Source organism: Streptomyces amakusaensis (assembly GCF_039532665.1).
Taxonomy (GTDB): domain Bacteria; phylum Actinomycetota; class Actinomycetes; order Streptomycetales; family Streptomycetaceae; genus Streptomyces; species Streptomyces amakusaensis.
Genome location: NZ_BAAASB010000017.1, coordinates 57,672 through 115,342, shown reverse-complemented (window position 1 = coordinate 115,342; position 57,671 = coordinate 57,672). Strand labels below are relative to the sequence as shown.

General features: G+C 72.5%; 46 protein-coding genes and 1 riboswitch (2 of these 47 cut by a window edge). Of the genes, 35 read left to right on the top strand and 11 right to left on the bottom strand.

What is annotated here, in order from left to right:
• A protein-coding gene (locus ABD371_RS27145) for a vitamin B12-dependent ribonucleotide reductase (RefSeq protein ID WP_344482262.1) crosses the window boundary here: on the top strand, positions 1-2,197 show its 3' portion. The gene continues 662 nt to the left of window position 1, outside the view; the window shows 2,197 of its 2,859 coding nt (coding positions 663-2,859); its start codon lies off the left edge, out of view; the stop codon is at positions 2,195-2,197.
• Positions 2,198-2,350: 153 nt separating this feature from the next.
• Here the strand turns inward: ABD371_RS27145 and ABD371_RS27140 are convergent, their stop codons facing one another.
• The gene (locus ABD371_RS27140) at positions 2,351-2,875 is read right to left on the bottom strand and encodes a TerD family protein (RefSeq protein WP_344482259.1); all 525 of its coding nucleotides are present in this window, start codon (positions 2,873-2,875) and stop codon (positions 2,351-2,353) included.
• 109 nt (positions 2,876-2,984) lie between these two features.
• Here ABD371_RS27140 and ABD371_RS27135 point away from each other — a divergent pair, with 109 nt between their 5' ends.
• The 5 genes from ABD371_RS27135 to ABD371_RS27115 all read left to right on the top strand — a co-directional run bounded on the left by ABD371_RS27135 (position 2,985) and on the right by ABD371_RS27115 (position 6,866).
• The gene (locus ABD371_RS27135) at positions 2,985-3,590 is read left to right on the top strand and encodes a YdbC family protein (RefSeq protein WP_344482256.1); all 606 of its coding nucleotides are present in this window, start codon (positions 2,985-2,987) and stop codon (positions 3,588-3,590) included.
• A 131-nt stretch (positions 3,591-3,721) separates the two neighbouring features.
• Positions 3,722-4,381: a histidine phosphatase family protein gene (locus tag ABD371_RS27130; protein WP_344482253.1), complete on the top strand. Its 660-nt coding sequence runs from the start codon at positions 3,722-3,724 to the stop codon at positions 4,379-4,381.
• 12 nt (positions 4,382-4,393) lie between these two features.
• A complete protein-coding gene (locus ABD371_RS27125; RefSeq protein ID WP_344482250.1) occupies positions 4,394-5,302 on the top strand; it encodes an ADP-ribosylglycohydrolase family protein in 909 nt (302 codons plus the stop codon).
• Positions 5,303-5,461: 159 nt separating this feature from the next.
• Positions 5,462-6,163, top strand: a complete 702-nt coding sequence (locus ABD371_RS27120) for a ribonuclease HII (RefSeq protein ID WP_344482247.1) — start codon at positions 5,462-5,464, stop codon at positions 6,161-6,163.
• Positions 6,164-6,245: 82 nt separating this feature from the next.
• Positions 6,246-6,866 (top strand): hypothetical protein, encoded by a 621-nt coding sequence (locus ABD371_RS27115; protein ID WP_344482244.1) that lies wholly within the window; start codon positions 6,246-6,248, stop codon positions 6,864-6,866.
• 198 nt (positions 6,867-7,064) lie between these two features.
• On the opposite strand, the gene ABD371_RS27110 is transcribed toward ABD371_RS27115, so the two are convergent.
• Positions 7,065-7,694, bottom strand: a complete 630-nt coding sequence (locus ABD371_RS27110; protein ID WP_344482241.1) for a hypothetical protein — start codon at positions 7,692-7,694, stop codon at positions 7,065-7,067.
• 347 nt (positions 7,695-8,041) lie between these two features.
• On the opposite strand from ABD371_RS27110, the gene ABD371_RS27105 reads away from it, so the two are divergent.
• Both ABD371_RS27105 and ABD371_RS27100 read left to right on the top strand, forming a co-directional pair.
• Entirely contained in the window at positions 8,042-10,201 is a 2,160-nt protein-coding gene (locus ABD371_RS27105; RefSeq protein WP_344482238.1) for a RecQ family ATP-dependent DNA helicase, read from the top strand.
• 102 nt (positions 10,202-10,303) lie between these two features.
• Positions 10,304-11,281 carry a zinc-binding dehydrogenase gene (locus ABD371_RS27100; protein WP_344482235.1) on the top strand — a complete coding sequence of 326 codons (978 nt, stop codon included), beginning with the start codon at positions 10,304-10,306 and terminating at the stop codon, positions 11,279-11,281.
• A gap of 19 nt (positions 11,282-11,300) precedes the next feature.
• Here the strand turns inward: ABD371_RS27100 and ABD371_RS27095 are convergent, their stop codons facing one another.
• Positions 11,301-12,083 (bottom strand): SDR family NAD(P)-dependent oxidoreductase, encoded by a 783-nt coding sequence (locus ABD371_RS27095; RefSeq protein ID WP_344482232.1) that lies wholly within the window; start codon positions 12,081-12,083, stop codon positions 11,301-11,303.
• A gap of 329 nt (positions 12,084-12,412) precedes the next feature.
• Between ABD371_RS27095 and ABD371_RS27090 the strand changes: the two genes are divergently transcribed.
• The 10 genes from ABD371_RS27090 (at position 12,413) to ABD371_RS27045 (ending at position 24,113) form a co-directional block, all read left to right on the top strand.
• Complete coding sequence (locus tag ABD371_RS27090) at positions 12,413-13,078, top strand: ScbR family autoregulator-binding transcription factor (protein ID WP_344482229.1); 666 nt, start codon at positions 12,413-12,415, stop codon at positions 13,076-13,078.
• 261 nt (positions 13,079-13,339) lie between these two features.
• Positions 13,340-14,320: a ScbA/BarX family gamma-butyrolactone biosynthesis protein gene (locus ABD371_RS27085; protein ID WP_344482226.1), complete on the top strand. Its 981-nt coding sequence runs from the start codon at positions 13,340-13,342 to the stop codon at positions 14,318-14,320.
• 77 nt (positions 14,321-14,397) lie between these two features.
• Entirely contained in the window at positions 14,398-15,129 is a 732-nt protein-coding gene (locus tag ABD371_RS27080; RefSeq protein WP_344482223.1) for an HAD family phosphatase, read from the top strand.
• An 85-nt stretch (positions 15,130-15,214) separates the two neighbouring features.
• The gene (locus ABD371_RS27075; protein WP_344482220.1) at positions 15,215-15,883 is read left to right on the top strand and encodes a ScbR family autoregulator-binding transcription factor; all 669 of its coding nucleotides are present in this window, start codon (positions 15,215-15,217) and stop codon (positions 15,881-15,883) included.
• A gap of 170 nt (positions 15,884-16,053) precedes the next feature.
• Positions 16,054-17,346, top strand: coding sequence for a DUF4192 domain-containing protein (locus tag ABD371_RS27070; protein ID WP_344482217.1), 1,293 nt, complete (start codon positions 16,054-16,056; stop codon positions 17,344-17,346).
• Between the two features lie 153 nt (positions 17,347-17,499).
• Entirely contained in the window at positions 17,500-18,279 is a 780-nt protein-coding gene (locus ABD371_RS27065; protein ID WP_344482214.1) for an NUDIX hydrolase, read from the top strand.
• 153 nt (positions 18,280-18,432) lie between these two features.
• Positions 18,433-20,154 (top strand): ATP-binding cassette domain-containing protein, encoded by a 1,722-nt coding sequence (locus tag ABD371_RS27060; protein ID WP_344482211.1) that lies wholly within the window; start codon positions 18,433-18,435, stop codon positions 20,152-20,154.
• 159 nt (positions 20,155-20,313) lie between these two features.
• A complete protein-coding gene (locus ABD371_RS27055) occupies positions 20,314-21,201 on the top strand; it encodes a FadR/GntR family transcriptional regulator (RefSeq protein WP_190125074.1) in 888 nt (295 codons plus the stop codon).
• A gap of 358 nt (positions 21,202-21,559) precedes the next feature.
• Positions 21,560-23,113 carry an RNA polymerase sigma factor gene (locus ABD371_RS27050; RefSeq protein ID WP_344482207.1) on the top strand — a complete coding sequence of 518 codons (1,554 nt, stop codon included), beginning with the start codon at positions 21,560-21,562 and terminating at the stop codon, positions 23,111-23,113.
• A 184-nt stretch (positions 23,114-23,297) separates the two neighbouring features.
• A complete protein-coding gene (locus ABD371_RS27045) occupies positions 23,298-24,113 on the top strand; it encodes a S1 family serine peptidase (RefSeq protein ID WP_344482204.1) in 816 nt (271 codons plus the stop codon).
• Positions 24,114-24,421: 308 nt separating this feature from the next.
• On the opposite strand, the gene ABD371_RS27040 is transcribed toward ABD371_RS27045, so the two are convergent.
• Positions 24,422-24,652 (bottom strand): DUF7455 domain-containing protein, encoded by a 231-nt coding sequence (locus tag ABD371_RS27040; RefSeq protein WP_190125077.1) that lies wholly within the window; start codon positions 24,650-24,652, stop codon positions 24,422-24,424.
• Positions 24,653-25,085: 433 nt separating this feature from the next.
• Here ABD371_RS27040 and ABD371_RS27035 point away from each other — a divergent pair, with 433 nt between their 5' ends.
• On the top strand, positions 25,086-27,203 hold the full coding sequence (locus tag ABD371_RS27035) for a DNA gyrase/topoisomerase IV subunit B (protein ID WP_344482197.1): 2,118 nt from the start codon (positions 25,086-25,088) through the stop codon (positions 27,201-27,203).
• A gap of 84 nt (positions 27,204-27,287) precedes the next feature.
• Here ABD371_RS27035 and ABD371_RS27030 read toward each other — a convergent pair whose 3' ends face one another.
• The 3 genes from ABD371_RS27030 to ABD371_RS27020 form a co-directional block, all read right to left on the bottom strand.
• Positions 27,288-27,968 carry a response regulator gene (locus tag ABD371_RS27030; protein WP_344482397.1) on the bottom strand — a complete coding sequence of 227 codons (681 nt, stop codon included), beginning with the start codon at positions 27,966-27,968 and terminating at the stop codon, positions 27,288-27,290.
• A gap of 74 nt (positions 27,969-28,042) precedes the next feature.
• The gene (locus ABD371_RS27025) at positions 28,043-29,713 is read right to left on the bottom strand and encodes an ATP-binding protein (RefSeq protein WP_344482194.1); all 1,671 of its coding nucleotides are present in this window, start codon (positions 29,711-29,713) and stop codon (positions 28,043-28,045) included.
• A 63-nt stretch (positions 29,714-29,776) separates the two neighbouring features.
• On the bottom strand, positions 29,777-31,069 hold the full coding sequence (locus ABD371_RS27020; protein ID WP_344482191.1) for a citrate/2-methylcitrate synthase: 1,293 nt from the start codon (positions 31,067-31,069) through the stop codon (positions 29,777-29,779).
• 111 nt (positions 31,070-31,180) lie between these two features.
• On the opposite strand from ABD371_RS27020, the gene ABD371_RS27015 reads away from it, so the two are divergent.
• Together ABD371_RS27015 and ABD371_RS27010 are read left to right on the top strand one after the other, a co-directional pair.
• Positions 31,181-32,347, top strand: a complete 1,167-nt coding sequence (locus tag ABD371_RS27015) for a citrate synthase (protein WP_344482394.1) — start codon at positions 31,181-31,183, stop codon at positions 32,345-32,347.
• 12 nt (positions 32,348-32,359) lie between these two features.
• On the top strand, positions 32,360-33,481 hold the full coding sequence (locus ABD371_RS27010; protein ID WP_344482188.1) for a CobW family GTP-binding protein: 1,122 nt from the start codon (positions 32,360-32,362) through the stop codon (positions 33,479-33,481).
• 58 nt (positions 33,482-33,539) lie between these two features.
• Here the strand turns inward: ABD371_RS27010 and ABD371_RS27005 are convergent, their stop codons facing one another.
• Positions 33,540-35,990 (bottom strand): DNA gyrase/topoisomerase IV subunit A, encoded by a 2,451-nt coding sequence (locus ABD371_RS27005; protein WP_344482185.1) that lies wholly within the window; start codon positions 35,988-35,990, stop codon positions 33,540-33,542.
• A 234-nt stretch (positions 35,991-36,224) separates the two neighbouring features.
• On the opposite strand from ABD371_RS27005, the gene ABD371_RS27000 reads away from it, so the two are divergent.
• The 3 genes from ABD371_RS27000 to ABD371_RS26990 all read left to right on the top strand — a co-directional run bounded on the left by ABD371_RS27000 (position 36,225) and on the right by ABD371_RS26990 (position 40,167).
• Positions 36,225-37,610, top strand: a complete 1,386-nt coding sequence (locus ABD371_RS27000; RefSeq protein ID WP_344482391.1) for a M16 family metallopeptidase — start codon at positions 36,225-36,227, stop codon at positions 37,608-37,610.
• 26 nt (positions 37,611-37,636) lie between these two features.
• Positions 37,637-39,004 carry a M16 family metallopeptidase gene (locus tag ABD371_RS26995; protein ID WP_344482388.1) on the top strand — a complete coding sequence of 456 codons (1,368 nt, stop codon included), beginning with the start codon at positions 37,637-37,639 and terminating at the stop codon, positions 39,002-39,004.
• A 210-nt stretch (positions 39,005-39,214) separates the two neighbouring features.
• Positions 39,215-39,377, top strand: a riboswitch (cyclic di-AMP (ydaO/yuaA leader).
• Positions 39,378-39,390: 13 nt separating this feature from the next.
• On the top strand, positions 39,391-40,167 hold the full coding sequence (locus ABD371_RS26990; RefSeq protein WP_344482182.1) for a M23 family metallopeptidase: 777 nt from the start codon (positions 39,391-39,393) through the stop codon (positions 40,165-40,167).
• A 114-nt stretch (positions 40,168-40,281) separates the two neighbouring features.
• Here the strand turns inward: ABD371_RS26990 and ABD371_RS26985 are convergent, their stop codons facing one another.
• On the bottom strand, positions 40,282-40,563 hold the full coding sequence (locus tag ABD371_RS26985) for an HPr family phosphocarrier protein (protein ID WP_190125084.1): 282 nt from the start codon (positions 40,561-40,563) through the stop codon (positions 40,282-40,284).
• Between the two features lie 81 nt (positions 40,564-40,644).
• Between ABD371_RS26985 and ABD371_RS26980 the strand changes: the two genes are divergently transcribed.
• The 4 genes from ABD371_RS26980 to ABD371_RS26965 all read left to right on the top strand — a co-directional run bounded on the left by ABD371_RS26980 (position 40,645) and on the right by ABD371_RS26965 (position 46,310).
• Positions 40,645-43,662 carry a bifunctional acetate--CoA ligase family protein/GNAT family N-acetyltransferase gene (locus ABD371_RS26980; protein WP_344482179.1) on the top strand — a complete coding sequence of 1,006 codons (3,018 nt, stop codon included), beginning with the start codon at positions 40,645-40,647 and terminating at the stop codon, positions 43,660-43,662.
• Positions 43,663-43,708: 46 nt separating this feature from the next.
• Positions 43,709-44,302: a DUF5998 family protein gene (locus tag ABD371_RS26975; RefSeq protein WP_190125086.1), complete on the top strand. Its 594-nt coding sequence runs from the start codon at positions 43,709-43,711 to the stop codon at positions 44,300-44,302.
• The gene (locus ABD371_RS26970) at positions 44,302-45,504 is read left to right on the top strand and encodes an alkaline phosphatase family protein (protein ID WP_344482174.1); all 1,203 of its coding nucleotides are present in this window, start codon (positions 44,302-44,304) and stop codon (positions 45,502-45,504) included. Before ABD371_RS26975 ends, ABD371_RS26970 begins: the two co-directional genes overlap by 1 nt.
• Before the next feature lie 140 nt (positions 45,505-45,644).
• Positions 45,645-46,310, top strand: coding sequence for a thymidine kinase (locus ABD371_RS26965; RefSeq protein WP_344482172.1), 666 nt, complete (start codon positions 45,645-45,647; stop codon positions 46,308-46,310).
• A gap of 87 nt (positions 46,311-46,397) precedes the next feature.
• Here the strand turns inward: ABD371_RS26965 and ABD371_RS26960 are convergent, their stop codons facing one another.
• On the bottom strand, positions 46,398-47,168 hold the full coding sequence (locus tag ABD371_RS26960; RefSeq protein ID WP_344482169.1) for a VOC family protein: 771 nt from the start codon (positions 47,166-47,168) through the stop codon (positions 46,398-46,400).
• A 300-nt stretch (positions 47,169-47,468) separates the two neighbouring features.
• On the opposite strand from ABD371_RS26960, the gene ABD371_RS26955 reads away from it, so the two are divergent.
• The 6 genes from ABD371_RS26955 to ABD371_RS26930 all read left to right on the top strand — a co-directional run bounded on the left by ABD371_RS26955 (position 47,469) and on the right by ABD371_RS26930 (position 56,140).
• Positions 47,469-48,314 (top strand): sulfurtransferase, encoded by an 846-nt coding sequence (locus ABD371_RS26955; RefSeq protein ID WP_344482166.1) that lies wholly within the window; start codon positions 47,469-47,471, stop codon positions 48,312-48,314.
• Between the two features lie 256 nt (positions 48,315-48,570).
• On the top strand, positions 48,571-49,782 hold the full coding sequence (locus tag ABD371_RS26950) for an AMP-binding protein (protein WP_344482163.1): 1,212 nt from the start codon (positions 48,571-48,573) through the stop codon (positions 49,780-49,782).
• 87 nt (positions 49,783-49,869) lie between these two features.
• The gene (locus ABD371_RS26945; RefSeq protein WP_344482160.1) at positions 49,870-52,107 is read left to right on the top strand and encodes a condensation domain-containing protein; all 2,238 of its coding nucleotides are present in this window, start codon (positions 49,870-49,872) and stop codon (positions 52,105-52,107) included.
• A gap of 639 nt (positions 52,108-52,746) precedes the next feature.
• On the top strand, positions 52,747-53,607 hold the full coding sequence (locus ABD371_RS26940) for a siderophore-interacting protein (RefSeq protein WP_344482157.1): 861 nt from the start codon (positions 52,747-52,749) through the stop codon (positions 53,605-53,607).
• Between the two features lie 90 nt (positions 53,608-53,697).
• Positions 53,698-54,498 (top strand): alpha/beta fold hydrolase, encoded by an 801-nt coding sequence (locus tag ABD371_RS26935; RefSeq protein WP_344482154.1) that lies wholly within the window; start codon positions 53,698-53,700, stop codon positions 54,496-54,498.
• A gap of 121 nt (positions 54,499-54,619) precedes the next feature.
• Positions 54,620-56,140 carry an SDR family oxidoreductase gene (locus ABD371_RS26930; protein ID WP_344482151.1) on the top strand — a complete coding sequence of 507 codons (1,521 nt, stop codon included), beginning with the start codon at positions 54,620-54,622 and terminating at the stop codon, positions 56,138-56,140.
• A gap of 30 nt (positions 56,141-56,170) precedes the next feature.
• Here ABD371_RS26930 and ABD371_RS26925 read toward each other — a convergent pair whose 3' ends face one another.
• Entirely contained in the window at positions 56,171-56,611 is a 441-nt protein-coding gene (locus tag ABD371_RS26925; RefSeq protein ID WP_344482148.1) for an ATP-binding protein, read from the bottom strand.
• A 721-nt stretch (positions 56,612-57,332) separates the two neighbouring features.
• On the opposite strand from ABD371_RS26925, the gene ABD371_RS26920 reads away from it, so the two are divergent.
• Positions 57,333-57,671: the beginning of a phage tail family protein gene (locus ABD371_RS26920; protein WP_344482145.1), read on the top strand. It continues 3,021 nt past the right edge of the window; the window shows 339 of its 3,360 coding nt (coding positions 1-339); the start codon lies at positions 57,333-57,335; the stop codon falls past the right edge of the window.

Below are 57,671 nucleotides of genomic sequence, written 5' to 3'. Positions count from 1 at the left end.
CTCCGCCGGAACCATCAAGTCCGGCGGTGCCACCCGCCGCGCGGCCAAGATGGTCATCCTGGATGTCGACCACCCCGACATCGAGGGCTTCATCGAGACCAAGGTGAAGGAGGAGGAGAAGATCCGCGCCCTGCGTGACGCGGGCTTCGACATGGACCTGGGCGGCGACGACATCACGTCCGTCCAGTACCAGAACGCCAACAACTCGGTCCGGGTGAACGACGAGTTCATGACCGCCGTGGAGACCGGCGGCACATTCGGTCTGCGCGCCCGGATGACCGGAGAGGTCATCGAGGAGGTCGACGCCAAGTCGCTCTTCCGCAAGATGGCCGAGGCGGCCTGGGCCTGCGCCGACCCGGGGATCCAGTACGACGACACGATCAACCACTGGCACACCTGCCCCGAGTCCGGCCGGATCAACGGCTCGAACCCGTGCAGCGAGTACATGCACCTGGACAACACGTCCTGCAACCTCGCCTCGCTGAACCTGATGAAGTTCCTCAAGGACGACGGCGAGGGCAACCAGTCCTTCGACGCCGAGCGCTTCTCCAAGGTCGTCGAGCTGGTCATCACGGCGATGGACATCTCCATCTGCTTCGCCGACTTCCCCACCCAGAAGATCGGCGAGAACACCCGCGCCTTCCGCCAGCTGGGCATCGGCTACGCCAACCTCGGCGCCCTGCTGATGGCCACGGGCCACGCGTACGACAGCGACGGCGGCCGCGCCCTGGCCGGCTCCATCACCTCCCTGATGACGGGCACGTCCTACCGGCGCTCCGCCGAGCTGGCCGCGGTCGTCGGCCCGTACGACGGCTACGCGCTGAACGCGGCCCCGCACCTGCGCGTCATGCGTCAGCACTCCGACGAGAACGCCAAGGCCGTCCGCGTGGACGAGCTGGACTCCTCGATCTGGGCCGCCGCGACGGAGGCCTGGCAGGACGTGATCCGCCTCGGTGAGAAGAACGGTTTCCGCAACGCCCAGGCGTCCGTGATCGCTCCCACCGGCACCATCGGTCTCGCGATGTCCTGCGACACCACCGGCCTTGAGCCCGACCTCGCCCTGGTCAAGTTCAAGAAGCTGGTCGGCGGCGGCTCGATGCAGATCGTCAACGGCACGGTTCCGCAGGCGCTGCGCCGCCTCGGCTACCAGCCGGAGCAGATCGAGGCGATCGTCGCCCACATCGCCGAGAACGGCAATGTGATCGACGCCCCGGCCCTGAAGACCGAGCACTACGAGGTCTTCGACTGCGCCATGGGCGAGCGTTCCATCTCCGCGATGGGCCACGTCCGCATGATGGCGGCGATCCAGCCCTGGATCTCCGGCGCGCTCTCGAAGACGGTCAACATGCCGGAGTCGGCGACCGTCGAAGAGGTCGAGGAGATCTACTTCAAGGCGTGGAAGATGGGCGTCAAGGCGCTCGCGATCTACCGCGACAACTGCAAGGTCGGCCAGCCCCTCTCCGCGAAGACCAAGGAGAAGGAGAAGGCCGAGATCACCGAGAAGACCGAGGAGACCATCCGGGCCGCGGTCGAGAAGGTGGTCGAGTACCGCCCCGTCCGCAAGCGTCTCCCCAAGGGACGTCCGGGGATCACCACCTCCTTCACGGTCGGCGGTGCCGAGGGGTACATGACCGCCAACTCCTACCCGGACGACGGTCTCGGCGAGGTCTTCCTGAAGATGTCCAAGCAGGGTTCCACCCTCTCGGGCATGATGGACGCCTTCTCGATCGCCGTCTCGGTCGGTCTCCAGTACGGCGTTCCGCTGGAGACCTACGTCTCCAAGTTCACCAACATGCGCTTCGAGCCGGCCGGTATGACGGACGACCCGGACGTGCGGATGGCGCAGTCGATCGTCGACTACATCTTCCGCCGCCTGGCGCTGGACTTCCTGCCGTTCGAGACCCGCTCGGCCCTCGGCATCCACTCGGCCGAGGAGCGTCAGCGCCACCTGGACACGGGATCGTACGAGCAGCCCTTCGACGAGGAGCCCGACGCCGAGGTCCTGGACCGGCCCGCCGCCCCCGCCCCCCAGGAGCCGCAGGCCGCCGTCCAGGTGCACACCTCGGCGGAGCTGGTCGAGATGCAGCTCGGCATCAGCGCCGACGCGCCGCTCTGCTTCTCCTGCGGTACGAAGATGCAGCGGGCGGGTTCCTGCTACATCTGCGAGGGCTGCGGCTCCACCAGCGGCTGCAGCTGATCCGTGCGGCATCCGCGCGGCACCCGCGTGACATAGCCTCCGCCTCGGGCCGGCCCGCCGGCTGACCCGCGGAGACACGAAGGGGACCGATCACTGATCGGTCCCCTTCGCCATGCGGTCCCACCGTCGTACTCACCGTCGCCGCCTCGCGGCTCAGGCGCCGCCCATGAGCCCGGCAAACGCCTCGGGGTCGGTGTCGAAGCCCCGGAGCGTCTCGCGGTACCGCCAGCCGCCCTTCTCGTCGCGGACGAATTCCGCGACCACCGCCGCCGTGGACCCCGCGACGGCCGCGAGATCGCTCTTCCACAGCTCGGTGTGCCCCTCTGCGACCCTGACCAGGGTCTTCGCGACCTCGCCGAACACCCGGCGGCCGTCGCGCTGCTGGATGACCACGCCCACGACCACCCGCCCGTAGACCGCAGCCAGCCGCGCGAACTCCAGCGTCATGACCTCGTCGGAGCCAAAGCCCTGACCGGTCTTGCTGTCCCTGGCCAGCAGGATCGTGCCGTCGGGCGACCTGCTGTCGAAGTGCACGACATACGCGGGGTCGCCGTGCGGGGCGTCCGCCCGGTAGGTGGCCGCGACTATGTCGAGATCATGGGACGGCGCGCCCATGGGGCTCGGATCCCATCGCAGACTCACTTCGGCCTTGCTGACGCCCTTGTTCAGGCTGCTCACCACATGTCCCTTTCGCGCGACCGCCGGAACTTCTCCGTCGGTCGACCGTATCCGCTCGGCGGGGGTCACGGCGAGTAGTTGACGGCTGTGCGCCGGTTACGATGGCGCGGTGCTGGTCAAGTGGATTCGCTGCACCGTGGTGGACCGTCGTCGGTTCGAGCGGGGACAGCGAAAGTGGGCGGGGCTGCTGGGTGAGCCGGGATTCCGGGGACAGGGCGGCGGGTGGAGCAAGGGGCGTCCCGACGTCGCCCATGTCTTCGCCTTCTGGGAGAGCCGCGCGCTGTACGACTCGTTCATGGCGCGTTCCCACGACCGGCTGGCCGCCGGACAGGCCGGGGCGTACCGCGATATGCAGGTCAAGCTGTTCGACCACCGATTTGATGTGAAGACCGGGTTCGAGCCGAAATTCACCGACGCCGATGTGGTGAGAGTGGCCCATTCCAAGGTCAGGGAAGACAGGTCCGAGCACTACGCGACGATGCAGGAGAAGGTCTGGAATCCGGCGATGGCAGGGTCTCCCGGAATGATAAGAGGCCTGTTCGGTGAGGCACCGGAGAATGAATTCCTGGTGATGTCGATGTGGCTGTCGGAGGCCGAGCACGGCAAATACCGCAGAGAGCGAATAGAACGGCTGCTGCTCCGCACCCAGACCGAGGCGGACGTGTCGGCGCTCTCGGGGGACGTGGTGCGGCTCGAACCCTCGTGGACGGTATGACCGGGCAGTCCGTCCCGTCGCTTCGCGGGTTATCGCGCCGCGGGTTATGACGTCGCAGGTCATCGCCTCGATACGCCGGATGGGCTCGCCCCGCCCGCCCGGGGCCGCCCCGCCCGATCTAGGGTCGGGGTATGGCGCGACCGCGACGTATCGTCCTCGTCCGGCACGGTGAGTCGGAGGGAAATGCCGATGACACCGTGTACGAACGCGAGCCCGACCATGCGCTGAGACTGACCCCCACCGGGCTGGTCGAGGCGACGGAGGCTGGTGTCCGGCTCCGTGAGCTGTTTGGAAACGAGCAGGTCAGCGCCTATGTCTCACCCTATCGGCGCACCCATGAGACTTTTCGTGCCTTCGCCTTCGACTCCGCGCTCGTCCGGGTCCGCGAGGAGCCCCGGCTGCGCGAGCAGGACTGGGGAAACTGGCAGGACACCGATGACGTACGCCTTCAGAAGGCGTATCGGGACGCTTATGGGCACTTCTTCTACCGATTCGCCCAGGGGGAGTCGGGCGCGGATGTGTACGACCGGGTCGGCGCGTTCCTGGAGAGCCTGCACCGCAGTTTCGAGTCCCCGGACCATCCGCCGAATGTGCTTCTGGTGACCCATGGCCTGACCATGCGGCTGTTCTGCATGCGCTGGTTCCACTGGACGGTCGCGGAGTTCGAATCGCTCTCCAATCCGGGCAACGGCGAGATGCGTGTACTGGAAATCGGCGACGACGGGCGCTACACGCTTGACCGGCCGTTCGAACGCTGGCGGACCCCCGAGCCGTACGGCGTCACCGGATAGAGTGGCGGGAAGATGATCGCTGAATCCGCTGACGAACGGCGCTTCGAACGCGCCCTGGGCAGCCTGCTCGGACTGTCCGTGGGAGACGCCCTGGGCTCCCAGTTCTTCGTACCCGTGAACTACCCCCTCCTGCACCGCCGCGAACTGCCCGACGGCCGCTGGCAGTGGACCGACGACACCGAGATGGCCTGCTCGGTACTGGCCGTCCTCGCGGCCCACGGACGCGTCGACCAGGACGCCCTCGCCCGCTCCTTCGCCGACCACCATGACTTCGACCGCGGCTACGGCCCGGCGGTGAACCGCATGCTCCGGCTGGTCAGGGAGGGCGGCGACTGGCGGGAACTCGCCGCCGCGCTCTTCAACGGCCAGGGATCGTGGGGCAACGGCTCCGCCATGCGCGTCGCCCCGCTCGGCGCCTGGTACGGGGAGGACCCGGAGCAGGCCACCCATCAGGCCGAGATCTCCTCGTACACCACGCATCAGCACCGTGAGGCCGTGGTCGGGGCCATGGCGGTGGCGGCGGCCGCCGCGCTGGCCGCGGCTCCCGGCGGGCCCCCGGCCCCCGCCGAGCTGCTCGACGGGGTGATCGCGCTCGTACCGCGCAGCGCCGTGACCGCCGGGCTGCGCCGCGCGCGGGACATGCTCGACTACGACGACGCCACGACCGTCGCCGCCGTCCTCGGCAGCGGCCGGCGGACCAGCGCGCACGACACCGTGCCGTTCGCGCTGTGGTCGGCCGCCCGCTCGCTGGACGACTTCGAGCGGGCGTTCTGGACGACCGCGCGGGTGGGCGGCGATGTGGACACCACCTGCGCGATTGCCTGCGGAGTGGTCGCGGCGGGTGCGGCGGGAGCGCCCCCCGCCGACTGGCTCCGGCGCACCGAGGCGCTCCCGGAGTGGACCCCGCGCCGGGTGGGCTGACCCGCCGCTGGCCGGGGCCGGGGCCTTCTCACGGTGTACGAATGGCCGGAAAACGCCCTCCTCGGCGGTGCGCGGGGGGCACCGGCGGAGCGGGTCCGGAAGCCGGAGGGGAATCCGGTTGCCACCGGCGGGGTGGGGCGGCGTAACCTTGCTGGCGCCATGCCGTACGAACCTCCCACCCACAGAGTCGAGCGCTCGATCCGAGCCACCACCGGCGCCAGGATCGTCGCCGGCGTCGACGAGGTCGGCCGCGGAGCGTGGGCCGGACCGGTCACGGTGTGCGCCGCGATAACCGGGCTGCGCAGACCCCCCGCCGGCCTCACCGACTCCAAACTGATCAGCCCGAGGCGTCGCGAGGAACTCGCCGCCGAGCTGGAGAAGTGGGTGACGGCGTACGCACTCGGGCACGCCTCGCCCGAGGAGATCGACGCACAGGGAATGACCGCCGCCCTGCGGCTCGCCGCCCGCCGCGCGCTGGAGGCGCTGCCGGTCCGCCCGGACGCCGTCATCCTCGACGGCAAGCACGACTATCTCGGAGACCCCTGGCGCGTCCGCACGGTCATCAAGGGCGACCAGTCCTGCATCGCGGTCGCGGCCGCCTCGGTGATCGCCAAGGTGCGCCGGGACGCGATGATGGCCGAACTGCCCGGGGAGTACGCGGATTTCGCCTTCGCCGCCAACGCGGGCTACCCCTCGCCGGTGCACCAGGCGGTTCTCGCGGAACGGGGCCCCACGCCCTACCACCGGCTCTCCTGGGCCTATCTCGACGCCCTGCCCCGGTGGCGGCACCTCAAGAAGACCCGGATCCCCACCGCGGCGTCGGAGCTGGAGAGCGGGGGCCAGCTCGGCTTCGATTTCTGAACCGCCCCTTCCCGCAGGGCAGTCGCACTCGGACGCCCACCCGCCGATGCCGTTCGAACCGGCATTTGATAAACAGTCACCCATGCCTCTCTTCCCCGAGGAGCCTCAGATTCACGAGAGCGCCCAGGGTCCCCGCGTCACTCCGGCCACCGGCCGTACCGCGTCGACCCCCCGTCCCGTACCCGGTCCGCGTTCCATGGCCACGCCGCGTCCCGGAAGCCCGGGCCCCGGCCCGGCCCGGCCCGCGCCGCCGGCTCAGCGAACGTCCCCCGCCGCCGGGAAGCCGCAGGCTTCCCCCGCCGCGGAGAATCGTTCCCAGCCGAAGATCCAGCTGATCCCCGTGGCGGCCGACGCCGCTCTGGACGCCGCCGACGAGGCGGTCGATCTGCTGCTCGACACGGGCCGCGCGCCGGCCGACGTGCTGGTGCTCACCACCGGTGAGGCCCACCCGTGGGCCGCGCACGAGCTGTCCTTCGGCGAGGCCGCCTACTGGGCCCAGCACGACGCCGCCGACGATGTCTTCTACGCGGACGCGGCGGCCCTGGAGCGGGTCGCCCCCCGGCCCGTGGTCGTCGTCGCCCTCGGCGGCGGAGCCGAGAGCGACGCCGTGGCGCTGCCCGCGGCGCTGGCGAAGGCGGGCGCGCTGCTGATCGTGTGCGGCGACGCCCAGCGGATCAACGCCGCGCTCGGCGCGGCGGTCTGAGCCGTACGGCCCCACAGCGCCGTCGGCGAAGCCCCTCGGGGCTCCCGAACGATCCGGTGCTCCGGCTGCCCGCCCGACGGGCAGCCGGACGGGCCGCCGGACGGCGCTCGGCCCGGCCGGGAGGCCGGGCCGGTACGACGACGGGGTGCGGGGTACGGGGTACGACGGATCCCCGGGCCCCGAGGAGCCCGGGGGGATTCAGCGGGCGGCGGTGCGCCGCAGCGCCTCCGGAGCGCCGCTGGCGGTACGCAGCTCCAGCGGTTCGGCAGCCGCCGAGGCCTCGGCCAGATCGCCGGGAGTCGAGGTCAGATTCGGCTGGCGGCCGCCCCGTCCCTCTCCCAGCACCTGCCAGCCGCCGCGGGTCAGCGTGATGTACGCACCGCACCGCAGGCCGTGCAGGGTGCACGCGTCCCTCAGCCCCCACATCCACGCGCCGTCCTCCTCCGTCCACCGCTCGTCCCCCTCGCGGCAGTAGAGCAGTACGGCGGTACGCACCGGAGTGCGGCGGCGCAGATCGTGCGGGATCACCCGGCGCAGATGGGCCAGCAGCGCGTTGCGGAACTCCCAGCCGTCGGCGAGCGCGGAGCGCCGGGTGAACGAGGCGCTCGCCGCGAGGCGTTCTTCGTGGTCGAGCACCGCGACGACCGCTGTCGTCGGAATCGGACGGTGGCGGGAGTGCAGCCCGCTGACCACCTCTCGGGGGTTGCGCAGCAGGGGGATCCCCGCCGAGGCCCACTCGGCAGGCTGGAGCATCCTGGCGAGTCGGCTGGCGGAGTTCGCCGAATGGGTCATCGAGGTGGCTGCGGACGAGGCGAATCCGAAGGTCACAGTCCTCCCTTCGCATACGCGCCCACAGTGCGGGCAGGGTCGGGTGAGGGCGCACCGCGAACAGCCCTTCCGACCGCGAACGGGCCGTGCGGGGAGCGTTTCAATTCTCGCTGTCCCATCGGCATGCGGCAACGAGCAATTTGACGTCGCTGGCAGAAATAACCTGGTATGACCCTGATATCCCTTCCCCTCATTGCTCTCCGCACTCCCTCCCGTGACTCCCGGCCCCGCGCCGCCCTCCGCCCTCCGCCGCCCGCCCCGCCCCGGCGGCTCCGGCGGCCGTTCGTGAGCCGGTGTCACGCTGGGTGAATTGGGCGATTGTCAGTGCCATCGGGTTGCATGGGGGTATGGAAAACCTGGAGCTCCGCGCCGAAGCCGATGCCGTCCTCGCCGAGCTGGTCGGCGCCCCGGTGGGGGCGGCGCGGCTGCGGGAGGACCAGTGGCAGGCCGTGGCGGCCCTGGTGGAGGAGCGCCGGCGCGCCCTGGTGGTGCAGCGCACCGGCTGGGGCAAGTCGGCGGTGTACTTCGTCGCCACCGCGCTGCTGCGCCGCCGCGGCTCCGGCCCCACGGTGATCATCTCGCCGCTGCTGGCGCTGATGCGCAACCAGGTGGACGCGGCGGCCCGCGCCGGTATCCAGGCGCGCACCATCAACTCGGCCAACCCGGAGGAGTGGGAAACGATCTACGAGGAGGTCGAGCGCGGCGAGACCGATGTCCTCCTCGTCAGCCCGGAGCGCCTCAATTCCGTGGACTTCCGGGAACAGGTGCTCCCCAAGCTCGCGGCCACGACCGGCCTGCTGGTGGTCGACGAGGCGCACTGCATCTCCGACTGGGGCCATGACTTCCGCCCCGACTACCGCCGGCTGCGGGCGATGCTGGCGGAGCTCGCCCCCGGCGTACCGGTGCTCGCCACCACCGCGACCGCCAACGCGCGGGTGACCGCCGATGTGGCCGAGCAGCTCGGCACCGGCGCGGGTGAGGCCCTGGTGCTGCGCGGCCCGCTGGAGCGGGAGAGCCTCCGCCTCGGAGTCGTCCGGCTGCCGGACGCCGCGCACCGGCTGGCCTGGCTCGCCGAGCACCTGGGCGGGCTCCAGGGGTCCGGGATCATCTACACCCTCACCGTCGCCGCCGCCGAGGAGGCCACCGCCTTCCTGCGGCAGCGCGGCTTCGACGTGGCCTCCTACACCGGCAAGACGGAGAACGCCGACCGGCTCCAGGCCGAGTCCGACCTCCAGGAGAACCGCGTCAAGGCGCTGGTCGCGACCTCGGCGCTGGGCATGGGCTTCGACAAGCCCGACCTGGGCTTCGTGATCCATCTCGGCTCGCCGTCCTCGCCCATCGCCTACTACCAGCAGGTCGGCCGCGCCGGCCGAGGCGTCGAGCACGCCGATGTGCTGCTGCTGCCGGGCAAGGAGGACGAGGCCATCTGGCGCTACTTCGCCGACACCGCCTTCCCGCCCGAGGCGCAGGTGCGCCAGACCCTGACCGCCCTCGCCGACGCGGGACGGCCGCTGTCCGTACCGGCCCTGGAGGCGGCGGTGGAGCTCCGGCGGACCCGGCTGGAGACCATGCTGAAGGTCCTCGACGTGGACGGAGCCGTCAAGCGGGTGAAGGGCGGCTGGACGTCCACCGGCCGGGAGTGGAGCTACGACTCCGAGCGGTACGCCTGGGTCGCCCGCCAGCGCGCCGCCGAGCAGCAGGCCATGCGCGACTACGTCAGCACGACCCGGTGCCGGATGGAGTTCCTGCGCCGCCAGCTGGACGACGAGGGGGCGGCCCCGTGCGGTCGCTGCGACAACTGCGCGGGAGTCTGGGCCGATGCCTCCGTCTCGGCGGAGACGCTCACCGGGGCGGCGAAGGAGCTGGACCGCCCGGGGGTGGAGATCGAGCCGCGCCGGATGTGGCCCACGGGGATGCCCGTGCTCGGCATCGACCTCAAGGGGCGGATCCCCGCCGGGGAGCAGTGCTCCACCGGGCGTGCCCTGGGACGGCTCTCGGACATCGGCTGGGGGAACCGGCTGCGCCCCCTGCTGGCGGAGAACGCGCCCGACGCACCGGTCCCCGACGACGTCCTGCGGGCCGCGGTGGCCGTCCTCGCCGACTGGGCGCGCTCTCCGGGCGGCTGGGCCCCGGGTGTCCCGGACGCCTCCGCCCGGCCGGTGGGGATCGTCGCCGTGCCGTCCCTGACCCGTCCGCGGCTGGTCGGCTCCCTCGCCCAGGGAATCGCGACCGTCGGCCGGCTCCCCTTCCTGGGCACCCTGACGTACACCGGGCCGGACGGCGCGCACACGGCGCGCCGCAGCAATTCGGCCCAGCGCCTCAGGGCGCTGTCGGGGACCTTCGCCGTCCCCGAGGAGCTGGCGGGCGCGCTGGCCGGCTCTCCCGGTCCCGTCCTGCTCGTGGACGACTACACCGACTCGGGCTGGACCCTCGCGGTCGCCGCCCGGCTCATCCGCCGGGCGGGTGGCGACCGGGTCCTTCCGCTGGTCCTCGCCGCGGCGGGCTGATCCGGCGGCACGGGGCCGCTCATCATCGCGGCGACTTGACCTCAATCAATGTTGAGGTTGAACAGTGGGTCTTCCTCCGTAAGCCAATGGGAAGGAACGACCATGCGCGCTGTCGTACTGCATCAGTTCGGCGCCCCCGAGAACCTCCGCCTCGAGACCGTGCCCGATCCCGTTCCGGGCGGCGGTCAGGTGCTCATCGAGGTGAGGGCGGCGGGCGTTCATCTGATCGAGACGGCGATGAGGCAGGGACTGGACATCGGGCCGCCGCTTCCGGAGCTCCCTGCGGTCTTCGGGGGAGAGGTGGCCGGCGTGGTGGCATCGGTCGGGCCGGATGTGGACACGGCCTGGGTGGGTGCCGCGGTGGCCACCGCGCACAGCGGCCCGGGGGGCTACGCGGAGCGGGTCGTCGCCGATGTCTCGTCACTGCACCGCATTCCGGCCGGGCTGGATCATGAGGCCGCCGTCGCCATGGTCGTCACCGGCGCCACCGCCGTGGGCCTCCTCGACATCGCCGCCCTCACCCGCGAGGACGTGGTCCTGGTCACCTCCGCCGCCGGCGGCGTCGGACGCCTGGTCGTGCAGTTCGCCCGCCATCGCGGTGCCACGGTCGTCGGCGCGGCCGGCGGACCGGAGAAGACGGCGGCGGTACGAGAGCTGGGGGCCGATCTGGCCGTCGACTACAACCGCCCCGACTGGCCGGACACCGTCCGCGCCGGCCTGGGCGAGCGGCGGGTCACCGCCGTGCTGGACGGAGTCGCGGGCGAGAAGGGGCGGGCCGCCTTCGGGCTGCTGGCCGAGGGCGGTCGGTACATCGGCATCGGAGCCTCGTCGCGTGAGGACTTCCTGCCGGACGAGGCGGAGCTGAAGGAGCGGAGGGTGACTTTCACCGATGCCCTGGCCCTGCTGCTGGAGGGGCAGGACGCGCCCGTCGACGAGGCCCGCGCGCTGGCGGCGGCCGCCGACGGGACGATGGTGCCCTCGGTGCAGGCCTTCCCGCTGTCGCGGGCCGCCGAGGCGCACGCCGCCCTGGAGGCACGGGCGACGACGGGCAAGGTGGTTCTCGTCCCGGACGCCGGCTGACGGCCGGGCGGGTCCCGTGTCACCACGCGCCGGCTCCGCCGTCGACGGGGACGGTCGCGCCGGTGACAAAGCTCGCGAGATCGCTGCAGAGCCAGGCGGCGGCCTCGGCCACCTCCGCCGGGTCGGCCACCCGCTTCTGAGGGTTCCGCTGCCGCATGCGCCGTTCGGCCCCGGGGTCCCGGGCGAACAGCTCCTCCGCCATCTCCGACCGGGTCAGGCCGGTGGCGAGCGCGTTGATCCGGATGCCGTCCCCGGCGTACTGCGCGGCGGCGGACTTCGTCAGGCCCAGGACACCGTGCTTGGCCGCGACGTACGCCGGTCCCATGGAGGTCGCGCGCACTCCGGCGATGCTGCTGTTGTTCACGATCGTGCCGCCCGTGCCCGCGCTGAGCATGGCGCTGATCTCGTGTTTCATACAGAGCCACACACCGCGCAGATTGACGTCGACGACTCTGTCGTAGTCGGCGGCGTCGGTCTCGTGCAGCGGCCGGGGAGGAGTCACCGCGCCGGCGTTGTTGAACGCCGCGTCGAGCCTGCCGTACCGGTCGAGGGGGAGGCGCACCGCCCGCTCCACCTCGTCGGTGCGGGTCACATCCCCGGCGACGGAGAGTACTTCGACGCCCCTGTCCCTCAACTCGGCCGCCAGTGACTCCAGTCTCCCGGTCCGGCGCGCCATCAGCACCAGTGCCGAACCGTGCCGGCCGAACACCCGGGCCGCCGCCGCCCCGATCCCGCTGCTGGCCCCTGTGATCAGTGTGACCTTGCCGGCGAGCATCCCCGGCCCTCGCGCATCGGTCGTCATCCGCGGTCCCCCTTCCTGTCCCCAACTGCCATGATCTTGAAGGGATTCGTGCCGCTCGGTCCATGTGTCGCCGCACCGGCACACGCCGGAATGGCCGAGTGATATTGACTGAAACCTTAGAGGGCAGTCACATCAAATATGACTATCCAGCCATTTAGTGCCGGACCCATGGGGGACAACCGGCCGCGACCTGGCCGAACAGAGTGCAGGGGGGTGGGGTGAGTGCTGGATACAGAACCGGGAAGTTGGTTTGATATCCGGGCTGTCATTACCTTTCCCACACCGTGCTCGCCGGACGCAGGGTGACGAGTTCCGCTTCGGGGGTCGCAGTGAGGAAGCAGGAGCGAGCCACGCGAACCCGCCACGCACTGATCCGCTCGGCGGCGCGGCAGTTCGTGCGGCAGGGATACGCGCAGGCCAGGCTGGTGGAGATCAGCGCCGGTGCGGGGGTCAGCGCCGGAGCCCTGCACTTCCACTTCGAGAGCAAGGCGGCCGTGGCGGACGCCGTGCGGGGCGAGGCCGGCCGGCTGCTGCGGGAGGCCGCCGCCCTCGCCCGTGAGCGGCAGCCCCGGGCGCTCCAGGCGCTGGTCGACATGTCGCACATCCTGGGTCAACTCCTGCGCGAGGACGTGGTGGTGCAGGCCGGCTACCAGCTCGACTGCGACCCGAGCGCCACGGCCGGCGGCGCGGAACTGCATGAGGAATGGCTCGAATGCGTGGACCGGATGCTGGCCGCCGCGGCAAGCGAGGGCGTTCTCGGGCCCGGGGTGGACAGGGGGGATCTGGTGACCGTGGTGGTCTCGGCCACCATTGGGCTGGAAGCCCTTGGCAGGCACGACGGAACGTGGCTGCTGAGGTCGTCGCTCACCGGCTTCTGGCGATGGATGCTGCCCTCCGTCGCCACCCCGCAGGCGCTTCCCGGGCTGTGTCCGCAGGGTGACGATCTGGTGCTCTCCGCCTCCGGCCGCCCGGTGGCAGGCCTCATGACCCCCTGATGAAACCGGACGTTCGCCCGGTTCCTGTAGCCTGATCTCCCCTGCCGGTCGCGGGCTCCCGACCGCCTCGAAGCCGCTGTTCAAGCGATGGCTCGACGGCTCATGGGGAACTCCTCGATGGGCCCCGGCGCGCGGCGTGGCAGGAAGACGGCCCTGTGATTCCTTGAAGCGGAGGCCGTCCAGTCCGTATCTTTCCCCCACTTGACCGTCCGAGGATCTCTGTTTGAACGTGACGCTCCGTCATATGGGGGAATGGTGACCATGGAGAGTGCCGAGGCCCAGACCGCACCACCACCACAGACCGCCCGCCTCACCAGAACCGTGCCGCGCGAGTACGTCCACCGCGCCGTGGTCGCCGAGGTCTTCCTCACCAGCTGGACCGAGCTGGAGGGGGAGCGCTGCGCCGTCTCCGCCCAGTGGCCGCGCGGCCACAGCTTCTTCTCGCCCATCGACCGCTCCCTCTACGACCCGATGCTGGTCGCCGAGACCATTCGCCAGATCGGTGCGCTGATCGCGCACACCTCCTTCCGGGTGCCGCTCGGGCAGAAGTTCCTGTTGCGGGAACTCGGTTACACCGTGGACCTGGAACAGCTCGCCATCGGAGCCGCGCCGGCCAGTCTGGACATCGATGTCACATGCTCTGATGTCCAGTGCCGCAAGGACCGGCTCACCGGTCTGCGCTACGAGGCGGCCATCCGGCACGAGGGTGTGGTGATCGGGACGGGCGGGGCCCATTTCACCTGTGTCTCCCCCGCGGTGTACCGCAGGCTGCGCGAGCGCCGGATCCGGTGGTCCGAGCCGCCCCGGAGCGCCCTCCGGATGCCCGTCGCGCCCCAGCGGGTGGGGCGTCAGTCCCCCTTCGACGTGGTCCTCGCCCCGTCCGACACCCCCCACCGCTGGCAGCTGCGCGTGGATCCCAGTCACCCCATACTCTTCGACCACCCGGTCGACCACATCCCCGGCATGGCGCTGCTGGAGGCGGCCAGGCAGGCGGTCCACGCCCTCGCCCCCGAGGGGCGGTCCATGGTGCTCTCCAGCGTCGACAGCTCCTTCCCGAGGTTCGCCGAGTTCGACCGGCCGTGCTGGATCGTCGCCGAGCGGGACCCCCGGCGGCAGGACGACGGCCGATGGCGGGTCACCGGCCACCAGGAGGGCGACACGGTCTTCTCCGCGACCGTCACGGGCCGGCCCGCCCCCTTCCTCCGCGCCCCTCGACCCCATGAGGCCGCGTCCTGCGCCTAGGGCCTGCCCTCACGCCGCGTCCGTCCGGCGAAGCCCGGATCCGGCCGAGTCAACCCCCTCTCGTCCCTGGAGACGCCGTGCGGCAGACGCCGAAGCAGCAGATACGACTCGTTGCCGTGAACATCGACGGGGTCCTGCTCAACGACACGTTCAGTCCGGTCATCCACGGGTTCGTCGAGCGGCGCGGCGGACGGTACACGGCGGAGGTCGAGCGGGACGTCTTCTCGCAGCCCCAGGAGACGGCCCTGCGAGCCCTGGGCCGGGCCGCGGGCCTCGACCGGCCGGTGTCCGAGCTGCGCGAGGCCTACTTCCGGGAGCGGGAGGTCTACTTGGAGGGGGACCCGGTCCGCCTGCTGGACGGTGCTGTCGACCTCCTGCTGCGGCTGCGTTCCCTCGGGCTTCGGACCATTTGCTACGGAGGCCTCGACCGAAGCCATTTCGATCGCTTCCTCGGCGCGTGGAGCCATCTCTTCGACGAGCCTCGATACATATGCACCAATGGCTTCCGGCCGGGTATCGCGGAGATCACCGTCGACCTTTTCGGCCTCGGTTACGACCAGGTGCTTTTCATCGATGATGTGGCGCGTGTGGCGGAGGAGGCCAAGAAGCTGGGTGTCGCGTTCATCGGACACCCCAGTGGATTCGAGCACGGTTTCCAGACGGCCATGATGGTCGAGACGGGGGTCCGCCACCTCGTGGGCTCACTCGCGGAGATCGACGAGGCTCTCCTGGGCACCGTGAACGCCGAGGCGGCGGCGGGCACGTCCTGGAGCGGCGGGTCTGGCCGGTGTTCCACGGGCGCTGCTTAAATGCCTACCCGAAGGTTTCATCGGCGATCCGACGGTGTACCCCGCGGGCGTGAGTGGGCGGTTCGCACGGACAGGCAGGGCACTGGTGGCGAAGCAGGAACGATCGATCCGAACGCGGCGGAAGATCCTGGAGGCCGCTGCCTCCGTCTTCGAGGAGCACGGGTACGGTGCCGCGAAGCTCTCCGCCGTGCTGGAGCGGGCGGAGGTGACGAAGGGGGCGCTGTATTTCCATTTCACCTCCAAGGAGGAACTGGCCTACGCCGTTCTGGACGCTCAGACGGAATTCCCGGTCCGCCGTGTGCAGCGGTGCAGACTCCAGGAGTTCGTGGACATCGGCCTGCTGTTCGCGCACCGGCTGTCGACGGATGTCCTGCTGCGCGGAAGCGTGCGGCTGACCCTGGACCGGGGCAGTGGCGAACTGGACCGGAGCGGCCCGTACCGAGGGTGGATCGAACTCAACCACCAGGTGCTCAAGGAGGCCCAGGAGCACGGTGAGGTGCTGCCCCACGTCGATGTGGAGGAGACCGCGCGGATCGTCGTGGGAGGGTACGCGGGCATCAATCTGATGACTCAGATCACCGGCGGGCTGGAGGATCTGGAGGCCATGGCCGGCGCGTTCTACCGGCATGTCCTCCCGGGTGTCGCGGCCCCGGGGGTGCTCGGCACGCTCGACATGGCCCCCGACCGGGGGGCGCGTCTGCTCGCCGCCGGGCCGGAGCGTTCGACGGGCGGGGAGCCCGCGCCGCCCGGGTGACACAGCCGGTCACGTTCCGCGTTGGTCATGTCCCCATGCAACCCGATGCCGCCGACAACGCGCGAACGCGGCGTCCGCGCCTGTGGACAACCTCGGCGGACAGGAGTCGGCCGGGAGCGAGTTATCCACAGGGGGTCGCGGACTTTCCCGGGGCGCGAGACCGTCGGGTCATGAACAAGCACCATGAACCCACCGGACGTGCCGACGACCCCCGGATCACCCTGCGGGGCCCCGCCGAACTGGCCGACGCGCTGCCGTACATGCTCGGCTATCACCCGACCGACTCCGTGGTGATGGTCGCGCTGCACGGCAGCCGGGGCCGCTTCGGGGGGCGGGTGAGGCTGGGCATCCCCCGCGCGGAGAAGGAGTGGCCGCCCGTGGCGCGGCAGCTCGCGGAGTGTCTGATCGAGGGGAGCGAGCGGCGGGGCGGCCGTCCCGACGGCATCGTTCTCTTCCTCTGCCAGGACCCCGCCGAGGGGGAGACCGGGCACCGGGTGATGGAGCGGCTGAGGCCGCTCGCGCAGTCGCTCCGCACCGCCTACTGCTGCCCCGACGAGCGCTGCTGCCCGCCGGAGGGGAACCCGCTGGCCGTTCCCGGGACTTCGGTGATGGCGGCGACGGCCGCCTACGCGGGGATCCGGGTGCGCGGCTCGCTGCGCGACATGGAGGCCGGACTCGAACCGCTGACGACTCCGGCCGCCGCCGCCGAGCAGCGGCGGGCGCTGGACGGGGCGGCCCTGGCGCTGGTGCCGAGGATCCTCGACGGCAAGCGGCGGCGGGAGGTCGCCCGGGAGACCATCGACCTGGCCCGCACCGTGATGGAGCGCATGGCGAAGTCGCCGGGACCGCCCGGCGGGGCCGGGGCCGATCTGGCGGACGACGGGCTCGTCAGCCCCGGCGAGGCGGCTGCGATGATCATCGGCTTGCAGGACCGGGAGACCAGGGACAGGGCGGCGGAGTGGATGGAGGGGGCGGAGGCCCGGTCCGCGCTCAGGCTCTGGCGGGCGCTCTCCCGCCGCTGCGTCGGTCCCTACGCCGAGCACGCGGTGGCCCCGCTCACCCTCGCCGGCTGGGTCTCCTGGTCCACCGGCGACGAGCCCGCCGCGCGGGTCGCCCTCGGGCTGGCCCTGAGCAGGGACCCCGATTACGTCTTCGCCCGGCTGCTGCACCAGGCGTGCAATGAGGATCTGGATCCGGAGACGCTCCGCGAGTGCCTTCGTCAGGAGAGGGACGCCCGGGAGGCTGCGGCGGCCCCGGATCCCGGAGTCCGTCGCGGCACCGCCGTCCGCCCCGGCGTCCGGCGGCGCGGGGCGCCCGCCGGGCCCGCGGGAGCGCGGAGGCCGCGCGGGGCGGCGCGGCCGAGGGCCCGGGGCGCGACGGACGGAGCCGGGCGCGACGGGCGCAGGAGCGAACGCAAGAGCGGGCGGAAGAGCCGGCGGGAGGAGGGGCGGAGCCGCCGATGAGAGGGCGCTCGCCGCGACCCCGGCGCTCGTCCCGGCCGGGTCGGCGCGGTACCGCCCGGCAGGTCGGCCGAGTCCGGCGGGCGGCCCGAGAAAGGACGGCCCGAGGATGACGAAAGGAGTGTTTATCGTCAGGCAGACGACTATGATCACGGCATGTCTCCCTACGACCCGTCGGCCTTTCCGCCCTTCGCCGTCACCGTCGACCTGGTCGTACTCACCGTGCGCCGGCACGCGCTCTGCGCGCTGGTCGTCCGCCGGGGGGAGCCGCCCTTCCAGGGCCGGTGGGCGCTGCCCGGCGGCTTCGTCAGGGACGACGAGGACCTCGCGACCGCCGCCGCGCGGGAACTCGCGGAGGAGACCGGCCTCTGTGCCGACGACCCCGCCTCCCCGGCACCGGGCAACGGCGCGCACCTGGAGCAGCTCGCCACCTACGGCGACCCCCGGCGGGATCCCCGGATGCGGGTCGTCAGCGTCGCCCATCTGGTGCTGGCCCCCGATCTGCCGGCCCCCCGGGCGGGCGGCGACGCGAACGGCGCGCGATGGGCGTCCGTGGCCGACCTGCTCGGCCGGGAGGACCGCGACCGGGAGAACCCGGCGGGCCGCGCGGGGGAGGAGGCCGAGGCGCTGGCCTTCGACCACGCGGTGATCCTGGCCGACGGCGTGGAGCGCGCCCGCTCCAAGATCGAGTACTCCTCGCTGGCCACCGCTTTCTGCCCGCCCGAATTCACGGTCGGCGAGTTGCGGCGGGTCTACGAAGCGGTCTGGGGCGTGGCCCTGGACCCCCGTAACTTCCACCGCAAGGTCACCGGCACGCCCGGGTTCCTGGTCCCGTCGGGCGGGACGACCACCCGTCAGGGCGGCCGTCCCGCGCAGCTCTTCCGGGCGGGCGGGGCCACCGTGCTCAACCCGCCGATGCTGCGCCCCGAGGTCTGAGCCTCCCGGGGTCGGGCGCGCCGCGCCGCGCCGGGCCGGGTCTGACACCCGGGTGCGCCCAGCTGCGCCAGAAGTCTGAAATGTCGCGTTATCTTGCTGCGGTACCCGCCTGCCGCCGAGCGGTCACCCGTCCGCACCTTTGCGAGAGAAGCGATGCTCCAGGCCATCGGACTGACCAGCGCCCCCCGGCGGGACCTCCCGCCCGCCGTCCACGACCTCACCTTCGACGCGCCGCCCGGCCGGGTCACCGCCCTTCTCGGCGCTCCCGGCTCCGGCAAGTCCACGGCGCTGCGCCTGATGCTCGGCATCGAACCCGGCCGGGGCGAGACCTACTTCCGGGGCAGCCCCCTCCACCGCGTCGCCCACCCCGCCCGCGAGGTCGGCGCGCTCCTCGGAGACGTCCCCGGCCATCCGGCGCGGACGGTCCGGGGCCATCTGCGGATGCTCTGCGCCGCCGTCGGAGCACCCCCGGCCCGCGCGGACGAGGTGCTCGACGCCACCGGCATCGCGGGCCTCGCCCACCGGCGGCTCGACACGCTCTCCCTCGGCGCGGACCGCAGACTCGGAGCCGCCTGCGCCCTCCTCGGAGACCCCCACACACTCATCCTCGACCAGCCCGCCGCCGGTCTGCCCCCGGCCGAGCTCCAGTGGTGGCACGGGCTGCTCAGGGCCCACGCCGACCGCGGCGGCACGGTCCTGTGCACCACCGACGACCCCGGGGACGCGCCCCGGTTCGCCGACCGCGTCGTCACCGTCGAGGCGGGCCGCCTCGTCGCCGACCAGACCGCCGGCGAATTCGCCCGGACCAGGCGGCGGCCCCGCGTCGCCGTCCGCACTCCGCACGCCGCCCGCCTCGCCGACCTCGTCCGGCGCGAGGCGCGCGCCGCCCGCCGCCCGGTGGAGGCGGTCACCGAGGGCGGCGGCCTCCTCTCCGTCTACGGCAGCAGCTGCGCCGAGGTCGGCGAGACCGCCTTCCGCCACAGGGTCCCCGTCCATCTGCTCGCCGACGAGCCCGGCACCCCCGCCCCCGCCCCCGCCCCGGCCGGGCCGCCCCCGCCGCCCGCCCCCCGCCCCGGCCCGGCGGCGCTCCCGGCCCCCGCCCCGCCCGGCCCCCCGCGCCCGCTCCGCTACGAGCTGCTCCGGCTCCTCGGAGTCCGTACCGCCGCCCTGATCGCCGCGGCGGCGGTCGCCGCCTCGCCCGTCTGCTGCGTACTGCTCGCCCGCTCCCGGGGCACCGATCTGACCACCGCGCTCGCCGCCTGGCCCGACCTCCTTCCGCTGCCGCCCGCCGCCTTCGGCGCGGGGGTGATCGGGGCACTCTCCTTCGGCGAGGAGTTCCGCCATCCCGCGCTCGCCGCCGCCCTCGGCACCACACCCCGCCGGGCCGGTCCGCTGACGGCCAAGCTCGCGGTGACGGCGGCCGTCGCACTCCTCGTCGCGGTGCTCGCCGCCGCGGCCGGAGCCTGGGCGCTGCGTCTCGTGTACGGGAGCGAGGCGGCCGGGCTGCCCGACGGCTGGCCCGCGCTCCTCGCCGGCTGGTGCGCCCTGTCGGTCGGCTGCGCCTGGGCCGGGCTGCTCGCGGCCGGGGTCTTCCGTCTCACGGCGGCCGGGGTGGCCGCCGTTCTCGCCGTGCCGGTCCTCGTCGCCCCCCTGGTGCGAGGGGTGCTGGCCGTCCCCTCGGCGCGCCCGGCCGCCGGTCTGCCCGGCAGGCTCCGGGAACTGGCCTGGCCGCGGCTGCCCCGGCAGGCGGACGACTGGCTGTCGGCCGGGGTACACGCGTTCGCCCAACCTGTCGGTGTGGCGCTGATGTTGTCGCTGTCTGTTCTCATCTGCGCGTACATGTTCATCGGCCGTCGTCGCGGGACCCCTTGGTGAGCATGATCGACCGGCGATTGGCGATCTGCTCATAACTCCCTTGAGTACGCCCGTTTCTTTCCGATAAGGCGTCAATTGTGGGGGAAGCGCCGATCACCCTTTCGTGTGCTTTTCACCAAAGACCTCAAGGGGTGCGGGAGCCGGGCCGACAAAGGATGCGTGAGTACCCTTGCGCACACCATGATGACCGCCGCCCGCCCCGCCGACTCCGGCCTCGCCGGCCCGGGCGAACTCGACCGATACCCCTACGCGGAATCGCCCGGAGCCGACCGCGTCGGCCCTCCCGTGTGGGACGGCTCCGACGTGGAACTGGGGCGGGTCGGCCGCCGGGCGGCAGGCAGCCGGGGCCGCGGGCTGCACGGCCAACTCGTCCAGCAGCTCGGCCAGATGATCGTCTCGGGCGACCTGGGGGCGGACCGCCCGCTCGTCCCCGAGGAGATCGGCCAGCGCTTCGAGGTCTCCCGCACCGTCGTGCGCGAGTCCCTCCGCGTCCTGGAGGCCAAGGGCCTGGTCAGCGCCCGCCCCAATGTCGGCACCCGGGTCCGCCCGGTCAGCGACTGGAACCTGCTGGACCCCGACATCATCGAATGGCGGGCCTTCGGCCCGCAGCGCGACGACCAGCGCCGCGAACTCTCCGAGCTGCGGTGGACCATCGAGCCCCTCGCCGCGCGGCTCGCCGCCGGCCACGGGCGCGAGGACGTCCAGCAGCGGCTCGGCGACATGGTCGAGATCATGGGCCACGCGCTCGCCCAGGGCGACGGGATCACCCTCTCCCGCGCCGACACCGAGTTCCACGCCCTGCTCATCCAGCTCGCGGGCAACCGGATGCTGGAGCACCTCTCCGGCATCGTCTCCTCCGCCCTCCAGGTCTCCGGCTCCCCGGTCACCGGCTGTGACCGCCCCAACGAGGTCTCGCTCGCCCACCACGGGCGGATCGTCGACGCCCTCGCCGCGGGCGACTCGTACGCCGCCGAGTCCGCGATGCGGCAGCTGCTCACCGTCCACCCGGACGTCGAGCGGTCGGTGCCCGCCCCCCGCGAGCACTGAGACCTCCCCCGGCCGGACGGCCGGGGCGGGAAGCGGGCGCGGAGCCGTACGCGCCGAGTGTCGCCGGGCATCCCGCGGGGTCCGGCGGCACGATTGTGTGCTGATCGCCCCATATGAGGGTTTCGCCGTAAATCGGGTGTGACTCGGGCCACGCCGATTCGACGTAACACTCCTCGAAACAGGGCGATGACCTAAGAGGTGACAGCCGAGGAGGGAATACAGCAGCCGTTCATGGCGCTGTTTGTTCCAGCTGAGGTTCCGCCCGCGCCACCGGCACATCCGTAGCCCGGTGGTCGTCGGCTCCGGCCCGATCATGGGTGGGGCCGGAAGCCGTATCCATCGTTCCGAGAGGTTGTTCGTGTCGGCCAGCACATCCCGTACGCTCCCGCCGGAGATCGCCGAGTCCGAGTCTGTGATGGCGCTCATCGAGCGGGGAAAGGCTGATGGGCAGATCGCCGGCGATGACGTGCGTCGAGCCTTCGAGGCCGACCAGATTCCGTCAACCCAGTGGAAGAACGTTCTGCGCAGCCTCAACCAGATCCTCGAGGAAGAGGGTGTGACGCTGATGGTCAGTGCCGCGGAATCGCCCAAGCGCTCACGCAAGAGCGTCGCGGCGAAGAGCCCGGCGAAGCGCACCGCCACCAGGACCGTCGCTGCCAAGACGACGACGAGGACGGTCGCGGCCTCCACCGCGTCGGCGGGCGAGTCCGTCGACGCGTCGGCCGGCGACGACGGCACGGCGACAGCGCCTGCCAAGAAGGCCGCCGCCAAGAAGACGGCGGTCAGGAAGACCGCGGCCAAGAAGACCGTGGCGAAGAAGACCGTGGCCAAGAAGGGGTCCAAGAAGGACCTCGACGAGGCCGGCGAGGGCGAGGAGCTGCTCGACGACGTCCAGCCCGGCGCCAAGGGCGACGAGGAGGAGTCCGAGGGCGAGAACAAGGGCTTTGTCCTGTCCGACGAGGACGAGGACGACGCTCCCGCACAGCAGGTCGCGGTCGCCGGCGCCACCGCCGACCCGGTCAAGGACTATCTGAAGCAGATCGGCAAGGTCCCCCTGCTCAACGCGGAGCAGGAGGTCGAGCTGGCCAAGCGCATCGAGGCCGGCCTCTTCGCCGAGGACAAGCTCGCCAACGCCGACAAGCTCGCGCCGAAGCTCAAGCGCGAGCTGGAGATCATCGCCGAGGACGGCCGCCGCGCCAAGAACCACCTGCTGGAGGCCAACCTCCGTCTCGTGGTCTCGCTGGCCAAGCGCTACACCGGCCGCGGCATGCTCTTCCTGGACCTGATCCAGGAGGGCAACCTGGGTCTGATCCGCGCCGTGGAGAAGTTCGACTACACCAAGGGCTACAAGTTCTCCACGTACGCCACCTGGTGGATCCGTCAGGCGATCACCCGCGCCATGGCCGACCAGGCCCGCACCATCCGCATCCCGGTGCACATGGTCGAGGTCATCAACAAGCTCGCCCGTGTGCAGCGCCAGATGCTCCAGGACCTGGGCCGCGAGCCCACCCCGGAGGAGCTGGCCAAGGAACTCGACATGACCCCGGAGAAGGTCATCGAGGTCCAGAAGTACGGCCGTGAGCCGATCTCCCTCCACACCCCCCTGGGCGAGGACGGGGACAGCGAGTTCGGCGACCTGATCGAGGACTCCGAGGCGGTCGTGCCGGCCGACGCGGTCAGCTTCACCCTCCTCCAGGAGCAGCTCCACTCCGTGCTCGACACCCTGTCCGAGCGTGAGGCGGGCGTGGTCTCCATGCGCTTCGGCCTCACCGACGGCCAGCCGAAGACCCTGGACGAGATCGGCAAGGTCTACGGCGTGACGCGTGAGCGCATCCGTCAGATCGAGTCCAAGACCATGTCCAAGCTGCGCCACCCGTCGCGTTCGCAGGTGCTCCGCGACTACCTGGACTAGCGGCGCCCGGTGGCCCCGACCAGGGGTCACCCAAGCGTCATGACCGACTGAACCAGCTGAAATCGGTCGTCACAGGGCCCGGATTCCGCCAGGAATCCGGGCCTTCGCCGTGTCCGGGCGTGCGGACCGCGAGATGCTGTCTGACTCTGAGTGTGCCTCCGTTCGCGCAGAGTCAGGAGAACCCATGCGCCGTCCTCTCGTCCGAGCCCTGACCGGGGCACTGGCCCTGATCCCAGCGGGGGCCCTGGCGCCGCTGGCATCGCCCGCCCCGGCCGCCGCCGACAGCATCGTCGTGGGCGGCTTCGCGGCACGGGCCGCCGACACCCCCTGGGTGGTCGCGCTCTCCAGCCGTGACCGGTTCGGGGGAACGCGCGGGGGCCAGTTCTGCGGCGGCGTCCTGGTCGCCCCGACCAAGGTGATGACCGCCGCCCACTGTCTGAGCCGGACCGTCCTGGGCGGCGAGGTGGCCGATCTGCCGGATCTCCGGGTCGTCAGCGGGCGCACCGAGCTGGCGAGCGACGAGGGCAGGGAGACCGGGATCGCCGGCAGCTGGGTCTCGCCGGACTACGACCCGGCCACCAACGGCTCGGACCTGGCGGTGCTCACCCTCGCCGAGGCCCTGCCCGCATCCCAGGTGATCCCGGTGGCCGAGGCGGGCGACCCCGTGCACCGGCCGGGCACCGGCGCGACGGTCTACGGCTGGGGCGACACGACCGGCGAGGGCGACTACGCCACCTCGCTGCGCGCGGCCCCGGTGAGCGTGCTGCCCGACGCGGACTGCGAAAGGGCCTATCCAGGGGGCCTGGGTGGCCGCTACACGGCCTCCACGATGCTCTGCGCGGGAGATGCCCGGGGCGGCCACGACGCCTGCCAGGGGGACAGCGGAGGGCCTCTGGTGGCCGACGGCAGACTCATCGGCCTGGTCTCCTGGGGCAGTGGCTGCGGCCGGGCGGACAGTCCGGGCGTCTACACCCGGGTGTCGGCCCTCGCGGTGCCGTAGCCCCCGCGCGGCCTGCACGGGCGTAGCCGGTACGGGGCCCGGGGGCTCCGGCGCACTCCGGCGGCGATGCCCCGGGGGTACGCCGGGGGCGGTACGGGCCGCTGCCCGCATCGGCGTACCGGGGCCGGAAGGGCCGCGGGCCGGGCACGGGAGGCCGGGCCGGGGGTCCGGTGACAGCGGGTGAAGGCGCTGACGGCGGTACGTGCGGTGGCCACGGTACGAGAGCGGGCGGTCGCCCCTGATCTCTCAGGGGCGCCGCCCGTCAGCCGGTCCGGGACCGGCCTTAGCTCGTCGTGGATGCAGAGGCGTCAGTGTTCCTCTTGACCGGCACCGGCCGGAACGGCCGTGAGTCGGTCGGTCTCATCCTGTATTTCCGCGGCGATCTTCTTGAGTTCCGGCTCGAACTTGCGCCCGTGGTGAGCGCAGAAGAGCAGTTCACCGCCGCTGGTCAGGACGACGCGCAGGTACGCCTGGGCGCCGCACCGGTCGCAGCGGTCAGCGGCCGTCAGGGGGCTCGCGGGGGTCAGAACAGTAGTCACGTCGCCTCTTCTCTAGCTCGACGAGCTGTCGTACCAGGGTCAACATCCAACCAGTCCCAAAACGTTCCCGCTCGGGGCTTTCCCTGAAAACTTCTTCCGGGAAGGCTGTCTGCTACCGGGTGGCGGCGAATGAGCCGTATTGCTGTGCTCTACGGGTTTCGCGTCGTTTGTCTCATTTGGCCCTCCCGGCTGGCTTGCCGGTTGTTGTTGAGGACGTGCCCGGAGCCTAAATGGTTCATGCCTCGAAGGGAACGTGATGTTCGCGTCACTCCATCGAGGGATCGAACAGGCATACGACGCTGGACTAGCATAAGGAATCATCAGGGTGGCGTTACATCGGCTCTACCAGGCCTCGGTACCCTCTGACCCGGCGACCGACGCCGGGGCCTTACCCCACGAGGCCACATCTGAAATTCAGCGAGGAGCGAACCGCGTGACCGCCGAAACGTCCGTGCCGTCCACAGCGCTGCTGACCGCAGAGCGTGACGGCTCCAACTACACCGCGCGGCACCTGCTCGTCCTTGAAGGTCTCGAAGCGGTCCGCAAGCGCCCCGGCATGTACATCGGCTCCACCGACAGCCGCGGTCTGATGCACTGCCTCTGGGAGATCATCGACAACTCCGTCGACGAGGCCCTGGGCGGCTACTGCGACCACATCGAGGTCATCCTCCACGACGACGGCTCCGTCGAGGTCCGGGACAACGGCCGGGGCATCCCGGTCGACGTGGAGCCCAAGACCGGCCTCTCCGGCATCGAGGTCGTCATGACCAAGCTGCACGCCGGCGGCAAGTTCGGCGGCGGCTCCTACGCCGCCTCCGGCGGTCTGCACGGCGTCGGGGCCTCCGTGGTCAACGCCCTCTCCGCCCGGCTCGACGTCGAGGTCGACCGCAGCGGCGCGACCCACGCGATCAGCTTCCGCCGGGGCGTCCCCGGCAGCTTCGCCGGCGCGGACCCCGAGAGCGCCTTCACCCCGGCCAACGGGCCCCGGAAGGGCAAGCGGGTGCCCAGAACCCGCACCGGCACCCGGGTGCGGTACTGGGCGGACCGCCAGATCTTCCTCAAGGAGGCCAGGCTCTCCCTGGAGACGCTCTACCAGCGCGCCCGCCAGACCGCCTTCCTGGTGCCCGGCCTGACCATCGTGGTCAACGACGAGCGGGACCTGGAGGGCCAGGGCAAGAGCCAGGAGATCTTCCGCTTCGACGGCGGCATCAGCGAGTTCTGCGAGTACCTCGCCCAGGACCGGGCCGTCTGCGACGTGCTCCGGCTGACCGGGCAGGGCACCTTCAAGGAGACCGTCCCCGTCCTCGACGACCGCGGCCACATGACCCCCACCGAGGTCACCCGTGAGCTGGGCGTCGACATCGCCCTGCGCTGGGGCACCGGGTACGAGAGCAAGATCAAGTCGTTTGTGAACATCATCGCCACCCCCAAGGGCGGCACCCATGTCACCGGCTTCGAGCGTTCGATCACCAAAACGGTGAACGAAGTGCTCCGCTCCGCCAAGCTGCTCCGGGTCGCCGAGGACGACATCGTCAAGGACGACGCCCTGGAGGGCCTCACCGCCGTCGTCACCGTCCGGCTGGCCGAGCCCCAGTTCGAGGGGCAGACCAAGGAGGTGCTGGGCACCTCGGCGGCGAACAGGATCGTCGCCAATGTCGTCGCCAAGGAGCTCAAGGCCTTTCTGACCTCCACCAAGCGGGACGCCAAGGCCCAGGCCCGCGCCGTGCTGGAGAAGGCCGTCGCCGCCGCGCGCACCCGGATCGCGGCCCGTCAGCACAAGGAGGCGCAGCGCCGCAAGACGGCCCTGGAGTCCTCCTCGCTCCCCGCCAAGCTCGCCGACTGCCGCAGCGACGACGTGGAGCGCAGCGAGCTGTTCATCGTCGAGGGCGACTCCGCGCTCGGTACCGCCAAGCTCGCGCGGAACAGCGAGTTCCAGGCGCTGCTGCCGATTCGCGGCAAGATCCTCAACGTTCAGAAGTCCTCGGTCTCGGACATGCTGAAGAACGCCGAGTGCGGTGCGATCATCCAGGTCATAGGGGCCGGATCCGGCCGGACCTTCGATCTCGACGCCGCGCGCTACGGCAAGATCGTCCTCCTGGTCGACGCCGATGTCGACGGCGCTCACATCCGCTGTCTGCTGCTCACGCTCTTCCAGCGGTACATGCGGCCCATGGTGGAGGCGGGCCGGGTCTTCGCCGCCGTGCCGCCGCTGCACCGGATCGAGCTGGTCCAGCCCAAGAAGGGCCAGGACAAGTACGTCTACACCTACTCCGACAGCGAGCTGCGGCGGACGCTGCTGGAGTACCAGCGCAAGGGGGTCCGCTTCAAGGACTCCATCCAGCGGTACAAGGGCCTCGGCGAGATGGACGCCGACCAGCTGGCCGAGACGACGATGGACCCGCGCCACCGCACCCTGCGCCGGATCAACATCGGTGATCTGGAGTCCGCCGAGGGCGTCTTCGACCTGCTGATGGGCAATGAGGTCGCTCCCCGCAAGGAGTTCATCACCAGCTCCGCCGCGACGCTGGACCGCTCCCGCATCGACGCCTGAGCCGAAGGCGGGACGCCGAAGCCACGGCGTCGAAGCCGCGCGCAGCCGAAGTCACGGCCCCCGGGTCGTGACTTCGGCTTCGGCTCAGCCGCTCGCCGACCAGAGATAGCGGTGCTCGGGCCGGCCGGTCTCGCCGTACTTGAGGCTGAGCCGGACCCTGCCCGTGCGCTCCAGCAGCTTCAGATAGCGCTGGGCGGTCTGCCGGCTCACCCCGGAGCGCTCGGCGATCTCCTGGGTGGAGAGCGCCCCCTCGGCCGCCAGCAGCACCTGCCGCACCACCTCGGCGGTGGTGGGGGAGTGTCCCTTGGGCAGGTCCGGGGCGATCGAACCTGCCGACAGCGCGCCGAAGATCCGGTCCACCTCGGCCTGTTCCGCCTCGCCGCCCCGGCCCAGGGTGCGGCGGAGTCCCGCGTACGCCTCCAGCTTGGTGCGCAGACCGGCGAAGTTGAACGGCTTCACCAGGTACTGGAGAGCGCCGTGGCGCATCGCGGCCTGGACGGTGGCCACGTCGCGAGCGGCCGTCACCATGATCACATCGGTGTGGTGGCCGAGCCCGCGCAGCTCACGGACGACCGCGAGGCCGTTCCCGTCCGGCAGATAGTGGTCCATGAGGATCAGATCGGCGGGGGAGTCGGCGATCCGGGCGAGCGCTTCGGCGGCCGAGTGGGCCATGGCGGAGACCCGGAAGCCGGGCACCTTGGCGACATAGGCCGCGTTGATCCCCGCGACCCGGACGTCGTCGTCCACGACCAGGACGTCGATCACCTCATGGGCCGCCGCGGCCCCGCCGGGCGGCTGGGGGCGGGCCGGGGCCAGTCGTCCTCGCGTCCATCCGTCGTTCATCGTGCCTCCGCGGTGCCGGCGGGCTCGGGCTCGGGGGTCGGCCCGGTCCCGGTCAGATCGCTCAGGGCCTCGGGGAGCACCACGACGAACTCCGCGCCGCCGCCCTCGGCCTCGCGGACCCGGGCGCTGCCGCCCTGGCGCTCCGCGAGCCGGCGCACCAGCGCCAGACCGAGGCCGCGCTTGCCGTGGGCCGGCAGCTCCTTGGTGGTCCAGCCCTCGGTGAAGATCAGTTCGCGCTGTTCGGCCGGGACGCCGGGGCCGCTGTCGGTGACCCGGAGCACGGCCGTACGGCCCTCGGAGTGCATCTCGACCTCGATCCTCGGGTCGGCGGACCCGCAGGCCGCGTCCATGGCGTTGTCCACGAGATTGCCCACGACCGTGACCAGTCCGCGCGGGTCCACCAGCCGGTCCGGCAGCAGGGTCTCCGGCGCGAGCCGCAGGGAGACGCCGCGCTCGGCGGCCACCGTCGCCTTGCCGACCAGCAGGGAGGCCAGCAGCGGGTCGTGGACCTTCTCGGTGACCTGCTCGGCGGTGGCCCGGTGCACCCCGACCACCTCGGTGACGAAGTCGACGGCCTCCTCGTGCATCTCCAGCTCCAGCAGCCCGAGCAGGGTGTGCAGCCGGTTTGCGTGCTCGTGGTCCTGGGCGCGCAGGGCGTCGATCAGGCCGTGGGTGGAGTCCAGCTCCCGGCCGAGCTGCTCCAGCTCGGTGCGGTCGCGCAGGGTGGCGACCGCGCCGCCGTCGAGCGTCGGCATCCGGTTGGCGATCAGCACCCGGTGGCCGCGCACGGTCACCAGGTCCTCGCCGGTGACCCGGCCGGTCAGCACGTCGGTGGTGCGGCCCTCGCCCAGCAGCTGTTCGAGCGGCAGCCCCCGGCCGTTGGACTCCAGTCCGAGCAGCCGCTGTGCCTCGTCGTTCATCAGCCGGATCCGGCCCTTGGGGTCGAGCGCGACGACGCCCTCGCGGATCCCGTGCAGCATCGCCTCACGCTCGGCGAGCAGTGCGGAGATATCGGAGAACGCCAGGTCGTGGGTCTGCCGCTGGAGCCGGCGGGAGATCAGATAGGCGGCGATCGCGCCGGCGGCCAGTGCGCCGCCCGCGTACAGCAGCAGTCCGGGGATGGCGGAGAACAGCCGGTCGCGGACGCTGTCGTACTCGATGCCGACGGAGACCGCGCCGATGATCCGGCCCTCGTCGTCGTGGAGCGGGACCTTGCCCCGGGCGGAGCGGCCGAGGGTGCCGCTGTCGATCTCCATCACCTCGCGGCCCGCGAGGGCGGCGCTGGGGTCGGTGGAGACCACCTTGCCGATCTGGTCCAGGGAGGTGTGCGACCAGCGGACTCCGCTCAGGTCCATGACCACGACGTACTCGGCGTCGGTGGCCCGGCGGATCCGTTCGGCCTCGGCCTGGACGGGGCCCGTGGCGGTGGGACGGGTGTGGGTGAGCCCGTTGACGATCTCCGGGGAGGAGGCGGTCTGGGCGATGGCGAGTGCCCGGCGCATGGCCTGATCGTCCAGCTGGGCGCTGAGCGGCGCGAGGAAGAAGCCGGTCGCCAGCACGGTGACCCCGGTGGCGATGGCCAGCTGCATCAGCAGGACCTGCGAGAAGACCCGCTGGGGCCAGCCCAGGCGCAGGCGTCTGGGCGGGGCTGCGGGTTCGGGTCTCATGCTTAAGAACGGTAAACGGCTCCGGGGCCTTTCCGAAATTCGACCTTCGAAGATGTCTTCGAATCAGGGGTGGGGGCCCGTGCCGGAGGGCAGCGGCACCGGGGGCCTGGGGCCGGTGTAGTGGCCGCTGACCCGGAGGCGGGGGGAGCGTTCCCCGTACTCCTCCAGGGCGTGGGCGATCCAGCCCGCCGTGCGCGCGACGGCGAAGATCGTCTCGCCGGCCTCGGGCTTCATCCCCGAGGCCACCGAGAGCACCGCGAGCGCCAGATCCACATGGGCGTTCAGCTCCGTCTGGCGCGCGGCCACCGCCTCCACCTCGCGGGCGGCCTCCAGCGCGGCCCGGGCGGACGGGATCCGCTCCAGCGCGGTGAAGAGGGCCTCCGCGCGCGGGTCCCGGCCCGGATAGAGGCCGTGCCCGAGCCCCGGCACCCGCCGTCCGGCCCGCAGATGGTCCGCGACCACGGGGCCCGCGCCGCCGCGCTCCAGCACCTCCGTGAGCATCCGGTGCGCCAGTCCGCTGGCGGCTCCGTGCAGGGGGCCGTCGAGCGCGCCGAGCCCGGCCGAGACCACGGCGTACGGATGGGCCCTGGTCGAGGCCGCCACCCGGACGGCCAGTGTCGAAGCGGCCAGGTCGTGGTCGATGAGCAGGGCCAGCGCCATGTCGAGCGCCGCGAGGGAGGCCTCACCGGGGTCCTCGGCGGTCAGCCGGGGCCAGAGGCGGAAGGCGATGAGCCGCTCCCCTTCGTCGCCGGGCCCGGCGGCGCCCGGGCGGCCGACGGCCTCGGGGAGCGCGTCGACGAGTGTCGGGATCAGCATTCTGGCGCTGCCGAGCACCGCGTCCCGGCCGAGGTCGAAGCGGACCGGATCGGTGATCGCGGCGGCGATCACCGCCGCCCGCAGCCGGTCGGCCGAGCCGCTGCCCCGGGGCAGCGCCGCCATCGCGCGGCGGGCCGCCGCGAGCGCCTGGGGCGGGGAGGTGAAGCGGGTGCCGGGCGTCAGCGTGCCGGTCCAGAGCCAGTCGGCGATCTCCTCGTAGTGGTGCCGCCGGGCCAGCTCGGTGGCGTCCACCCCGCGGAAGTAGTACCGGTCCCGGTCGATCAGCGTGATGCCCGTACGGATCCGGCCACCGGCCTCGCCGCCCGCCGGGGGCTCCCGGCGGCCCCTGCGGACGAGCGCGTCGACCTCCTGGGCGTCGAAGGTGCTGCCCCGCCCGCCCGGCTCGCGGCGGCTGGTGAGCTGCCCGCGGCTGACGTAGGCGTACAGCGTCGCGGGCTTCACCCCCAGCCGTTCGGCCGCCTCGCGGGTGGTCAGCCGCTCCGCGCCGCCCGCCGGACCATGATCCGTCAGATCCGTCATGAGCACACCGTACACATTCCCCTTCATGTTGATTCAATCAATATTGACACTTCATAAGTCAAGAGTGGAGAGTCAAATCAACCTTTGAGTAAGGAGAACTCCGTGAACTCCATCGACAGCGGCACCGCCGTCGACACCGCCGTGGCCGCCGTGCCCCGGGGGCTCGCCGGCGTCGTCGTCACCGACACCGCCCTGGGGGACGTCAGGGGCCGTGAGGGCTTCTACCACTACCGCCAGTACTCGGCCGTCGACCTCGCGCGGAGCAGGGGATTCGAGGACGTCTGGCATCTGATGCACCACGGACGGCTCCCGGACGCGGCCGAGCGCGACGCCTTCCTCGCCCGGACCGCCGCCCTGCGCGAGGCCCCGGCGGAGATCCGCGACGCCCTCCCCGCCATCGCCCGCGCGAGCGCCCCCTCCGGCCCGCTCGCCGGGCTGCGGACAGCGCTCTCGCTGCTCGGGGCCTCGGCCGGGATGCGCCCCGTGTACGACCTCGACGCCGGGGCCCGCCGCGCCGACGCCCTCGCCGTCTGCGCCGTCGTACCCACCCTGCTCACCGCGCTCCACCGGCTCGGCCGGGGCCTGGAGCCGGTCGGACCCCGCGAGGACCTGCCGTACGCCGCCAACTACCTGTACATGCTCACCGGCACCGAGCCGGACCCCGCCCGGGCACGGGCGATCGAGCGGTACCTCATCTCCACCGTCGACCACGGCTTCAACGCCTCCACCTTCACCGCGCGGGTGATCGCCTCCACCGGCGCGGACGTCGCCGCCGCGCTGACCGGCGCGATCGGAGCGCTCTCCGGACCCCTGCACGGCGGCGCGCCCAGCCGTGCCCTGGACACCCTCGACGCCATCGGCACCCCGGACCGGATCCGGCCCTGGATCACCGAACGCGTCCTCGCGGGCGAGCGGATCATGGGCTTCGGCCACCCCGTCTACCGCACCGAGGACCCGCGCTCACGGATGCTGCGCTCCATCGCCGAGAGCTTCGGCGGCCCGCTGGTGGAGCTGGCCGTGCGGGTGGAGAAGGAGGTCGTCGCGATCCTCGCGGAACTCAAGCCGGGCCGGGAGCTGCACACCAACGTGGAGTTCTACGCCGGGGTGGTCATGGAGCTGTGCGGACTGCCGCGCCAGATGTTCACCCCCACCTTCTGCGCGGCCCGCACGGTCGGCTGGAGCGCCCATATCCTGGAGCAGTCGGCGGACTCGAAGATCATCCGTCCGGCGGCCCGCTACGCCGGACCGCCCCCGCCGCAGCCCGTACCCGCAGTCTGAGAGAGGCCACAGGTGAGCCCCGTCCCCGCGCCGAGCGACCAGATCCCCGTCATCGTCCTGGCGGGCTTCCTCGGATCGGGCAAGACCACCCTGCTCAACCATCTCCTCCGGGCCTGCCGGGGCACCCGGATCGGCGCGATCGTCAATGACTTCGGCTCCATCGAGATCGACGCCATGACCGTGGCCGGACAGCTCGGCGACTCCACGGTCTCCCTCGGCAACGGCTGTCTGTGCTGCGCCGTCGACGCCAGTGAACTCGATGTCTTCCTGGAGAAGCTCGCCCGCCCCGCCGCCCGCCTCGATGTGATCGTGATCGAGGCGAGCGGACTCGCCGAGCCGCAGGAACTCGTCCGGATGGTGCTCGCCAGCGAGAACGAGCGGATCGTGTACGGCGGGCTGGTCGAGGTCGTCGACGCGGCCGAGTACGAGTCCACCCGCGAGCGGCACCCCGAGATCGACCGGCATCTCGCCGTCGCCGATCTGATCGTCCTCAACAAGACCGACCGGGTCGGCGCGGCGGAACTCGACCGGCTGCGCACGGCGCTCGGCACCGGGACGGCGGTCGTCGAGGCCGTCCACGGCCGGGTCGACCCCGAGCTGTTCTTCGACCGCAGGCCGGCCGCCGAGCGGGTGGGACAGCTCGCCTTCGAAGACCTGCTCGACGACGAGAGCGAGGGCTGCGGGGCCCACGGCGGCAGCCGCGCGCCGCACCTGCACACCGGATACGAGAGCGTCTCCTTCACCACCCCGGAACCCCTGCATCCGCGGCGGCTGCTGGAGTTCCTCGACGCCCGCCCCGAAGGGCTCTACCGGATCAAGGGATTCGTCGGCTTCGGCCCGGCCGATCCGCGCAACCGGTACGCCGTCCACGCCGTCGGGCGCTTTCTGCGCTTCTACCCCGAGCCCTGGCCGCCCGGCGCCGAACGCCTCTCCCAGCTGGTGCTGATCGGCTCGGGGATCGACGGCCCCGGCCTGCTCAAGGGGCTCGACGCCGCCCGGGTCACCTCCCCGGCGGACCTGCCCGACGAGCGGAGCCTCTGGGGCGTCCTGCGGTATGTGCCGCAGCCGGCGGACGGCGCGGACGGCGCGGACGGCGCGGACGCGGAGGATCCCGAGGACCCCGAGGCGTTCTGACCGTCCCGCCGGTACGCCGGTGCGCGCCGCCGTCGGGCGCGCACCGGCGGTACGGGGCTCAGCTCGCCGGCCCCGCCAGCACCGCCACGTCCGACAGGGGCGGTGTGCCCGAGCCGTCCCGGCGCGGATCCGGCTCGGGGAGCCGCGAAGGGGTGCCGTTCCTCTGCGCCGCGCGGGCCGGTGCGGGACCCGCCCAGGCCAGCAGCAGGACGTCCTCGCCCTTCAGGAAGCGCTGGCAGCGCACCCCGCCGGTGGCCCGGCCCTTGCGCGGGTACTGGTCGAAGGGAGTGAGCTTCACCGAGGTCACCGAGGCGTCCAGCGCGCCCGTCGAACCCGCCGCGGTGAACACCGCGGCCTCCGCCGCCGGGTCCACCGCGGTGAACGAGAGCACCTGGGCCCCGTCGGCCAGCTTGATGCCGGCCATGCCGCCCGCCGCCCGGCCCTGCGGCCGGACCTGCGAGGCCGGATAGCGCAGCAACTGGGCGTCGGAGGTGATGAAGACCAGATCCTCCTCGCCGGTGCGCAGCTCCGCGCCGCCGACGATCCGGTCACCGTCCTTGAGGGCGATGACCTCCAGCTCCTCCTTGTTCGCCGGATAGTCCGGCACCACCCGCTTCACCACGCCCTGGAGCGTGCCGAGCGCCAGCCCGGGCGAGGTCTCGGAGAGCGTGGTCAGACAGATCACGCTCTCGCCCGCCTCCAGCGAGAGGAATTCGGAGAGCGGCGCGCCGCCGGAGAGATTCGGAGCGGTCGCGGTCTGCGGCAGCTGCGGGAGGTCGATCACCGACAGCCGCAGCAGCCGCCCGGCCGAGGTCACCGCGCCCACATCGGCCCGCGCGGTCGCCAGCACCGCCGAGACGATCAGATCGTGCTTGGTGCGCCCGGTCCCGGACTCCGGGAGAGGCTCGCCCGTCGCCGTGCGCGCCAGCAGCCCGGTCGAGGAGAGCAGCACCCGGCACGGGTCGTCCGCGACCTCCAGGGCCACCGCGGCGACCGGGGCCGCGCCCGACTCCAGCAGCACGGTGCGCCGCTCGGTGGCGAACTTCTTCGCGACCGCGGCCAGTTCCCCCGAGACCAGCTTGCGCAGCTCGGCGTCCGACTCCAGGATCCGGGTCAGCGCCTCGATCTCCTCGGTCAGCCGGTCGCGCTCGCTCTCCAGCTCGATCCGGTCGAACCGGGTCAGCCGGCGCAGCGGGGTGTCCAGGATGTACTGGGTCTGGATGTCGCTGAGGGAGAAGCGCTCGATCAGCCGCTCCTTGGCCTGCGCCGAATTCTCGCTGGAGCGGATGAGACGGATCACCTCGTCGATGTCGATCAGCGCGACGAGCAGGCCCTCCACCAGATGCAGCCGGTCGCGGCGCTTGCCGCGCCGGAACTCGCTGCGGCGGCGGACCACGGTGAAGCGGTGGTCGAGATAGACCTCCAGCAGCTCCTTGAGCCCCAGGGTCAGCGGCTGACCGTCCACCAGTGCCACATTGTTGATGCCGAAGGACTCCTCCATCGGCGTCAGCTTGTAGAGCTGCTCCAGCACGGCCTCCGGCACGAAGCCGTTCTTGATCTCGATGACCAGACGGAGCCCGTGGGACCGGTCGGTGAGGTCCTTCACATCGGCGATGCCCTGGAGCTTCTTCGAGCCGACCAGGTCCTTGATCTTGGCGATCACCTTCTCGGGGCCCACCGAGAACGGCAGTTCGGTGACGACCAGGCCCTTGCGGCGGGCGGTGACGTCCTCCACCGCCACCGTGGCGCGGATCTTGAAGGTGCCCCGGCCCGAGGCGTACGCGTCCTTGATGCCGGCCAGGCCCACGATCCGGCCACCGGTCGGCAGGTCGGGACCCGGGATGAAACGCATCAGCGTCTCCAGGTCCGCGCCCGGGTGCCTGATCAGATGGCGGGCAGCGGCGACGACCTCGCCCAGATTGTGCGGCGGCATATTGGTCGCCATGCCGACCGCGATCCCGGACGAGCCGTTGACCAGCAGATTCGGATAGGCGGCGGGGAGCGCGACGGGCTCCCGCTCCTGGCCGTCGTAGTTCGGCGAGAAATCGACCGTGTCCTCGTCGATGGACTCGGTCATCAGCGAGGTGGCGTCCGCCATCCGGCACTCGGTGTACCGCATGGCGGCCGGCGGGTCGTCATTGCCCAGCGAACCGAAGTTGCCGTGGCCGTCGACGAGCGGGACGCGCATCGAGAACGGCTGGGCCATCCGCACCAGCGCGTCGTAGATCGACGCGTCGCCGTGCGGATGCAGCTTGCCCATGACCTCGCCCACGACCCGGGCGCACTTCACATAGCCCCGGTCGGGCCGGAGCCCCATCTCGTTCATCTGGTAGACGATCCGGCGCTGCACCGGCTTCAGGCCGTCACGGGCGTCGGGCAGGGCACGGGAGTAGATCACCGAGTAGGCGTACTCAAGGAAGGAGCCCTGCATCTCGTCGACGACGTCGATGTCGAGGATCCGCTCCTCGAAATCTTCGGGCGGCGGGGTTTTCGTGCTGCGGCGGGCCATCGCGGCTGCTGCTCCTTCACGTACCGGATCGGGAACTGACGCGGACCATTGTGTCCCGTCCCACTGACAACACCCGACGCGACCCGGGCGGACGTGTCCGGGCGGGCCTCGCGGGCCGCCGAAAGAGACCGGCCGGAACCCGGGAACTTCGCCAGCTGTCAGCCCGCGTGCATACAGTGGCGGTGCTGGGAAAACAACACCCCAAGCATCGCGATCGAAGGGACGTACATGCCCATGGGTCACACGGCCACAGCGCAGGCCGGATCGGGCGGCCTGACAGCCACGGAGCACCGGCTGGCCAACGGCCTGCGCGTGGTGCTCTCCGAAGACCATCTGACGCCGGTCGCCGCGGTCTGCCTCTGGTACGACGTGGGCTCGCGCCACGAGGTCAAGGGCCGTACCGGACTCGCCCACCTCTTCGAGCACCTGATGTTCCAGGGCTCCAAGCAGGTCCACGGCAACGGCCACTTCGAGCTGGTGCAGGGCGCCGGTGGTTCGCTCAACGGCACCACCAGCTTCGAGCGCACCAACTACTTCGAGACCATGCCCACCCACCAGCTGGAGCTGGCGCTCTGGCTGGAGGCGGACCGGATGGGCTCCCTCCTCGCCGCCCTCGACGACGAGTCGATGGAGAACCAGCGCGACGTCGTCAAGAACGAGCGCCGCCAGCGCTACGACAACGTTCCCTACGGCACCGCGTTCGAGAAGCTGACCGCCCTCGCCTACCCCGAGGGCCACCCGTACCACCACACCCCCATCGGCTCCATGGCCGACCTGGACGCCGCCACCCTGGAGGACGCCCGCGCCTTCTTCCGGACCTACTACGCGCCGAACAACGCGGTGCTGTCGGTCGTCGGCGACATCGACCCGGAGAAGACGCTCGCCTGGGTCGAGAAGTACTTCGGCTCCATCCCCTCCCACGACGGCAAGCAGCCCCCGCGCGACGGCTCCCTCCCGGAGAACATCGGCGAACAGCTGCGCGAGGTCGTCGAGGAGGACGTGCCGGCCAGGGCGCTGATGGCCGCCTACCGGCTGCCCGAGGACGGCACCCGCGAGTGCGACGCCGTCGACCTGGCGCTCACCGTCCTCGGCGGCGGCGAGTCCTCCCGGCTCCACAACCGGCTGGTACGCCGTGACCAGACGGCCGTGGCCGCCGGATTCGGGCTGCTGCGGCTCGCCGGGGCCCCCTCGCTGGGCTGGCTGGACGTGAAGACCTCCGGCGGGGTCGAGGTCCCGCAGATCGAGACGGCCGTCGACGAGGAGCTGGCCCGCTTCGCCGAGGAGGGGCCCACCCCCGAGGAGATGGAGCGCGCCCAGGCACAGCTGGAGCGCGAGTGGCTGGACCGGCTCTCCACCGTCGCCGGCCGCGCCGACGAACTGTGCCGTTACGCGGTGCTCTTCGGCGACCCCCAGCTGGCGCTGACCGCGGTCGAGCGCGTCCTCGACGTCACCGCCGACGAGGTCCGGGCGGTCGCCGCCGCCCGGCTGCGCCCGGACAACCGCGCGGTGCTGGTGTACGAACCGGTCGCCGCCGCCGAGGGCGACCGGCCCGACCAGGAGGCCCCGGCGGACTCCGACACGACCGAGCAGAGCGACGACGAGGAAGGGGCGCGCCAGTGACCGACACCGCCGAGCCGCTGACCACCATGGAGTTCCACCCGCAGCCGCAGGCGGGCCAGGCCAGGCCCTGGGCGTTCCCCGCCCCCGACCGGGGCACCCTGGACAACGGCCTGACCGTGCTGCGCTGTCACCGCCCCGGGCAGCAGGTGGTGGCCGTCGAGCTGAATCTCGACGCCCCGCTCGACGCCGAGCCCGAGGGGCTCGACGGGGTCGCGACCATCATGGCGCGCGCCCTCTCCGAGGGCACCGACAAGCGCTCCGCCGAGGAGTTCGCGGCCGAGCTGGAGCGCTGCGGGGCCACCCTCGACGCCCACGCCGACCACGCCGGCGTCCGGGTCTCGCTGGAGGTGCCGGTCTCCCGGCTGGCCAAGGCGCTCGGGCTGCTCGCCGAGGCGCTGCGCGCGCCCGCCTTCCTCGACAGCGAGATCGAGCGGCTGGTGCGCAACCGGCTGGACGAGATCCCGCACGAGAGCGCGAACCCGGGCCGCCGGGCCGCCAAGGAGCTGTACCGCCAGCTCTTCCCGGCCTCCCTGCGGATCTCCCGCCCCCGGCAGGGCACCGAGGAGACCGTCGCCCGGATCGATTCCGCCGCCGTGCGCGCCTTCTTCGAGGCGCATGTCCGGCCCGCCACCGGCACCGCCGTGATCGTCGGCGATCTGACCGGGGTCGACCTCGACGCCGTGCTCGCCGAGACCCTCGGCGAGTGGACGGGCGACACCGCCGCCCTGCGCCCGGTGCCGGCGGCCGTCGCCGACGACACCGGCCGGGTGGTCATCGTGGACCGCCCCGGCGCGGTCCAGACCCAGCTGCTGATCGGCCGGGTCGGCGCGGACCGCCACGACCGGGTCTGGCCGGCCCAGGTGCTCGGCGCGTACTGCCTCGGCGGCACCCTCACCTCCCGGCTCGACCGGGTGCTGCGCGAGGAGAAGGGCTACACCTACGGGGTGCGCGCCTTCGGCCAGGTGCTGCGCTCGGCCCCCGACGGCTCGGGCACGGCGCTGCTCGGCATCAGCGGCTCGGTGGACACCCCCAACACCGGCCCGGCGCTGGAGGACCTCTGGAAGGTGCTGCGGACGCTCGCGGCCGAGGGGCTCACCGACGCCGAGCGGGATGTCGCCGTGCAGAATCTGGTGGGCGTGGCCCCGCTGCGGTTCGAGACGGCCGCCTCCGTCGCGGGGACGCTGGCCGACCAGGTCGAGCAGTACCTCCCCGACGACTACCAGGCCCAGTTGTACGTCCGGCTGGCCGAGACGGGCACGGTGGAGGCGACGGCCGCGGTCGTCAGCGCCTTTCCCGAGGACCGGCTGGTCACGGTGCTCGTCGGCGACGCCGGGCAGATCGCCGAGTCCGTCAAGGCGCTCGGTATCGGCGAAGTGACCGTTGTCACCGGCTGATTGAGGTCGCGGAGGGAACCCCGGCGGTGATGACCCGCCGGGGTTCCGCCGTTTGATAGTTAAATGCCCCTTTTGATGGCTGATCAGGTGGAAGCTAGCTGTCTGCCCTGTGGCATGTGCAACAAAAATCGCTCTCTGTTTGGCGAAGGAAAGCCCGCGCGCATAGCGTCGGTCCGGCTGTTCGCCCGCTGTACGCCGCACTCGTGGCACGGGCAGCCATCGCCGAATCCCCACAGGGCGCGAGCCCGGGGAGCCGGGGACCCACCGTCCCCAGGGGTGAATCGTGTGCCTTCGCGTCCGCGCGGAGGGACGCGTAGGAGACCTTCCTGCTCCGAACCCGTCAGCTAACCCGGTAGGCGAGAAGGAAGGAAAGGATCAGCCTCTCCATGGCGTTGACCCGCCCCACCGGGAAACACCGTGCCCCGAGCCGTATGACGCGCAGAAGCGCGACCATCGCCGGAGCCGCCACCATCGCCACCACCGGAGTCTGCGGAACCCTCGCCACCCCGGCGGTCGCCGCCGAGACCGGCACCACGGCGTCCATGGAGGACACCGGAACGACCCTGATCCTCGCCGCCGACGCCGAGGCCGACTCCCTCGCCGACGAGGTCGCCGACCAGGCCGCCACCCAGCAGCGCGCGGCCGTCGCCCGGGTCGAGGCCGCGGAGGAGGCCGAGCGCCGCGCCGTGGCCCGCGCCCTGGAGCTCCGCGAGGCCGAGGTCCGTGCCGAGCGTGAGGCCGAGCGGAAGCGGCTCAGCGCCTTCCAGCTCCCCATCGCCGGTTCCCACATCTCCACCGGCTACCAGACCGGCGGCTCGCTCTGGTCCTCCGGCAGCCACTCCGGCATCGACTTCCACGCCTCCTACGGCACCTCCGTGGTCTCCGTCGGCTCGGGCACCGTCGTCGAGGCCGGCTGGGGCGGCGCGTACGGGAACAACGTCGTGATCAGGATGAACGACGGCACCTACACCCAGTACGGCCATCTCGCCTCCGTCGGTGTGGCCGTCGGCCAGGCCGTCGTGCCGGGCCAGCAGATAGGCCTCGCCGGCTCCACCGGCAACTCCACCGGGACGCATCTCCACTTCGAGGCCCGCACCGGCTCCGAGTACGGCTCGGACGTCAACCCGGTCGCCTATCTCCGCGCCCGGGGCGTCTCCCTCTGATCCCTCCCCGGCCGATCCCTGCCCGAGAAGCCAAGCCCTGAAAAAAGCGAAGCCGTGGTGTCCCGCGAACGGGACACCACGGCTTCGCTCCGCCCCGGGGCGGTCAGGGTCGGGTCAGACCGTCTCGGGGAGTTCTTCGAGGCCCTCGGCGACCAGCTTGGCCAGCCGGTCCAGCGCGGCGTCGGCGCCCTCGGCGTCCGAGGCCAGCACGATCTCCTCGCCGCCCTGCGCGCCCAGACCGAGCACCGCGAGCATGGAGGCCGCGTTGACCGGGTTGCCGTCGGCCTTGGCGATCGTGACCGGAACGCCGGAGGCCGTCGTGGCGCGGACGAAGATGGAGGCGGGTCGGGCGTGCAGGCCCTCGGCCCAGCCGACGGTGACGCGGCGCTCAGCCATAGTGTTGCCCTTCGGGGTAAATCGGTTGTCTAGACCAGTGTGCCATGGTACGGGACCGGGGGGCCGCCGTACGCTTTCGGCATGCGGAGCGCGGCTGAGCAGACCTATCCCGATCACTGGGAAGCAGATGTGGTGCTGCGCGACGGGGGCACCGCGCGCGTCAGGCCCATCACCACCGAGGACGCCGGGCGGCTGGTCAGCTTCTACGAACAGGTCTCGGACGAGTCCAAGTACTACCGCTTCTTCGCGCCCTACCCCCAGCTCTCCGCCAAGGACGTCCACCGCTTCACCCACCACGACTACGTGGACCGGGTCGGGCTCGCCGTCACCGTGGGCGGGGAGTTCATCGCGACCGTCCGCTACGACCGGATCGACGCCGCCGGCCGCCCCGCGAGCGCCCCCGCCGACCGGGCCGAGGTCGCCTTCCTCGTCCAGGACGCCCACCAGGGGCGCGGGGTCGCCTCCGCGCTGCTCGAACACATCGCCGCGGTGGCCCGGGAGCGCGGGATCCGGCGGTTCGCCGCCGAGGTGCTGCCCGCGAACACCAAGATGATCAAGGTGTTCCGGGACGCCGGATTCACCCAGCGGCGGAGCTTCGAGGACGGCTCCGTCCATCTCACCCTCGATCTCGAACCCACCGAGAAGTCCCTCGCCGTGCAGCGCGCCCGTGAGCAGCGCGCCGAGGCCCGCTCCGTGCAGCGGCTCCTCGCACCCGGCTCGGTGGCCGTCATCGGCACCGGACGCGCCCCGGGCGGGGTCGGCCGGACCGTGCTCCGCAATCTCGTCGCCAGCGGGTACGAAGGCCGCGTCTACGCGGTGAACAGCGCCTTTCCCGCCTCGTGGCACGAGGTCGACGGGGTGCCCGCGGTCCGCTCCGTCGGCGAGATCACCGGCGAGATCACCGGCGGGCCCGGGGAGACGGTCGACCTCGCGATCGTCGCGGTCCCGGCCGAGCGGGTGCCCGAGGCGGTCGCCGACTGCGGTGAGCACGGAGTGCGCGGGCTCGTCGTGCTCTCCGCCGGATACGCCGAGAGCGGGGTCGACGGCAGACGCCGCCAGCGGGAGCTGGTCCGCCAGGCCCGCTCGTACGGCATGCGGATCATCGGCCCGAACTCGTTCGGGATCATCAGCACCGCCGCCCCGGCCCGGCTCAACGCCTCGCTCGCGCCGCAGATGCCCGCGCCCGGCCGGATCGCGCTCTTCACCCAGTCCGGGGCGATCGGCATCGCGCTGCTGTCGGGGCTGCACCGGAGGGGAGCCGGACTCTCCACCTTCATCTCCTCCGGGAACCGGGCGGACGTCTCCGGCAACGACTTCCTCCAGTACTGGTACGAGGACCCGGACACCGATGTCGTCCTCCTCTATCTGGAGTCGATCGGCAACCCGCGCAAATTCACCCGACTCGCCCGGCGCACGGCCGCCGTCAAGCCGGTGGTCGTCGTGAAGGGGGCCCGGCACAGCGGCAGCGAGCCGCCCGGGCACGCCGTCCGGGCGACCCGGATCCCGGACGCGGCGGTGGGGGCGCTGCTGCGGCAGGCCGGAGTGATCCGCGTCGACACCGTCACCGAGCTGATCGACGCCGGGCTGCTGCTCGCGGGCCAGCCGCTGCCCGCCGGACCCCGGGTGGCGATCCTCGGGAACTCCGAGTCGCTGGGGCTGCTGACCTACGACGCGTGCCTGACGGAGGGGCTCCGCCCGCTGCCCCCGCTCGATCTGACGACGGACGCCACCCCGGCGGACTTCCGCGCCGCCCTCGCCCGGGCGCTCGCCGACGACGGCTGCGACGCCGTGGTGGTGACGGCGATCCCGTGGGTGGGGGAGAACGGGGAGTCCGAGTCCGGCGACGGCGAGGTACTGGCGGCGGCCCTCCGGGAGGCCGCCGCGGCGGCCCCCGCCCCGGCGAAGCCGGTGGCGGTGGTCCATGTGGAGCTGGGCGGCCTCTCCGGCGCCCTCGCCGCGACCCGCGCCCGCCCCCGCCCGGCCACCGCCGCCGACCCGTCCGGGCACTCCGGTACGCCCGCCGCCGACGACGGCCGTTCCCGTACGGCGTCGGCCCCCGAACCCGGAGCGTCCGACGCGGGAAACCCGTCCGCACCGGACCGCGCCACCGGCGCGCGCGCCGGGGCAGGGGCCGGGCACACCGACACCCCCGGCGCGCCCGCCGCCGGGAACCCGGCCCCACCGGGCCCGCCCGATGGCACAGGCTCCCCGGAGCCGGGCCCCGGCGGCCCCGGCCGGGGCCGTATCCCCGCCTACCCCGCCGCCGAGCGGGCCGTACGGGCGCTGTCGCAGGCGGTCGGATACGCGCAGTGGCGGCGCGGCGCGGCCGAGCCCGGCAAGGTTCCGCAGTACGACGACATCGACGAGGGCGGAGCCGCCGCCCGGATCGAGCGGCTGCTGGCCGAGGGCGGCAGCGGCACCCTCCCCGCGGCCGACGCGCACGAGCTGCTCGCGCGGTACGGAATCGCGGTCCGGCCCACCCTCCCGGCCCCCGAGCCCGAAGCGGCCGCCGCCGCGGCGGCCCGCCTCGGCTACCCCGTGGCGCTCAAGACCACCGCGCCCCATCTGCGCCACCGCCCCGACCTCGGCGGCGTACGGCTCGATCTCGCGGACGAGGCACAGCTGCGCCACGCCTACCGCGAACTCACCGAGCTGCTCGGCAGGCCGGCCGAGCTGCGGCCCGTCGTCCAGTCGATGGCCGCGCGGGGCGTCGACACCGTCGTCCGGGCCGTGATCGACCCCGCCGTCGGCGCGGTCCTCTCCTTCGGGCTCGCCGGAGCGGCGTCCGAACTGCTCGGGGACACCTCCCACCGGCTCATTCCGGCCACCGACCGCGACGCCGCGGAATTGATCCGAGCCATCCGGACCGCTCCCCTCCTCTTCGGCTGGCGGGGCTCGGCCCCCGTGGACACCCCGGCCCTCGAAGAGCTGCTGCTGCGAGTATCACGACTGGTGGACGATCACCCGGAAGTGGTCGGAATCAGTCTTGAACCCGTCGTCGTGGCTCAGCACGGACTCTCCGTCCTCGGCGCGTCCGTCCGTCTCGCGCCGCCCGCGACCTTCACTGACCTGGGGCCGCGCCGACTCCCCAGCTACTGAGCGGACTGAGCGCTCGGTGCCGCTCAGGCCCCGTAGGATGGACCGCATGGCGAAGACCGGTACGACGACCCAGGGGCTGCGCGCGGCGATCGAGCGCAGCGGCTACTACCCGGCTCTCGTGGCAGAGGCGGTGGAGGCCGCTGTCGGCGGAGAGCAGATCTCGTCGTACCTGGTCCACCAGGAGACCACGTTCGACGCCAATGAAGTGCGCCGCCATGTCACGGTCCTCGTTCTCACCGGCAACCGCTTCATCGTCAGCCACACCGACGAGCAGACGGCCGACTCCAGCTCGCCCACGCCGTACGCCACCACCTCCACCGAGTCCGTGAAGCTCGACCGGATCTCGTCGGTGGTGGTCAGCCGTGTGGTCGCCAATCCGGAGTCGTACACCCCCGGCACCCTGCCCCGCGAGGTCGTCCTCACCATCGGCTGGGGCGCGGTCTCCCGGCTGGATCTGGAGCCCGCCGCCTGCGGCGACCCCAACTGCGAGGCCGACCACGGCTACACCGGCAACTCCACCGCCGACGATCTCAGCCTCCGCGTCAGCGAGGCCGGCGACGGCCCGGACACCGTCCGGCAGACCCTCGTCTTCGCGCAGGCGCTCTCCGAGGCGACCGCGGCCACCGGCACCGCCCGCTGATGGTCCAGCCCGCCGCCTCGGCCCTCTGGCCCGACGAACCCGAACTCCTCACCGTCGAGAGCGCCCCGGTGCCCGAGTACGGCAGGGGCTCGCTCGCCGATCTGCTGCCGACCCTCGCGGCCGGTCAGGGTGTGCCGGGGTTCACCCCGCTCATCGAGGAGCTGGCCCCCGCCGACCGGAACTGCGTCTTCCTGATCGACGGGCTCGGCTGGGAGCAGATCAGGAACCACCCGGACGAGGCGCCCTACCTCACCTCGCTCCTCCCCACCTCGCGCGGCGGCACCGGCCGGCCGATCACCGCGGGCTTCCCCGCCACCACCGCGACCTCGCTCGCCTCGGTCGGCACCGGCCTCCCCCCGGGGGCCCACGGCCTCCCCGGCTACACCGTCCGCGACCCCGCCACCGGCGCGCTGATGAACCAGCTCCGCTGGAAGCCGTACACCGACCCGCGCGCCTGGCAGCCGTACCCGACCGTCTTCGGGCGTGCCCACGACGCCGGGGTGCACACCGCCCAGGTCTCGTCCCCGATGTTCGAGCAGACCCCGCTGACCAGGATCGCGCTCAGCGGCGGAACGTTTCACGGCAGGCTCGGCGGCGAGGAGCGGATGGATCTGGCGGCCGAGCAGCTCGCCGCCGGCGACCGCTCCCTCGTCTACACGTACTACAGCGAGGTCGACGGCAAGGGCCACGGCTTCGGCGTGGACTCCGACGCCTGGCGCGGCCAGCTGATGTACGTGGACCGGCTGGTGCAGCGGCTCGCGGAGCAGCTCCCGCCGCGCGCCGCGCTCTATGTCACCGCCGACCACGGCATGATCGACATCCCCTTCGACGAGGAGTCGCGCATCGACTTCGACGAGGACTGGGAGCTGCGGGCCGGGGTCGCCCTGCTGGGCGGCGAGGGCAGAGCCCGCCATGTCTACGCGGTCCCCGGGGCCGAGGCCGATGTGCTCGCCGTCTGGCGCGAGGTGCTGGGCGACAGATTCTGGGTCGCGAGCCGCGCGGAGGCCGTCGCCGCCGGGTGGTTCGGGCCCTCGGTCGACGAGCGGGTCCTCGGGCGGATCGGCGATGTGATCGCCGCCGCCCACGACGATGTGGCGATCACCGCCTCCGTCCAGGAGCGGCACGAGTCGGCGATGGTCGGCCTGCACGGCTCCATGACCGCCGTCGAGCAGCTGGTCCCGCTGCTCGAAGTGCGTACGTGACACCGCGCCGGTAGGCCCCGCCCGCACGGCCGTCCCGCTCGCGGGCGGCATTTCCACCCGGTCCAGCAGGTCCACCCGGTCCACCCGGTTCACCCGATCCACACGACAGCGTCCCGCCATCGAAAGGCCCCCGACTTCCCATGCCCGAGCTGGTGTTCTTCTCCGGAACCATGGACTGCGGAAAGAGCACCCTCGCTCTTCAGATCGAGCACAACCGCTCCGCGCGCGGCCTCCAGGGCATCATCTTCACCCGGGACGACCGCGCGGGCGAGGGCAAGCTGTCCTCGCGGCTCGGGCTGGTCACCAACGCGGTCGAGGCCGGTGAGGGCTTCGACCTCTACGGGCATCTGGTCGACCATCTCTCCCAGGGCGGGCGGTGCGACTACGTCATCGCCGACGAGGCGCAGTTCCTCGCCCCCGAGCAGATAGACCAGCTGGCCCGGGTCGTGGACGATCTCGAACTGGACGTCTTCGCCTTCGGCATCACCACCGACTTCCGCTCCAAGCTCTTCCCCGGCTCGCAGCGGCTGGTGGAACTCGCCGACCGCATCGAGGTGCTCCAGGTCGAGGCCCTGTGCTGGTGCGGCGCTCGCGCCACCCACAACGCCCGTACGGTCGGCGGAGTGATGGTGGTCGAGGGCGCTCAGGTCGTGGTGGGCGATGTCGACGCGGGGGACCAGATCGGCTACGAGGTGCTCTGCAGGCGTCACCACCGCAGGCGGATGACCGCCGCCAGCGCCCGGGCGGCGGCCCTCTCCCCGGACGTTCTGCCGGTGGACGACCGGGGTGCGGCCGTACGTCACTGAGCCGTACATCACCGAGCCCGTCGGCCGTACGCCGCCGGGGCCCGGAGGCGTACGGCCGTGGGGCCCGGTGCGATCACTTCCGGTCGGTCACCGGTGCGAGCGCACGATCGTGAAGACCGCTCCCTCCGGATCCGCCACCGTCGCGCTCCGCCCCCGGGGGCCGTCCGACGGGGGCGTCAGCACCTCCCCGCCCAGCTCGGTCACCCGGCGTGCCGCCCGGTCGGCGTCCTCGACCTCGAAGGAGGTCATCCAGTGCGCGCCGGCCTGGCTGTGCAGTTTCCGGCCGACGCCCCGCAGCTCGGCCACCGGGCGTCCGTTCAGCCGCAGGGTCGTGAGATCGGGCCCGGCCGGATCGACCGGGTCGGTCTCGCAGCCGAAGACGGTCTCGTAGAACTTGCTCACGGCCGAGGTGTCGGCCGTCCGCAGCTCGTGCCAGACCGGGGTGCCGTGGGTGCCGCGGACGGCGGTGCCCGCGTGGGCGGCGGGCTGCCAGAGACCGAAGACGGCGCCCGCCGGGTCGGTCACGATCGCCATCCGGCCGGCGTCGCCCGCGTCCAGCGGGCCGACGCCGACGGTGCCGCCGCTGCACCGGATCGTCTCGGCGGTGGCGTCCGCGTCGTCGGTCGCCAGATAGGGCGTCCACGCGATGGACAGATGCCGGTCGGCGGGCAATCGCCCCAGTCCGGCGACCTCCTTGCCGTCGAGCAGCGCGCGGACGTACGGGCCGAGCTGGCGCGGTCCTGGACAGAACTCCCAGCCGAACAGCTCGCCGTAGAACGTCTGCGTCGCGTCAAGACCGTGCACCATCAAACTCACCCAGCAGGGTGTGCCGGGCGTGTGCCGAGTCGCCTCGGTCATCGTCACTCTCTCCTCGGACCATCGTGGTGGCCGTACCGGGGGGACGGAGCGCGTGCCCTTGGGAGGCCGTGCGCCCCGTGTGAATGCTTCCATGCGCCCGGCGTTCCACGCGCCCCGGCCGCGCCGTAATTGGCGGGTTCCCACGGGCCGAAGCCCGTTTCAGGGGAGTGAATCCGCTTCCGGTCCGCTTCCGGTGTGGCTCCGGTGCGGTTCCGGTGCGGTTCCGCTGTGGCGCGGCTCCCTCCCGGATGCCTGTCGAGGGCCTGATCCGGCGGTGGGCCGTGCGCGAGGATGGGCCTCATGACCTCCTTGAACGGCCATGGGCCGATCATCACCGCGGCCGGGCTGGCCGAAGCGCTCGCCGGGCCCCGCCCGCCCGTCCTCCTCGACATCCGCTACCGGCTCGGCGGCCCGCACGGCCGGCCCGAGTACGACGCCGGTCACCTCCCCGGGGCCGTCTTCGTCGACCTGGACGCGGAGTTGGCCGCCCCGCCGGGGGACGGCGGCCGTCATCCGCTCCCGGACCCGGCGGTGTTCGGCGCGGCGATGCGGCGGGCCGGGGTGTCGGCCGGCTCCTCCGTCGTCGTCTACGACGGGTCCCAGGGCTGGGCGGCGGCGCGGGCCTGGTGGCTGCTGCGGTGGGCGGGGCACCGTGATGTACGGGTGCTGGACGGCGGTCTCGCGGAGTGGACCGGGCCGCTGGAGACGGTGACTCCCGCTCCGGCGGAGGGCGATTTCACGCCCGAGCCCGGCGCGCTGCCGCTGCTCGGCGCGGACGGGGCGGCGGAGCTGGCCCGTTCGGGGCTGCTGCTGGACGCGCGGGCGGGGGAGCGGTACCGGGGCGAGGTCGAGCCGATCGACGCGGTGGCCGGACACATTCCGGGGGCGGTCTCGGCCCCCACCGGGGAGAACCTCGACGAGCGGGGGCGCTTCCTGCCCGCGGCGCGGCTCGCCGAGAGGTTCGCGGGGCTGGGCGCGCGCCCCGGCGGCGAGGTCGGGGTGTACTGCGGTTCGGGGGTCTCCGCCGCCCAGCAGGCAGTGGCCCTGGAGCTGGCGGGATTTGTGCCGGTGCTGTACGCGGGGTCCTGGTCGGAGTGGTCGAGGGACGCGGCGAGGCCGGTGGCGACCGGGGCCGAGCGGGGCTGAGGCCGCGCCCCCGGGATCCGTTCGAGCCCCGGCCCGCCGTCGATCCGTCGACGGCGGGCCGGGGCCTTCGTGTGTCTGAAGCGCGCTATGAGACAACGGAGTTGAGGGTGTGTCAAGGGGCATGGCGTTGCCGGCTCCCCGAGATTGAGTTAGGTTAGCCTTACCTAAGCCTCCTGGTCGGGGCGGGGTGTGCTCACCCGCGTCCGGACCGTGCCGGATGGACACGACCACACGACCAGCGGAGTGCCGTATCACGATGACCGTACTCACCGGGCACCACCGCAAGACCCTCCCCACCGTCCGGCCCCCGCTGGAGCCCGCCGCCGGACTGGCGCGAAGAGAGCCGGCCCCGTACGTGCTCCACGAGCGCGCGGGCGAATGGGCGTTGGGGGCGGGAGGCCTCTCCGGCCCGGCCGCCGCGTGGGCCGCGGAGCCGCTCGGGGACCAACCGCTCCAACGGGTCCACGAGTTACCGGGGGAAGTCGGTGTCGCCGAATGGCGGGTCCATGGCTGGGCCGCCTTCGAGCCGGGGTATCTGCTCCACGGCCCCGCCGGCGCGGTCGGCCCGGGAACCCTGCCGCATCTGATCGTCCCCGAACGGGAGGCCGCGCTCGGCGCACCGCCCGGCGAACACCGGCCCGGGCCGAGGGTGTTCGCCGAGCGGACGGCCGCGGGCGAGGGCTGCCGGGGGGCCGTGAGCGGCGCGGTCGAGGAGATCGCCTCCGGACGGCGGCGGAAGGTGATCCTCTCCCGGACCGTCCCGGTCGACCGCCCCGTGGATCCGACCGCCACCTCTCCGACCGGCCGCCGGGCCAACACCCCCGCCCGCTCCTTCCCGCTCGACCTCGGCGGGATCCGGGCGGCCGGCTTCAGCCCGGAGACCGTCGTCGAGGTCGGCCCACTCCCTGTTCGAGAGGGAGTTCGAGGAGACCTGCGAGAAACTCCGCAGCGTCAGCCGCTTCCTGGTGCCCGAGACCGAGACCGAGACCGAGACCGAGACCGAGACCGAGACCGGATCCGAGGGCGAGGGACGATGACCGCCCCGGACACCCTGGTCGCCCGCTTCGAGACGGCCGCCCGCCGTGACCCCTCGGCCGTCGCGGTCGTCGCCGACGGCGAACGGCTCACCTACGGAGCCCTGGAGCGCCGCGCCGACCATCTGGCCCGACGGCTCATCGCGGCGGGCGCGGGCCCGGAACGCCTGGTCGGCGTCGCGCTGCCCCGCTCCGCCGAACTCGTCGTCGCCCTGCTCGCGGTACTGAAGTCCGGCGCTGCCTGCCTCCCCGCCGACCCCGGGTACCCGCCCGGGAGGATCGCGTACGTCCTGGGCGACGCCCGGCCCGCCGTGCTGCTGGCCGAGCCCGACCCGGCGGCGAGACCGGGGAACTGTACGTCAGCGGGCCCCAGGTCACCCGGGGTCGTCTCGGCCGCCCCGCGCTCACCGCCGCACGGCCGAGGGCCGAACTGATCCGCCGGACGGCCGTCGCCGCGTCCGCCGTACCCGTACTCGAACCCGAACCCTGCCGTACCTGTACCGACCGAAGGGCACACACCGATGACCGCGCTGTACGCGACCGTGGACGAGCTGCGCGAGACCGTCGCGGTCCTGCTGGAGGAGGAGCCCGCGGAACTGGCCGACGAGGCCAACCTCTTCGAGGCGGGCCTCGACTCCATCCTGCTGATGAGACTGGTCACGCGGTGGCGCAAGGCCGGTGCCGACGTCGACTTCGCCGGCCTCGCGGGCCGGCCCACCGTCGGCGACTGGTACGGACTCCTGGAGGAGGGCGCGGCCGGTCCGGTGCCCCCGGCCCCCCTCCTCGCACCCCCGGCCGGCGAGCACTTCCCGCTCGGCCCGATGCAGCACGCCTCCTGGGCGGGCCGCTCCACCGACCACTGTCTCGGCGGGGTCGCGGCCCATCTGTACGCCGAGTTCGACGGCAGCGGCCTGGAGGCCGCCCCCTTGCAGAAGGCGCTGGACGCGCTCGTCGTACGGCACGAGACACTGCGCTCGCGGGTCACCCCCGACGGCCGCCAGACCGTGCTGCCGGCCGCCCCCGCGCTGCTGACCGTGCACGATCTGCGCGAGGTCCCGCAGGCCCGGGTCGACGCCCGGCTGACCGCCATCCGCGACGCACTCTCCCACCAGCTCCTCGACATCGAGAGCGGACAGACCTTCTCCGCCGCGCTCAGCCTGCTGCCCGACGGCCGTACCCGTTTCCATCTGGACGTGGACATGGTGGCCGCCGACGCGGTCAGCTACCGCATCCTGCTCGCCGACCTCACCACGCTCTACACCGCGCCCGACGGGACCGGCCTGCCGGAGACCGGCTTCACCTACCGCCAGTACCTCGCGGGCCGCGAGGCCGGCCGGGGCGCGGCCCGCGCGCGGGCCGCCGCCCACTGGCGCGAGCGCGTCCCGGAGCTGCCCGGCGCGCCGGAGCTGCCCCTCACGCTGCCCCGGCGAGGCCGCCGGCCCCGGCCGCAGGTCGCCCGGCGCCACTTCGGGCTCCCCGCCGAGCGCGCGGCCGGGCTCGCGGCCGAGGCCCGGAAGCGCGGGCTCACCCCGGCGATGGCGGTGGCGTCGGCCTTCGCCGAGGTCGTCGGCCACTGGAGCGCCACCCAGCGCTTCCTGCTCAATGTGCCGCTCTTCGACCGGCTGCCGCTGCACCCGGGCGTCGAGCACATCGCCGGGGACTTCAGCAGCTCCGTGATGCTGGAGATCGACCTCGGCGAGCGGCTGCCCTTCACCGAACGGGTGCGCCGGACCCAGGAGCGGATGCACGCCGACGCCTCCCACGCCGCCCGCGACGGGGGCGACGTGCTGCGCGACCTCACCCACCGCGACGGCCGGCAGACACTCGCCCCGGTCGTCTTCACCAGCGCGCTCAACCTGGGCGATCTCTTCGCCCCCGAGGTGCGGGCCCGCTTCGGCGAGCCGGTGTGGATCGTCTCGCAGAGCCCCCAGGTCCTGCTCGACGCCCAGCTCACCGAACTCGACGGCGGACTCCTGGTCGACTGGGACACCCGCGAGGAGGCGTTCCCGCCCGGCGTGCTCGACTCGATGTTCGACGCCTTCGAGGAGCTGGTGCACCGGATCGCGGCGGGGGGCGCGGTCTGGGACCGGCCGGTGGAGATCCCCCGGCCCGGCAAGCGCCTCCACGACGGCCGTGCCGTACGCGTGGTCGACGCCCACGACCGGGACCGCCCCGACCATGTCCCCGGAGCGCTCCTGGTGCCGGACGGCTCCGGCTGGACCCCGACCGGGGAGCGTGCCCGCGCCCTGCCCGACGGAACCGTCGAACTGCTCGGCGGCCCCGGCGAACACCTCACCTCCGGCGGGGCGCCGGTCGGGGCGCGGGAGGTCGAGGAGGCGCTGCTCGGTGACGACCGGGTCACCGGCGCGTTCGCGGTGGTGCTCGACGGCGAGAGCGGACCGGCCTTCGGCGCGGTCGTCGCCGCCACCGTCCCCGCCGCCGACATCCTCCGCGAACTGCGGCTGCGCGTCCCCGGCCGGCTCGTGCCCCGCCGGCTGACCGCCGTGCCCGCGCTGCCCGTCACCGAAGCCGGCACGCCCGACCCCGCCGCCGTACGCGCCCTGCTCGCCAGGCCCGCCGAGCCCGCCGCCGCCGAGTCCGGGCCGCTCACCGGTCCGGCGCGGGCGGTGGCCCTGGTCCGGGCCGACGTCCTCGGACTCGAAGCGGTCGGCGACTCCGTGCTCGCCGCCGAACTCACCACCGACGAGACCACCGAGACCGGCACCGGGGCCCGGTCCGGCACCGGGGAGCGCCGGTGAACATCGACGGATTCACCCCCTGGCCCGACGAACTCGTCCTGCGCCACCGGGCCCAGGGCCCCTCGCGCTCCCCGCCCACCGGCGGGTGGAGACCGCGCACTTCGTCCGGCTCTCCCGAGCGGTCGGCCACGCGATCCCGGACCGGCACGAGGGCTTCGACTTCCGCGAGCCGGCCGCCGAGCCCGGCGAACCCGCGCCGCGGCACATCCTGGTGGCCGGCGACCCCGGCCCGTACACCGCGCCGAGGAGCGGAACGCGACCGCGCGTCCGGCGTCCGGGCGCTGGAGCCGCCGGTGAACCAGCCGGGCGGAGCCGGGCGGGATGCCGGGCGATCCGCCCGGTGCCTCCCGGCGAGCACCCGGACCGCGAGGCAGGGGCCCGGTCCGAGGGCGGTGGTGAGAGCCTGTACCGTCAGCGCGAAGCGCAGCGGAGTCCGTGCCGCCGAGGTCAGCTCGTGGAAGGCGGTGGGGTCCGTCATCGGCGTGCCGCCCGGTCTCGCCCGTCCCCCGGGCCCGCTCGTCGTGGCCGCCGTGACAGGGCATGACGCATGCCGCCCACGCAACTCTCCCTCGAGTCGGCTCGATTGAGGGCTTAGGTTAGCCTACCCTTATCATTAGTTGACTTACTGGGGAGTTGGCCGTGGCCGGATCGCTGCGTTACTCGGCACTGCATGTCAATCGCGTCGAGCGGATCACGCCGCACATGGTGCGGGTGACCTTCGGCGGCGAGGATCTCGCCGAGTTCACCCATGTCAGCCCTGACCAGCATGTGAAGCTCTTCTTCTCCCGGCTGCCCGACCGCGCCCCGGTCATACCGCCGATGCCCGCCAGCGGCGATGTGGGCCACTGGTACCGCGACTATCTGGCGATGCCCGAGATCGAGCGCCCCTGGATGCGCAGCTACACCATCCGCTCCCACGACCCCCTGCGGCACGAGGTCGACATCGACTTCGTCCTCCACGGCGAGGGCGACACCTCGGGACCCGCCTCCCGCTGGGCCGCCTCCGCCGTCCCCGGCGACATCGTCGGCATGCTGGGCCCGCGGGTCAGCCACTACTGCACGCCCGGCCCCCGGGACTGGACGCTGCTCGCCGGCGACGAGACCGCGCTTCCCGCGATCGGCGCGCTGATCGAGGCCCTGGAGCCGGGCGAGCGGGCGATCGCCTACATCGAGGTGGCGGACGCGGCCGAGGAGCAGGAGTTCACCACCGCCGGCGATGTCACCCTCCACTGGCTCCACCGCGACGGGGCGAACCCCGGCGAGTCCGGCGTCCTCGTCGACGCCGTCCGGGCCGCCGCATTCCCCGAGGGCGAGGTGTTCGCCTGGGTCGCGGGCGAGTCCTCGGCCGTCCGTGCGCTCCGCCGCCATCTCGTCGCCGACCGGGGCATCGACAGGGGCGCGGTCGCCTTCACCGGCTACTGGCGCCTCAAGCTCACCCAGGACGACGCCCTGACCGAGGACGACGCCGCCGACCGGGAAGACGCTCTGGCCGGGGCGTGATCCCTCGGGACACAATCATCCGGTGCCCCGGCCGACCGGCGAGCACGCGCGACAACCGCATATGAGCAGACGAAGAGGGGCAAGCAGGGCATGGCGATCGCACGGCTCAACGGGATCACACTCTCGTACGAGGTGGAGGGGGACGGCGAACTGGTCGTCCTGGTCATGGGCACCGGCAGCCCCGGCCGGGTGTGGAGCCTGCACCAGGTGCCCGCGCTCCTCGACGCCGGATACCGGGTCGCCACCTTCGACAACCGGGGCATCCCGCCGACCGACGAGTGCGTCCACGGAATGACGATCACCGATCTGGTCGCCGACACCGCGGCCCTGATCGAGCACCTCGGCGCACCCGCCCGGGTCGTCGGGACCTCGCTCGGCGCGCGCGTCACCCAGGAACTCGCCCTCGCCCGGCCCGACCTGGTCACCCACGCGGTGGCGATGGCCGCCCACGCCCGGCTCGACGCCGCCGCCCTCGTCCTCAACCAGGGCAAGAAGGCGCTGTACGACGAGAAGGTCGTCCTCCCCCCGGCGTACCACGCGGCGGTCTACGCCCTCCAGAGCCTCTCCCCGGCGACGCTGCGCGACCCGCTGGCGGCCAGGGACTGGCTGGAGATGTTCGAGATCTCCGGCTCGGCGACGGGCCCCGGCACCCGGGCGCAGCTCGACCTCTCCGACTTCGAGGACCGCCGGGCGGCCTACCGGGCGATCACCGTGCCCACCCTGGTCATCGGATTCGCCGACGACACCACCATCCCCTGCTACCTCAGCCGCGAGGTCGCCGAGGCCATCCCCGCCGCGCGGTACGAGGAGATCCCGGACACCGGCCACCTCGGCTATCTGGAGCGGCCGGAGACGGTCAACCGCGTGATGCTCGACTTCCTCGCGAGCTGAGCCCGGGGCCGGCCTTCAGGGCCCCCGGGGGGCCTCCGGCGGCCCGGTCCCGCAGGATGGGACCCGAAGCCGAAGCCGAAGCCGGAGCCGGAGCCGGAGCCGGAGTCGAAGGGAGGCCGCGATGACCACGGAAGAACCCGCGGAAGAAGCCGGGACGCCCGGCGGTGCGCCGCTCAGCCTGGTGACCGGGGCCACCGGCTACATCGGCGGACGCCTCGCCCCCGAACTGCTCGCCGCCGGCCACCGGGTGCGCGTACTGGCCCGCACCCCCGCCAAGCTCCGCGACCACCCCTGGGCCCCGGACGTGGAGATCGTCCGGGGCGACGTCCTGGACCCGGCCCCGGTCCGCGAGGCCATGCGGGGCGTCGACATCGCCTACTACCTGATCCACGCCCTGGGCACCGGCCCGGACTTCGAGGAGACCGACCGCCGGGCGGCCCGGATCTTCGCCGAGGCCGCCCACGAGGCGGGCGTCAAACGCATCGTCTACCTCGGCGGACTCACCCCCGCCGGAGTCGACCCCCGCCGGCTCTCCCCCCATCTGCGCTCCCGCGCCGAGGTCGGCCAGATCTTCCTCGACGCCCCGGTCCCCGCCACCGCGCTGCGCGCCGCCGTGATCATCGGCTCCGGCTCGGCCTCCTTCGAGATGCTGCGCCACCTCACCGAACGCCTCCCGGTGATGGTCACACCCAGCTGGGTCCGGACCCGGATTCAGCCGATCGGCGTACGCGACGTGCTCCGCTATCTCGTCGGCTCGGCCGCGATGCCGCCGGAGGTCAACCGCACCTTCGACATCGGCGGCCCCGACATCGTCACCTACCTCGACATGATGCGGGGGTACGCGGCCGTCGCCGGGCTGCCCCGCCGGCTCATCGTGCCCGTCCCCGTGCTCACCCCCCGGCTCTCCAGCCACTGGGTCGGCCTGGTCACCCCCGTACCGCACTCCATCGCCCGGCCGCTCACCGAATCACTCCGGTACGAGGTGATCTGCCACGAACACGACATCGCCCGGTACGTCCCCGACGCCCCCGGCCGTCCCCTCGCCTTCCCCGCCGCCCTCACCCTCGCCCTCCAGCGCATCCAGGACGCCGAGGTCGCCACCCGCTGGTCCTCCGCCGCCCTGCCCGGCGCGCCCAGCGACCCCCTCCCCACCGACCCGGACTGGGCGGGCGGCAGCCTCTACACCGACCGCAGGGCACTGACCGTCGACGCCTCGCCCGAGGCGCTCTGGCGGGTCATCGAGGGCATCGGCGGCGACAACGGCTGGTACTCCTTCCCCCTCGGCTGGGCCGTACGCGGCTGGCTCGACCGCTTCGCCGGCGGGGTCGGCCTCCGCCGAGGCCGCCGCGACGCCCAGCGGCTGCGCATCGGCGACTCCCTCGACTTCTGGCGCGTCGAGGAGATCGAGCCCGGCCGGCTCCTCCGGCTCCGCGCCGAGATGCGCCTCCCCGGCCTCGCCTGGCTCGAACTGCGCGCCGACCGCGACGCCTCGGGCCGCACCCGCTACCGCCAGCGCGCCCTCTTCCACCCCAAGGGGCTCCTGGGCCACGCCTACTGGTGGAGCGTCTCCCCCTTCCACGCCGTCGTCTTCGGCGGCATGGCCCGCAACATCGCCCGCGCGGCCTCCCGCACCCCCTCCTGAGCCGCCGCCCTCAGTCGTCCTCAGCCGTCCTCAGTTCCCGAACGGCAGCCTGACCCTGATCCGCTTCCCGACCGGCTCCCGCCCCACATGGAACCCCTCGCTCAACGCCAGCACGATCTCCAGCCCATGCCTGCCCACCCGCCCGGGCTCCGCCGCGTACGGCACCGGCGGCTCCGGATTCGCGTCCCACACCGTGATCTCCACCGACCGTCCGGCACCCTGCCCGACGACCTCCAAATCCACCAGACACGGCCCCGGCGCGTACTTGCAAGCATTCGTCACCAGCTCACTCACCACCAACTCCGCCACCTCCACCACCCCCGCCCCACCCCGTACCCGCCCCAGAAACTCCGCCGTGAACCCCCGCGCCGCCGCGATACTCCCCGCCGCCCCGTCGTAACAGACCCCCGCCCGCGAGACCGCCTCCCCCGTCGCCCTCTCACCCCTCTGGGCCAGCCCGATCTGTTCCATTTCCTCCGCACCCCGTTGTCGTCACCAGCCTCACGGCGACTCTCGCCTACCCCGGGCCGCCGGGTTCACTCCCGACAGGGCCGGCCTCGGTGATCCGGTGGACACGTCGCCGACCTCGGCGGGTGTCAAAACGATCGACCGGTCGCGGATTGCGGATCGCGGGTTCGGGGACTTCCCGCCACGACAACGCGGGAAGCGGGCGGGTGACGGTGAGGCGCGCCGGGGTCCGTGCCGATTCGTCGCGAAGACGGTCCGGTGACGTCGTGGTCACGTGGGGGATGCCAGGCTCGGACGGAGTGGCCGCCCGGTGTCGGCTCTTCCTCGGTATCGGCGGATTCGGCGCGAGAAGGGGGCAGGGCCCATGGTTCAGCCGAAGAGCCACGTGCCGCGGCCACAGCGCGTGGAGCCGGAGCGTGCCGCGCCCCGGAGCCGGGGGGAGTTATCGGGCCCGGCGCGGGCGTCGGACGCGTCGGTGTCCAACGCCGGTGTGGCGGCGGCACTCCTGTCGGCCCGGCCGAGGACCGGGTCTCCCGCGCGTCCGGCGGGGCGACCGCCGGGCGGGGCCCAGACGCAGGTGGGCAATGGTGCGGTGGCGGAGACTTCGCGCGGGGAGTCCGTGCCGGGGGCCGCGGGCACCAGTGCGTCCGGCGGTGGCGGTGGCGGTGACCGTGACGGCGGGAAGACATCGCGGCGTCCGGGGCCGCGCGCCGATCCGAAGTTCGTGGCGTTGCAGCAGGACGTGGGGCGGAAGAAGCGGGCGGTGGCGTCGTCGCATCCGCCCGCGCGGGTCGAGGCGGACGCGGCGCAGGCGGCGGCGGTGCCGCCGAAGGACGACGCCGTCGCTCAGGGGAAGACCACCAACGCGGAGCGGATGAACGAGGCGAAGCCCGGCGTCTTCGACAAGGCGGCGTTCATCGCGGCGGTGGAGAAGGCGATCGCGGACCGGGCTCCGAAGAACCTGGACGACGCGGAGAAGTTCGCCGGCTCCGGCAAGGCCGAGGAGGTGAAGGCCGAGGTCCAGGGCAAGGTGGGGGAGGGCAAGGAGTCCTCCGCCGGGGAG

Excerpts from the sequence above, each read along its gene's own strand:
- ABD371_RS27130 (WP_344482253.1), top strand. The coding sequence starts at position 3,722 with ATGGCGCGACCGCGACGTATCGTCCTCGTCCGGCACGGTGAGTCGGAG.
- ABD371_RS27125 (WP_344482250.1), top strand. The coding sequence starts at position 4,394 with ATGATCGCTGAATCCGCTGACGAACGGCGCTTCGAACGCGCCCTGGGC.
- ABD371_RS27120 (WP_344482247.1), top strand. The coding sequence starts at position 5,462 with ATGCCGTACGAACCTCCCACCCACAGAGTCGAGCGCTCGATCCGAGCC.
- ABD371_RS27115 (WP_344482244.1), top strand. The coding sequence starts at position 6,246 with ATGCCTCTCTTCCCCGAGGAGCCTCAGATTCACGAGAGCGCCCAGGGT.
- ABD371_RS27105 (WP_344482238.1), top strand. The coding sequence starts at position 8,042 with ATGGAAAACCTGGAGCTCCGCGCCGAAGCCGATGCCGTCCTCGCCGAG.
- ABD371_RS27100 (WP_344482235.1), top strand. The coding sequence starts at position 10,304 with ATGCGCGCTGTCGTACTGCATCAGTTCGGCGCCCCCGAGAACCTCCGC.
- ABD371_RS27095 (WP_344482232.1), bottom strand. The coding sequence starts at position 12,083 with ATGACGACCGATGCGCGAGGGCCGGGGATGCTCGCCGGCAAGGTCACA.
- ABD371_RS27085 (WP_344482226.1), top strand. The coding sequence starts at position 13,340 with ATGGAGAGTGCCGAGGCCCAGACCGCACCACCACCACAGACCGCCCGC.
- ABD371_RS27070 (WP_344482217.1), top strand. The coding sequence starts at position 16,054 with ATGAACAAGCACCATGAACCCACCGGACGTGCCGACGACCCCCGGATC.
- ABD371_RS27065 (WP_344482214.1), top strand. The coding sequence starts at position 17,500 with ATGTCTCCCTACGACCCGTCGGCCTTTCCGCCCTTCGCCGTCACCGTC.
- ABD371_RS27060 (WP_344482211.1), top strand. The coding sequence starts at position 18,433 with ATGCTCCAGGCCATCGGACTGACCAGCGCCCCCCGGCGGGACCTCCCG.
- ABD371_RS27045 (WP_344482204.1), top strand. The coding sequence starts at position 23,298 with ATGCGCCGTCCTCTCGTCCGAGCCCTGACCGGGGCACTGGCCCTGATC.
- ABD371_RS27025 (WP_344482194.1), bottom strand. The coding sequence starts at position 29,713 with ATGAGACCCGAACCCGCAGCCCCGCCCAGACGCCTGCGCCTGGGCTGG.
- ABD371_RS27020 (WP_344482191.1), bottom strand. The coding sequence starts at position 31,069 with ATGACGGATCTGACGGATCATGGTCCGGCGGGCGGCGCGGAGCGGCTG.
- ABD371_RS27005 (WP_344482185.1), bottom strand. The coding sequence starts at position 35,990 with ATGGCCCGCCGCAGCACGAAAACCCCGCCGCCCGAAGATTTCGAGGAG.
- ABD371_RS27000 (WP_344482391.1), top strand. The coding sequence starts at position 36,225 with ATGGGTCACACGGCCACAGCGCAGGCCGGATCGGGCGGCCTGACAGCC.
- ABD371_RS26995 (WP_344482388.1), top strand. The coding sequence starts at position 37,637 with ATGGAGTTCCACCCGCAGCCGCAGGCGGGCCAGGCCAGGCCCTGGGCG.
- ABD371_RS26990 (WP_344482182.1), top strand. The coding sequence starts at position 39,391 with ATGGCGTTGACCCGCCCCACCGGGAAACACCGTGCCCCGAGCCGTATG.
- ABD371_RS26985 (WP_190125084.1), bottom strand. The coding sequence starts at position 40,563 with ATGGCTGAGCGCCGCGTCACCGTCGGCTGGGCCGAGGGCCTGCACGCC.
- ABD371_RS26980 (WP_344482179.1), top strand. The coding sequence starts at position 40,645 with ATGCGGAGCGCGGCTGAGCAGACCTATCCCGATCACTGGGAAGCAGAT.
- ABD371_RS26975 (WP_190125086.1), top strand. The coding sequence starts at position 43,709 with ATGGCGAAGACCGGTACGACGACCCAGGGGCTGCGCGCGGCGATCGAG.
- ABD371_RS26970 (WP_344482174.1), top strand. The coding sequence starts at position 44,302 with ATGGTCCAGCCCGCCGCCTCGGCCCTCTGGCCCGACGAACCCGAACTC.
- ABD371_RS26965 (WP_344482172.1), top strand. The coding sequence starts at position 45,645 with ATGCCCGAGCTGGTGTTCTTCTCCGGAACCATGGACTGCGGAAAGAGC.
- ABD371_RS26960 (WP_344482169.1), bottom strand. The coding sequence starts at position 47,168 with ATGACCGAGGCGACTCGGCACACGCCCGGCACACCCTGCTGGGTGAGT.
- ABD371_RS26955 (WP_344482166.1), top strand. The coding sequence starts at position 47,469 with ATGACCTCCTTGAACGGCCATGGGCCGATCATCACCGCGGCCGGGCTG.
- ABD371_RS26950 (WP_344482163.1), top strand. The coding sequence starts at position 48,571 with ATGACCGTACTCACCGGGCACCACCGCAAGACCCTCCCCACCGTCCGG.
- ABD371_RS26945 (WP_344482160.1), top strand. The coding sequence starts at position 49,870 with ATGACCGCGCTGTACGCGACCGTGGACGAGCTGCGCGAGACCGTCGCG.
- ABD371_RS26935 (WP_344482154.1), top strand. The coding sequence starts at position 53,698 with ATGGCGATCGCACGGCTCAACGGGATCACACTCTCGTACGAGGTGGAG.
- ABD371_RS26930 (WP_344482151.1), top strand. The coding sequence starts at position 54,620 with ATGACCACGGAAGAACCCGCGGAAGAAGCCGGGACGCCCGGCGGTGCG.
- ABD371_RS26925 (WP_344482148.1), bottom strand. The coding sequence starts at position 56,611 with ATGGAACAGATCGGGCTGGCCCAGAGGGGTGAGAGGGCGACGGGGGAG.